Annotated in this window: 55 protein-coding genes, 1 other RNA gene, 1 pseudogene and 1 riboswitch; of the genes and pseudogenes, 24 read left to right on the top strand and 33 right to left on the bottom strand. The window is 63.2% G+C overall.

The window, feature by feature from the left end; genetic code table 11:
• Positions 1-86 precede the first annotated feature (86 nt).
• Complete coding sequence (locus tag AB0323_RS06420; RefSeq protein ID WP_366176583.1) at positions 87-806, bottom strand: rhodanese-like domain-containing protein; 720 nt, start codon at positions 804-806, stop codon at positions 87-89.
• Between the two features lie 115 nt (positions 807-921).
• Here AB0323_RS06420 and AB0323_RS06425 point away from each other — a divergent pair, with 115 nt between their 5' ends.
• Complete coding sequence (locus AB0323_RS06425; protein WP_366176584.1) at positions 922-2,010, top strand: PLP-dependent cysteine synthase family protein; 1,089 nt, start codon at positions 922-924, stop codon at positions 2,008-2,010.
• Positions 2,011-2,044: 34 nt separating this feature from the next.
• Here AB0323_RS06425 and AB0323_RS06430 read toward each other — a convergent pair whose 3' ends face one another.
• Positions 2,045-2,701 (bottom strand): MBL fold metallo-hydrolase, encoded by a 657-nt coding sequence (locus AB0323_RS06430; protein WP_366176585.1) that lies wholly within the window; start codon positions 2,699-2,701, stop codon positions 2,045-2,047.
• A 109-nt stretch (positions 2,702-2,810) separates the two neighbouring features.
• Between AB0323_RS06430 and AB0323_RS06435 the strand changes: the two genes are divergently transcribed.
• On the top strand, positions 2,811-3,293 hold the full coding sequence (locus AB0323_RS06435; protein ID WP_366176586.1) for a Fur family transcriptional regulator: 483 nt from the start codon (positions 2,811-2,813) through the stop codon (positions 3,291-3,293).
• On the opposite strand, the gene AB0323_RS06440 is transcribed toward AB0323_RS06435, so the two are convergent.
• The 5 genes from AB0323_RS06440 to AB0323_RS06460 all read right to left on the bottom strand — a co-directional run bounded on the left by AB0323_RS06440 (position 3,290) and on the right by AB0323_RS06460 (position 8,772).
• Complete coding sequence (locus tag AB0323_RS06440) at positions 3,290-4,207, bottom strand: metal ABC transporter permease (RefSeq protein ID WP_366176587.1); 918 nt, start codon at positions 4,205-4,207, stop codon at positions 3,290-3,292. The two genes, AB0323_RS06435 and AB0323_RS06440, sit on opposite strands and share 4 nt — an antisense overlap.
• Positions 4,208-5,023 carry a metal ABC transporter ATP-binding protein gene (locus AB0323_RS06445; RefSeq protein WP_366176588.1) on the bottom strand — a complete coding sequence of 272 codons (816 nt, stop codon included), beginning with the start codon at positions 5,021-5,023 and terminating at the stop codon, positions 4,208-4,210.
• Between the two features lie 138 nt (positions 5,024-5,161).
• Positions 5,162-6,115, bottom strand: a complete 954-nt coding sequence (locus AB0323_RS06450; RefSeq protein WP_366176589.1) for a zinc ABC transporter substrate-binding protein — start codon at positions 6,113-6,115, stop codon at positions 5,162-5,164.
• A 123-nt stretch (positions 6,116-6,238) separates the two neighbouring features.
• On the bottom strand, positions 6,239-7,309 hold the full coding sequence (locus AB0323_RS06455; RefSeq protein WP_366176590.1) for a hemolysin family protein: 1,071 nt from the start codon (positions 7,307-7,309) through the stop codon (positions 6,239-6,241).
• Entirely contained in the window at positions 7,306-8,772 is a 1,467-nt protein-coding gene (locus tag AB0323_RS06460) for a hemolysin family protein (protein ID WP_366176591.1), read from the bottom strand. Before AB0323_RS06460 ends, AB0323_RS06455 begins: the two co-directional genes overlap by 4 nt.
• A gap of 542 nt (positions 8,773-9,314) precedes the next feature.
• Here AB0323_RS06460 and AB0323_RS06465 point away from each other — a divergent pair.
• From AB0323_RS06465 to AB0323_RS06480, 4 genes are all read left to right on the top strand, one after another.
• Positions 9,315-13,127: a multifunctional oxoglutarate decarboxylase/oxoglutarate dehydrogenase thiamine pyrophosphate-binding subunit/dihydrolipoyllysine-residue succinyltransferase subunit gene (locus AB0323_RS06465; protein WP_366176592.1), complete on the top strand. Its 3,813-nt coding sequence runs from the start codon at positions 9,315-9,317 to the stop codon at positions 13,125-13,127.
• A 135-nt stretch (positions 13,128-13,262) separates the two neighbouring features.
• The gene (locus AB0323_RS06470; protein ID WP_364533440.1) at positions 13,263-13,862 is read left to right on the top strand and encodes a GDSL-type esterase/lipase family protein; all 600 of its coding nucleotides are present in this window, start codon (positions 13,263-13,265) and stop codon (positions 13,860-13,862) included.
• A gap of 119 nt (positions 13,863-13,981) precedes the next feature.
• The gene (locus tag AB0323_RS06475) at positions 13,982-14,830 is read left to right on the top strand and encodes a DUF4097 family beta strand repeat-containing protein (RefSeq protein WP_366176593.1); all 849 of its coding nucleotides are present in this window, start codon (positions 13,982-13,984) and stop codon (positions 14,828-14,830) included.
• Positions 14,830-15,444, top strand: a complete 615-nt coding sequence (locus AB0323_RS06480; protein WP_366176594.1) for a PadR family transcriptional regulator — start codon at positions 14,830-14,832, stop codon at positions 15,442-15,444. Before AB0323_RS06475 ends, AB0323_RS06480 begins: the two co-directional genes overlap by 1 nt.
• Before the next feature lie 260 nt (positions 15,445-15,704).
• Here the strand turns inward: AB0323_RS06480 and rsrA are convergent, their stop codons facing one another.
• Both rsrA and AB0323_RS06490 read right to left on the bottom strand, forming a co-directional pair.
• Complete coding sequence (rsrA, locus tag AB0323_RS06485; RefSeq protein ID WP_366176595.1) at positions 15,705-15,962, bottom strand: mycothiol system anti-sigma-R factor; 258 nt, start codon at positions 15,960-15,962, stop codon at positions 15,705-15,707.
• Positions 15,959-16,708 (bottom strand): sigma-70 family RNA polymerase sigma factor, encoded by a 750-nt coding sequence (locus tag AB0323_RS06490; protein WP_364533428.1) that lies wholly within the window; start codon positions 16,706-16,708, stop codon positions 15,959-15,961. Before AB0323_RS06490 ends, rsrA begins: the two co-directional genes overlap by 4 nt.
• Before the next feature lie 307 nt (positions 16,709-17,015).
• Here AB0323_RS06490 and AB0323_RS06495 point away from each other — a divergent pair, with 307 nt between their 5' ends.
• From AB0323_RS06495 to AB0323_RS06525, 7 genes are all read left to right on the top strand, one after another.
• Positions 17,016-17,531, top strand: a complete 516-nt coding sequence (locus AB0323_RS06495; protein WP_364533425.1) for a DoxX family protein — start codon at positions 17,016-17,018, stop codon at positions 17,529-17,531.
• A gap of 6 nt (positions 17,532-17,537) precedes the next feature.
• The gene (gene aroA, locus AB0323_RS06500) at positions 17,538-18,947 is read left to right on the top strand and encodes a 3-phosphoshikimate 1-carboxyvinyltransferase (protein WP_366176596.1); all 1,410 of its coding nucleotides are present in this window, start codon (positions 17,538-17,540) and stop codon (positions 18,945-18,947) included.
• 2 nt (positions 18,948-18,949) lie between these two features.
• Positions 18,950-20,065, top strand: a complete 1,116-nt coding sequence (locus AB0323_RS06505) for a ribosome small subunit-dependent GTPase A (RefSeq protein WP_364533419.1) — start codon at positions 18,950-18,952, stop codon at positions 20,063-20,065.
• A 75-nt stretch (positions 20,066-20,140) separates the two neighbouring features.
• Entirely contained in the window at positions 20,141-20,953 is an 813-nt protein-coding gene (hisN, locus tag AB0323_RS06510) for a histidinol-phosphatase (protein WP_364533416.1), read from the top strand.
• Between the two features lie 183 nt (positions 20,954-21,136).
• Positions 21,137-21,249, top strand: a riboswitch (SAM riboswitch).
• A gap of 35 nt (positions 21,250-21,284) precedes the next feature.
• Positions 21,285-22,709: an aminotransferase class V-fold PLP-dependent enzyme gene (locus AB0323_RS06515; RefSeq protein WP_366176597.1), complete on the top strand. Its 1,425-nt coding sequence runs from the start codon at positions 21,285-21,287 to the stop codon at positions 22,707-22,709.
• Between the two features lie 50 nt (positions 22,710-22,759).
• Entirely contained in the window at positions 22,760-23,539 is a 780-nt protein-coding gene (locus AB0323_RS06520) for a methyltransferase domain-containing protein (protein ID WP_366176598.1), read from the top strand.
• Positions 23,540-23,568: 29 nt separating this feature from the next.
• Entirely contained in the window at positions 23,569-24,282 is a 714-nt protein-coding gene (locus tag AB0323_RS06525) for a metal-dependent transcriptional regulator (RefSeq protein WP_366176599.1), read from the top strand.
• 9 nt (positions 24,283-24,291) lie between these two features.
• On the opposite strand, the gene AB0323_RS06530 is transcribed toward AB0323_RS06525, so the two are convergent.
• Positions 24,292-25,737, bottom strand: coding sequence for an MFS transporter (locus AB0323_RS06530; RefSeq protein ID WP_366176600.1), 1,446 nt, complete (start codon positions 25,735-25,737; stop codon positions 24,292-24,294).
• Between the two features lie 83 nt (positions 25,738-25,820).
• Here AB0323_RS06530 and AB0323_RS06535 point away from each other — a divergent pair, with 83 nt between their 5' ends.
• Both AB0323_RS06535 and AB0323_RS06540 read left to right on the top strand, forming a co-directional pair.
• Positions 25,821-26,192, top strand: coding sequence for a hypothetical protein (locus AB0323_RS06535; protein WP_364533401.1), 372 nt, complete (start codon positions 25,821-25,823; stop codon positions 26,190-26,192).
• Positions 26,193-26,312: 120 nt separating this feature from the next.
• Positions 26,313-26,453 (top strand): hypothetical protein, encoded by a 141-nt coding sequence (locus tag AB0323_RS06540; protein WP_364533398.1) that lies wholly within the window; start codon positions 26,313-26,315, stop codon positions 26,451-26,453.
• 65 nt (positions 26,454-26,518) lie between these two features.
• Here the strand turns inward: AB0323_RS06540 and AB0323_RS06545 are convergent, their stop codons facing one another.
• Together AB0323_RS06545 and AB0323_RS06550 are read right to left on the bottom strand one after the other, a co-directional pair.
• A complete protein-coding gene (locus AB0323_RS06545) occupies positions 26,519-27,520 on the bottom strand; it encodes a trypsin-like peptidase domain-containing protein (RefSeq protein WP_366176601.1) in 1,002 nt (333 codons plus the stop codon).
• A 108-nt stretch (positions 27,521-27,628) separates the two neighbouring features.
• On the bottom strand, positions 27,629-28,099 hold the full coding sequence (locus AB0323_RS06550) for a MarR family transcriptional regulator (protein ID WP_366176602.1): 471 nt from the start codon (positions 28,097-28,099) through the stop codon (positions 27,629-27,631).
• A 123-nt stretch (positions 28,100-28,222) separates the two neighbouring features.
• Here AB0323_RS06550 and AB0323_RS06555 point away from each other — a divergent pair, with 123 nt between their 5' ends.
• From AB0323_RS06555 to AB0323_RS06585, 7 genes are all read left to right on the top strand, one after another.
• Entirely contained in the window at positions 28,223-29,167 is a 945-nt protein-coding gene (locus AB0323_RS06555; protein WP_366176603.1) for an SDR family oxidoreductase, read from the top strand.
• A 1-nt stretch (position 29,168) separates the two neighbouring features.
• The gene (locus AB0323_RS06560) at positions 29,169-30,065 is read left to right on the top strand and encodes an amidohydrolase family protein (RefSeq protein ID WP_366176604.1); all 897 of its coding nucleotides are present in this window, start codon (positions 29,169-29,171) and stop codon (positions 30,063-30,065) included.
• A gap of 1 nt (position 30,066) precedes the next feature.
• Positions 30,067-31,290 (top strand): acyl-CoA dehydrogenase family protein, encoded by a 1,224-nt coding sequence (locus AB0323_RS06565; RefSeq protein WP_366176605.1) that lies wholly within the window; start codon positions 30,067-30,069, stop codon positions 31,288-31,290.
• Between the two features lie 40 nt (positions 31,291-31,330).
• Positions 31,331-31,786 (top strand): MaoC family dehydratase, encoded by a 456-nt coding sequence (locus AB0323_RS06570; RefSeq protein WP_366176606.1) that lies wholly within the window; start codon positions 31,331-31,333, stop codon positions 31,784-31,786.
• A 43-nt stretch (positions 31,787-31,829) separates the two neighbouring features.
• Positions 31,830-33,197 (top strand): MFS transporter, encoded by a 1,368-nt coding sequence (locus AB0323_RS06575; RefSeq protein WP_366176607.1) that lies wholly within the window; start codon positions 31,830-31,832, stop codon positions 33,195-33,197.
• Positions 33,198-33,237: 40 nt separating this feature from the next.
• Positions 33,238-34,797, top strand: coding sequence for an o-succinylbenzoate--CoA ligase (gene menE / locus AB0323_RS06580; protein ID WP_366176608.1), 1,560 nt, complete (start codon positions 33,238-33,240; stop codon positions 34,795-34,797).
• Between the two features lie 422 nt (positions 34,798-35,219).
• The gene (locus AB0323_RS06585; protein WP_366176609.1) at positions 35,220-35,393 is read left to right on the top strand and encodes a hypothetical protein; all 174 of its coding nucleotides are present in this window, start codon (positions 35,220-35,222) and stop codon (positions 35,391-35,393) included.
• A 243-nt stretch (positions 35,394-35,636) separates the two neighbouring features.
• On the opposite strand, the gene ssrA is transcribed toward AB0323_RS06585, so the two are convergent.
• The 14 genes and pseudogenes from ssrA to AB0323_RS06655 all read right to left on the bottom strand — a co-directional run.
• Positions 35,637-36,005: a transfer-messenger RNA gene (ssrA, locus tag AB0323_RS06590) on the bottom strand.
• 146 nt (positions 36,006-36,151) lie between these two features.
• The gene (smpB, locus tag AB0323_RS06595; RefSeq protein WP_028264808.1) at positions 36,152-36,622 is read right to left on the bottom strand and encodes an SsrA-binding protein SmpB; all 471 of its coding nucleotides are present in this window, start codon (positions 36,620-36,622) and stop codon (positions 36,152-36,154) included.
• A 64-nt stretch (positions 36,623-36,686) separates the two neighbouring features.
• Positions 36,687-38,114 (bottom strand): peptidoglycan DD-metalloendopeptidase family protein, encoded by a 1,428-nt coding sequence (locus AB0323_RS06600; RefSeq protein ID WP_366176610.1) that lies wholly within the window; start codon positions 38,112-38,114, stop codon positions 36,687-36,689.
• A 2-nt stretch (positions 38,115-38,116) separates the two neighbouring features.
• The gene (gene ftsX, locus AB0323_RS06605) at positions 38,117-39,031 is read right to left on the bottom strand and encodes a permease-like cell division protein FtsX (protein WP_364533336.1); all 915 of its coding nucleotides are present in this window, start codon (positions 39,029-39,031) and stop codon (positions 38,117-38,119) included.
• Positions 39,028-39,792 carry a cell division ATP-binding protein FtsE gene (ftsE, locus tag AB0323_RS06610; RefSeq protein ID WP_364533333.1) on the bottom strand — a complete coding sequence of 255 codons (765 nt, stop codon included), beginning with the start codon at positions 39,790-39,792 and terminating at the stop codon, positions 39,028-39,030. The genes ftsX and ftsE overlap by 4 nt, the downstream gene beginning before the upstream one ends.
• Before the next feature lie 171 nt (positions 39,793-39,963).
• Positions 39,964-41,079, bottom strand: coding sequence for a peptide chain release factor 2 (gene prfB / locus AB0323_RS06615; protein WP_364533330.1), 1,116 nt, complete (start codon positions 41,077-41,079; stop codon positions 39,964-39,966).
• Between the two features lie 67 nt (positions 41,080-41,146).
• Complete coding sequence (locus AB0323_RS06620) at positions 41,147-41,623, bottom strand: hypothetical protein (protein WP_366176611.1); 477 nt, start codon at positions 41,621-41,623, stop codon at positions 41,147-41,149.
• Positions 41,620-42,012 carry a hypothetical protein gene (locus AB0323_RS06625; RefSeq protein WP_366176612.1) on the bottom strand — a complete coding sequence of 131 codons (393 nt, stop codon included), beginning with the start codon at positions 42,010-42,012 and terminating at the stop codon, positions 41,620-41,622. The genes AB0323_RS06620 and AB0323_RS06625 overlap by 4 nt, the downstream gene beginning before the upstream one ends.
• A gap of 106 nt (positions 42,013-42,118) precedes the next feature.
• Positions 42,119-42,532, bottom strand: coding sequence for a TadE family protein (locus tag AB0323_RS06630; protein WP_366176613.1), 414 nt, complete (start codon positions 42,530-42,532; stop codon positions 42,119-42,121).
• 4 nt (positions 42,533-42,536) lie between these two features.
• Complete coding sequence (locus tag AB0323_RS06635; RefSeq protein ID WP_366176729.1) at positions 42,537-42,716, bottom strand: hypothetical protein; 180 nt, start codon at positions 42,714-42,716, stop codon at positions 42,537-42,539.
• Positions 42,697-42,927 (bottom strand): hypothetical protein, encoded by a 231-nt coding sequence (locus AB0323_RS06640; protein WP_366176741.1) that lies wholly within the window; start codon positions 42,925-42,927, stop codon positions 42,697-42,699. Before AB0323_RS06640 ends, AB0323_RS06635 begins: the two co-directional genes overlap by 20 nt.
• Positions 42,927-43,865 (bottom strand): type II secretion system F family protein, encoded by a 939-nt coding sequence (locus tag AB0323_RS06645; RefSeq protein ID WP_366176614.1) that lies wholly within the window; start codon positions 43,863-43,865, stop codon positions 42,927-42,929. The genes AB0323_RS06640 and AB0323_RS06645 overlap by 1 nt, the downstream gene beginning before the upstream one ends.
• A complete protein-coding gene (locus tag AB0323_RS06650; protein ID WP_366176615.1) occupies positions 43,862-44,716 on the bottom strand; it encodes a type II secretion system F family protein in 855 nt (284 codons plus the stop codon). The genes AB0323_RS06645 and AB0323_RS06650 overlap by 4 nt, the downstream gene beginning before the upstream one ends.
• Positions 44,716-44,970: pseudogene (locus AB0323_RS06655) on the bottom strand (CpaF family protein); the annotation flags it as partial. The gene AB0323_RS06650 and the pseudogene AB0323_RS06655, both read right to left, overlap by 1 nt.
• A gap of 98 nt (positions 44,971-45,068) precedes the next feature.
• Here AB0323_RS06655 and AB0323_RS06660 point away from each other — a divergent pair.
• Positions 45,069-45,476: a hypothetical protein gene (locus AB0323_RS06660; protein WP_366176616.1), complete on the top strand. Its 408-nt coding sequence runs from the start codon at positions 45,069-45,071 to the stop codon at positions 45,474-45,476.
• Between the two features lie 974 nt (positions 45,477-46,450).
• Here AB0323_RS06660 and AB0323_RS06665 read toward each other — a convergent pair.
• From AB0323_RS06665 to AB0323_RS06695, 7 genes are all read right to left on the bottom strand, one after another.
• The gene (locus AB0323_RS06665; RefSeq protein WP_366176617.1) at positions 46,451-47,977 is read right to left on the bottom strand and encodes a phage major capsid protein; all 1,527 of its coding nucleotides are present in this window, start codon (positions 47,975-47,977) and stop codon (positions 46,451-46,453) included.
• Positions 47,978-48,250: 273 nt separating this feature from the next.
• The gene (locus AB0323_RS06670; RefSeq protein ID WP_366176618.1) at positions 48,251-48,604 is read right to left on the bottom strand and encodes a hypothetical protein; all 354 of its coding nucleotides are present in this window, start codon (positions 48,602-48,604) and stop codon (positions 48,251-48,253) included.
• A 142-nt stretch (positions 48,605-48,746) separates the two neighbouring features.
• The gene (locus AB0323_RS06675) at positions 48,747-48,959 is read right to left on the bottom strand and encodes a hypothetical protein (protein WP_366176619.1); all 213 of its coding nucleotides are present in this window, start codon (positions 48,957-48,959) and stop codon (positions 48,747-48,749) included.
• A gap of 453 nt (positions 48,960-49,412) precedes the next feature.
• On the bottom strand, positions 49,413-51,710 hold the full coding sequence (locus AB0323_RS06680; protein ID WP_366176620.1) for a phage/plasmid primase, P4 family: 2,298 nt from the start codon (positions 51,708-51,710) through the stop codon (positions 49,413-49,415).
• Complete coding sequence (locus AB0323_RS06685; RefSeq protein WP_366176621.1) at positions 51,707-51,955, bottom strand: hypothetical protein; 249 nt, start codon at positions 51,953-51,955, stop codon at positions 51,707-51,709. The genes AB0323_RS06680 and AB0323_RS06685 overlap by 4 nt, the downstream gene beginning before the upstream one ends.
• 183 nt (positions 51,956-52,138) lie before the next feature.
• A complete protein-coding gene (locus tag AB0323_RS06690) occupies positions 52,139-53,473 on the bottom strand; it encodes a recombinase family protein (protein ID WP_366176730.1) in 1,335 nt (444 codons plus the stop codon).
• Positions 53,388-54,551: an ATPase, T2SS/T4P/T4SS family gene (locus AB0323_RS06695; protein WP_366176623.1), complete on the bottom strand. Its 1,164-nt coding sequence runs from the start codon at positions 54,549-54,551 to the stop codon at positions 53,388-53,390. Before AB0323_RS06695 ends, AB0323_RS06690 begins: the two co-directional genes overlap by 86 nt.
• Positions 54,552-54,741: 190 nt before the next feature.
• Between AB0323_RS06695 and AB0323_RS06700 the strand changes: the two genes are divergently transcribed.
• The gene (locus AB0323_RS06700; RefSeq protein WP_366176624.1) at positions 54,742-56,646 is read left to right on the top strand and encodes an S-layer homology domain-containing protein; all 1,905 of its coding nucleotides are present in this window, start codon (positions 54,742-54,744) and stop codon (positions 56,644-56,646) included.
• Positions 56,647-56,687 lie beyond the last annotated feature (41 nt).

Consider the following 56,687-nt stretch of genomic DNA (forward strand, 5'->3'; position numbering starts at 1 on the left):
GTCGCCGCGAAACTCAACCGCCGGCCACGGCCCACCCTCAACCTACAAACCCCAGCCAACCGGCTCAACCAGCTGCTGCAGGCAGCCTAAACCCCTGCGTTGCTACGACCAGTTGACTTTGCCCTGCCCTCGTCGATTCCCAACGCAGCAAATCTGTCGCGGAGCTGGGCCGCGCGGAGGAACGTGCCGTCCGGTCCGAGGTTTCCGGCTGTGGGGGCGCTCAGCGCGCCCGGAATGTGCCCGGCGCGGGGATCAATGGGTTCGATTTCGCCGCGGTAGCGCTCCCCGGCCCGGGCATCGAGAAGGATTCCGTGGTGGTGCCAGTCGGCTGCCTCGTCCATGGCGATGGCATCCATGTGGCCATGTCCAAGCACGACGTCGCCCGGAACCGGTGGCTGCTCGTCCTGCGCCAGCGAGTGGCCGGCCGCGCGCCAAGCACCCAATCCGCCGTCGAGCAGGAAGACGGAAGGGAAACCGGCGTCCCGGAGCAGCCACCACAAGCGCGCCGCCGCCGTGCTGCCGCTGTCGTCGTATGCAACCACGGTGTCGCCGTCGTTGATGCCCCAGGCCCGGGCGCTCCGCTGCAGCGCTGCGGTGGGCGGCAACGGGTGCCTGCCCTGGCCCTCGGCCGCGGGATCAGCGAGTTCGTGATGCAAGTCCACATAGACGGCTCCCGGAATGTGGGCCTGGCGGAAGTGCGAATGGCCGTGCGGATCGCCCAACACCCACCGAACGTCGAGCAAGACGGTCCGCTTGCCCGCATCCATGCGGTCCTTGAGTGCGGTGACGTTCATGATCGTGGCCATCAAATCTCCTTCGTTTTGCCGTCTCTACCAAACGACGCCGACACTGCCGCCGTGCAGTTGCCAACCGGCTACCAGCCTAGCCTTGGGCGGCAGCCGGCGCCGGTAGGCTGGATCGGTGAGCACTCTACGCAACCAGGACCGGGCATGGGCCAGCGAGGCAATCCGCCGCATCGAAGCCGAGAACAACCGCTCGGCGGACACGCACCTCTACGCCGTGCCGCTCCCCGAACACTGGGGTGTCCAGCTCTATCTCAAGGACGAGTCCACACACCGTTCTGGCAGCCTCAAGCACCGCCTCGCCCGCTCGCTCTTCCTTTACGGCCTGGTCAACGGATGGATCACGGAAGGGACCACCATCGTGGAGGCTTCCAGCGGGAGCACCGCGGTGTCCGAGGCCTACTTCGCCAGGCTGATCGGGCTTCCGTTCATTGCGGTGATGGCCCGGACCACCAGTCCGGAAAAGATCGCCCTCATCGAAGAGTTCGGTGGCGCCTGCCTCCTCGTGGACCACGCCTCGGAGGTCTATGCGATGGCGGAGGAGGTTGCCCGGACATCCGGCGGTTACTATATGGACCAATTCACTTTTGCCGAGCGCGCCACCGACTGGCGGGGCAACAACAACATCGCGGAATCGATCTTCGAGCAGCTCGCCCTCGAAGAGCATCCCGTGCCCGAGTGGATCGTGGTGGGCGCCGGCACAGGCGGAACCAGCGCCACGATCGGCCGCTACCTGCGGTACCACTGCCACTCAACCCGGCTGGCTGTGGTCGATCCGGAAAACTCCGCGTTCTATCCCGGCTGGCGCGACGGCGTCCCGGACTACTCCACGGGCATGCCGTCCAGGATCGAAGGCATCGGACGGCCACGCATGGAGCCCAGCTTTGTACCGGCCGTCATCGACACCATGATCCAGGTTCCCGATGCCGCCTCGGTGGCCGCCATGCGGCACCTCCGCCGGCTGGCCGGACTGCACGCCGGGCCCTCTACGGGAACCAACCTGTGGGGTGTTTGCCAATTGATTGCCGGGATGGTGGCCGAGGGAAAGCGCGGCAGCATCGTCTCCCTCATGTGCGACGCCGGCGATCGCTACCCCGGAAGCTACTACAACCCGGACTGGATCGCCGAGCGCGGCCTCGATCCTGCCCCGTACGAGGCCGTACTAGCCGACTTCTTCGAGACAGGCACGTGGCCGCACAGCGTGTAGGCACCGCGGCATGTTGACATCGCTGCGGACTGAGTTAGACCTCCACCGATTCCCGCGGCGACAACCTCGCATAGCTCGTACCGTACTTCGCGCCGATCCGGGTCACGTGGCCTTCCACCAATCCGCGTCCGAGTTCGTTGAGCAGCCCATCGTGGACCGGGTAGGCCTTGGGTGCGCGGACCGCGATCACGAAGTCAACCACCTCGCCCACCTTTGACCACGGCGCGTGAATGGGTACCAGCAGGGTTTGCACGGCAATGCCATCCGGGACAACGAACGAGTCCCCCGGGTGGAAGACGTTTTCGTCCACGAGGTAGCCGATGTTGGCCACTACCGGAATCTGCGGATGGATGAGGGCATGCTGCCCTCCGAAAGAACGTATCGCGAAGCCCCCGGCCTCAAAGGACGTGCCGGGTTCGACGGCGTGTACCCGATCGCCGTCGTCGCCGGCCTTGGCCGACAGCTGGGAAGCGACCGCCGAGGGTGCGTGCACCTGGAGTCCGGGGTTTCCGCTGAGGGCTCCGACGACGGCGTCCGCGTCCACATGGTCCGGGTGCTCGTGGGTGATCAGCACCGCGTGGGCGCCTGCGAGGGCTTCCTCGGACTCGGAATAGGTCCCGGGGTCGATCACGAGGACCTGGCTCTCCTTTTGCAGGCGGACACATGCATGGGTGTATTTGGTGAGCTTCATGCAGCCAGCCTAGGGGCGGGGCTTGGACGGTGTCCACGAACCGGCGTCCGGGCGTTGCCGGCTGGTAACCTTGGTATTTGCGAACATCCATATCGAAATGAGTCCACGAATGTCACAGGGCGCCAATGCCGCTACGTCCGGGCCCGTAGCCGGGTCGCTTCCGGATGCGAAGGATCCTGCCGTCAAGGAGCAGCGGGTCACGAAGCAACGCCTGGCCGTCAGCGCCGCCCTGGACGAACTTGACGATTTCGTGAGCACCCAGGAACTGTACCGGCTGCTCCAGAATCAGGGCGTCTCCGTGTCGCTGGCCACGGCGTACCGCATTTTGCAGTCGCTTGCCGACGACGGCCTCGTCGATGTGCTGAGGAATGCCGATGGCGAAGCCGTCTACCGACGCTGTGCGGTCACGGGCCACCACCACCATTTGCTGTGCCGCAATTGCGGCAAGGCCGTCGAAGTGGAAGCTCCGGCGGTCGAGACGTGGGCAGCCCGGGTGGCTCGCGAAAACGGCTACACCGAAGTGGCGCACACCGTGGAGATTTTCGGGCTCTGCCCTGAGTGCACTGCCAAGAAGGCAGCCGGCCGGCTTTAGCCGGCTACCGGCTGGTCTTCCACGGCCTGGCCCACGGCAACGTGGGGACGGACAATCCTGCCGTTGATTCCGCGTTTGGCGCGCACGTTGCCGATGATCCGGCACACCACATAGATCAGGAACGACAACGTGGTGACATAAGGGCTGATGGGAATCCTGCTGCCGAGCGCCAGGAGGATGCCACCCACGGTGGCGGTAATCGCAAAGAGCACGCTCAACAAGACCACGAGCCGCGGCGAAGTGGTCACACGCAGGGCGGCGGCCGCGGGCGTGATCAGCAAGGCCAGCACCAGAAGCGCGCCGACTATCTGGATGGACAAGGCAACGCTGACGCCGAGCAGCACCATGAATGCGATCGCCAAGCCACGGACAGGCACTCCCCTGGCTTCCGCCATGTCGGGGTCCACGCTGGCGAAGCTGAGCGGGCGCCAGATTCCGGCCAGTGCGAGCATGACCACCACGGCCGTGCCAGCCAGGACCTGGAGCTGGACAGTGTCCACCGAAACGATCTGGCCGGTCAGTAGCCCGAACTTGTTGGCCGCCCGGCCTTGGTAGAGGGCCAGGAACAAGATGCCAAGGCCCAGCCCGAACGGCATGATGACGCCAATGATCGAATTCTTGTCCCGAGCCCGGACGCCCATGAATCCCAGAAGCAGCGCAGCCGCGACGGATCCCGCGAGTGAACCGAAAATGATGTCCGCCCCGATGAGCAGGGCGAAGGAGGCACCGGCGAAGGACAACTCCGAAATGCCGTGCACCGCGAAGGCGAGGTCCCGCTTCATGACAAAGGTGCCTATGAGACCACCGAGCAGGCCGAGGACTGCACCGGCCCAGATGGAATTCTGGACCAGCGCCAGCAGTTCGCCGTAGTTTTCAAAGTTGAAGATGGTGTGCAGGATGCTGCCGAGATCCATTTAGTGACCTTCCTCCACACCGGCGTGGGCGTCATCGTGGTAGTGGGTCGTTGCGTCCGGAAGGCCGACGACCACGATCCTGCCGTTCGCGCGGATGACCTCAACGCGGCTGTTGTACAGCTCGGACAAGACCTCGGTGGTCATGACCTCCTCGGGTGTTCCCACCCGGAACCTGCCGCCGGCAAGGTAGAGGACGCGGTCTACGTAGTCCAGGACCGGATTGATCTCGTGGGTCACGAACACCACGGCGCTGTTCCGCTCGTGGCACTGCTGGTTGATGAGGGAACTCACGGCCTGCTGGTGGTGCAGGTCCAGGGACAGCAGCGGTTCGTCACAAAGCAGGAGCTCAGGGTCCGCGGCAAGGGCTTGCGCAACACGGAGACGCTGTTGCTCACCGCCGGACAATTGACCAAGCGGCACGCGGGCGTAGTCACCCGCCCCCACTAAATCAAGAAGGGCGTCGACGCGCTCATTGACGGCCCTGGCCTTGATCCGCAGGCCCCAGCGGTGGCCGTCGACGCCGAGGCCGACCAAGTCGCGGGCACGCAATGGCGTATCCGGAGCAAAGGACTTCTGCTGCGGTATGTAGCCGATCTTCCGGCTGCCACGTTCCACCGCGCGTCCGGCCACAGTCACGGTCCCCGAGTGAAGCTGCTGCAAACCTAGGAGGACTTTGAGGAAGCTGGTCTTGCCGCTGCCGTTGGGGCCGAGCACAGCGAAGAACTCACCCGCCCGGATGTCCACGTCGAGGTCCTTCCAGAGGGCCCGTTGGCCAAACTGGAGGCCCGCGCCGCGAAGGCTCACTACCGGTGTCAAAAAGATTCCTCGATCCATGGGGTTCGCGAAGCTGTGTCGCTGGTGGCCTGCTCTTGGATGAACAGAGAGGGCCCCGCAGCCGCCCTGTACATCTTAGGACGATTGCGGGGCCCATCTGTTCCTTGCTGCCGGCGCCGCTTACTTGTTCAGGGCAGCAGCGACGTTGCCTACATTGTCCGTCATCCACGCGACGTAGTCCTTGCCCTCGGGAAGGGTCTCGGTGAAGCCGACCACCGGAACGCCGGCAGCGGTCGCCTCGGCCTTCAGCTTTTCCGTCTCGGCGCTGGCAGTCTGCTCGTTGTACGCCAGGAAGCGTACGGACTTCGAGGTAATCAGATCGCCCGTTTCCTTGACAGCTGCCGGCGGGACGTCGGAGCCGACCTCAATGGCGTGGCTGAACTCCTCGGGCGTCTTGTTCTCCAAGCCTGCAGCTTCAAGCAGGTAGCCCGGGACGGGCTCCGTGATGGCGACCGGAGCTGACCCCTTGGAGGATTTGATGTCAGCGACTTTTGTGCTGAGTCCGGCCAGCGAGGACTTGAACTTGTCCGCGTTGGCAGTAAAGGTCTTGGCATCGGCCGGGTTCAGGCTTCCGAGCTTCGCGGCGACGGCATCGGCCACTTTCGCCATGGCGTTGAAGTTGTACCAGATGTGCTCGTTGAACCCTTCCGGCACCGCCGCGGGAGATGCGCTGGTTGTCGCCGCGGGAAGGAGCCCCGAAACGTTGACGGCGGTGATGGTCTTGTCCGCAGGCACCTTGCTGTCCTCGGCCAGCTTGCTGAAGAAGTCGTCGTAGCCGGCGCCATTGTCGATCACCAGTTGGGCCTTGGAGACGGCCAGTTTGTCCTGGGTGTTTGCCTCGTAGGAGTGCGGATCCTGGCTGGTCTTGCTGATGATGGACGTGACGGACACCTTGTCGCCGCCGACCGTCTTGGCGATGTCGCCGTACACGCTGGTGGAGGCGACAACGTCGACCACTCCGGAGGACGACGACGGCGCCGTCGCCGCGGGTGCCCCGCAGGCGGCAAGCAGGAAGGCAACTGCCGCGAGGGCAGGAGCTGCGGCAAGGGAAGGACGGGCGGCGGTACGACGCACGGGAAACCTCGGATCTACCGAATCAAGCACAACAGGGGACTCAAATGAGTGTACCCACAAATGGTAATGATTCCTATTTAGGATTCCGGATAGCTCCTGCCGGCCCCCTGGGCCGGCAGGAGCTTACGCTGGCTGCGGTCCGCCCAGCCGCCGGATTCCCCTGGCCTGGGTGGCGTCACGGATCTCGCCCACGAGCTGCTCGATGACGTCCTCCAGGAACAACACGCCCAGGGTCGCACCGCCTGTCCCCACAACCCGGCCGAGGTGCGAGCCGGTCCGCTGCATGACGGCCATCGCGTCTTCAATCTCGTCCTCGGGTGCGAGGTTCACGAGGGACCGGATACGGCTCTCCGCGATCGGATAGCGGCGTCCTTCTTCGGGGATGGAAAGCACATCCTTGATGTGCAGATAACCCGTCAGCTCGCCGTCGTCGTCCAACACGGGGAAACGGGAGAAACCGGTACGGCTCACCGCTTTCTCCAGTTCGCGAGGCGTGGACCCGGGCTTGAGCATCACAAGCTTGTCGAGCGGCACCATGATGTGCGCCGCAGTATGCTCGGAAAACTCCAATGCGCCGCTCAAGAGGCCGGCGTCGTCGTCCACGAGGCCGTGTCGGGTCGATTCCTGCACGATGGACTGCACTTCTTCGAGCGTAAAGGAAGAGGTCACCTCATCCTTGGGCTCGATCTTCATCAGGCGAAGGATGCGGTTGGCCAGCCAGTTCAGGGTCCAGATAACCGGCTTCACGAAGCGCGCAACGTGGACCAGCGGCGGCGCCAGCAGCAAGGCCGCCTTGTCTGCGACCGAAACGGAGATGTTCTTGGGAACCATCTCGCCAAATGTCACATGCAGGAAAGTGACCGCCAGCAAGGCAACCGCAAAAGCGATGATATCTGCCAGTTCAACCGGGACGCCGACGGACTCCAGCGGCGCCCCCAGCAAATGGTGGATGGCAGGCTCGGCCACGAGGAGAATCAGCAAGGAACACACGGTGATGCCAAGCTGGGCACACGCCAGCATCAGCGAGACGTGCTCCATCGCGTACAAGGTGGTCTGCGCGCGCTTGGAACCGCGTTGAGCCAAAGGCTCAATCTGGCTGCGGCGCGCAGACATCACGGCAAACTCGGCGCCCACAAAGAAGGCGTTGCCGATCAACAGCACCACGAGCCACAGGATTCCTACCCAGTCGCTCATGCGGCACGTCCTTTGCGGTTGGGTTTGGCTACAGGGTTGCCGACGGCGTTGCTTGCCGGACCGCCGGAGCCCTTACTCAACCGCTTTCCGGCCTGCTTCGTGCTTTGCCATCCACTCGCATCGTTTTCCGAAATGCCTTTGTCCTGGTCGCCGTCATCGGGGGTGTCGGGCGCCGCAGGGCGGAAGCAAATGCGGTCGATCCGGCGGCCGTCCATTCGGGTGACGGCCAGGGTGCCGCCGTCGGTCTCGACGACGTCGCCGACCGTCGCGATCCGTCCAAGCTGGCTCATGACGTAACCACCCACGGTTTCGTAGGCGGGGTCGTCGGGAACCTTCAGTCCCGGGATTTGTTCGCTGACCTCGTCCGGACGCAACAGTCCGGGGAAATACCAGTCTCCCGAGGCGCTCTGCAGCAACCCGGGCCGGACCTTGTCGTGCTCATCCGCCACTTCGCCGACGATTTCCTCCACCAGGTCCTCAAGGGTGGCGATGCCTGCGGTTCCGCCGTATTCGTCAAGCACGACGGCGAGTTGCAGGTTGCCCTCGCGCAGTTCCAACAGCAGGGCGTCAAGGTGGATGGTCTCGGGAACCCTCAGGACCTCGGACATGATTGCTCCGGCCTCGAGCCGTCTCCTGCGTTCTGAAGGGACGGATACGGCTTTCTTGATATGCACCACGCCGCGGATGTCGTCGGCCGATTCGCCGATGACCGGAAAGCGCGAATATCCGGTCCGCCGGGCCGCCTCGACGATGTCCGACACCGGCTGATCGGCGTCGATCGTTTCCATGCGGATGCGCGGGGTCATGACGTCGGCCGCCGTGCGCGCTGAAAAGTTCAGGGTCCGGGCAACAAAGTTGGCCGTCCCGGCGTCGAGGGTTCCGAGCTCTGCCGAACGGCGCACGAGGGAGGCCAGTTCAGAAGGCGAGCGGGCCCCCGAGATCTCTTCCTTGGCCTCGAGGCCCACAAGGTTCAGCATCTTGTTCGAGAAGCCGTTGAGTACAACGATTGCGGGCTTGAACACGGCCGTGAACATCAGTTGAGGCCGGGCCAACGCCCGGCCCAGCGGAAATGCCAACGCCAGCGCCATGTTCTTCGGGACGAGTTCGCCGATCAGCATCGACAAGCCGGTGGCGAACGTCATGGCAAGGATGAGCGACAAGGACTGCGCGGCAGCTTCCGGCAAACCGGCCCAGAGCAGCGGTCCGTGCAGGAGAGTGCCAACGGACGGCTCCATGACGAAGCCGGTCAGCAAGGTGGTGAGGGTGATCCCCAATTGGCAGCTTGAGAGCTGGGTGGAAAGGGATTTCAGGCATTTGAGCAACGCCGCGGCAGCGTGGTCGCCACCGTCGACCGCCCTTTGGACTGTTGACTGGTCGAGTGCGACGAGCGAGAACTCGACCGCGACAAAGAACCCAGTACCCAGAACCAGGAGTACGCCGGCGAGAAGGAAAAACCACTCCATTAAAGGCCGCCGGACGGTGCGAACGGCTGGAAACGGGCGCCAGGGCGGCTAATGGCTGATTGACCCGGCGGGGGTTGGTCGGACGCAGCGGATGAAGGATCCGCCGACCGTCCGGCCTGGAGCTGCGGGGTGCGATGGGCATGTGTACGGGCATTGCCGGCTCGGCGGGCGCGTTGCGCGGAGACAGCCGAACGGCTTCCCCTGCAGCTCCCAGGCCGGCACCTAGAATTACTGTCCATAAGGATTCAAGTGTACAGTCCGGCTGCGGGGAGGCATCACGGGACTTCACGGGCCGGCGTCAAGGCCTGCGGCGAATCAAACGGCAGGAAAATCCCGGGAAAGACCAGCCCCTCGGGCCGCGGAAGCCGAGGCATATCGCGATTGGCATGATTTAGGTCACCACTATTGGCAGATAGCCGCCGCTCGTCACTAGACTGGCTAGGGTCTGAGTTCGCGGGACCCGGACCCTGGCTCGCCTTTGCACCCCCTGCAGTTCCCCGGGCCAGCTGGAAATCAACACTCATGGAAGAGGCGTATTTCAAGTGCCAGAGCAGCCAAGCCACCGTCTACCCGAGGAATTTGGCGGAAACGAGTGGCTCGTTGACGAACTGTACGAGCGGTACCAGCAGGACAAGAATTCGGTCGACGCCAAGTGGTGGCCGCTTTTCGAGTCCTTCGACACTGCTGACGGCACTTCTTCCAACGGAACATCCGCAGCCCCTGCAAACCCGCCCACTCGCGAAATTCCTGTCGTGGCACAGGCTGCAGCAACGGCAATGACGCCGGTTGCGCCCGTGGTTGCCCCGGCAGCCGCACCTGCACCCCCCGCCCCTGCTCCGGCTGCTCCTGCAGTACCGGTCAAGAAAGCTCCGGCCACTGTCGCAAAGGACGGCGCGCAGAAGCCATCCGATGGCAGCCAGTCCCGGCCCATCCCGGCACAGCTTCCCAAGAGCACCAAGGCTCCCACTCCCCCGGAAGAGGACGTCGTCTCCGTCCTTCGTGGTCCGGCCAAGGCCATTGCGTCCAACATGGTCACGAGCCTTGAGGTTCCTACCGCCACAAGCGTCAGGGCCGTTCCGGCCAAGCTCCTGATCGACAACCGCGTTGTCATCAATTCCAACCTTGCCCGTGCCCGTGGCGGCAAGGTCTCCTTCACCCACCTCATCGGCTATGCAGTGGTCCGCGCCCTGTCCCAGTTCCCCTCGATGAACGTGTACTACGACGAAGTAGACGGCAAGCCCGTCGCCGTGCAGCCCGCGCACGTGAACTTCGGCATCGCCATTGACATGCCCAAGCCCGACGGCACGCGCCTCCTGATGGTTCCAAACATCAAGAAGGCCGAGACCATGAACTTCGCGGAGTTCTGGCACACCTACGAAGACCTCATCAAGCGCGCGCGCAACGGCAAGCTCACAGCTGACGACCACGCGGGTACCACCGTGTCCCTGACAAACCCGGGTGGCATCGGCACCGTGCACTCCGTGCCCCGGCTCTCCAAGGGCCAGGCCGCCATCATCGGCGTCGGAGCTCTCGACTACCCGGCCGAGTGGCAAGGCGCCAGCGAGAAGATCATCGCCCAGAACGCCATCAGCAAGATCCTCACGCTGACGTCCACCTATGACCACCGCGTTATCCAAGGCGCCGGAAGCGGCGAGTTCCTCAAGCTCGTCCACCAGCTCCTCCTCGGTGCCCAGAACTTCTACGACGAGATCTTCGAAGCGCTGCGCATTCCCTACGAGCCCGTCCGTTGGAGCCCCGACCTCCAGGTCGACCCCGCTGACGAGATCAACAAGGTTGCCCGCATCCAGCAGTTGATCCACTCCTACCGGGTCCGCGGCCACCTCATGGCAGACACGAACCCCCTCGAATACGTCCAGCGCAAGCACCCGGACCTCGACGTGCTGACGTACGGCCTCACCTTGTGGGACTTGGACCGCGAGTGGCCCACCGGCGGCTTCGGCGGCAAGCCGATGCTCAAGTTCCGCGACATCCTGGGCGTCCTCCGCGACGCCTACTGCCGCACCACGGGCATTGAATACATGCACATCCAGGAGCCTGAAGAACGCAAGTGGTTCCAGGACCAGGTGGAGCACCCGTACTCCAAGCCGAGCCGCGAAGAGCAGTTGCGCATCGTTTCCAAGCTCAACGCAGCAGAGGCCTTCGAAACCTTCCTGCAGACCAAGTTCGTGGGCCAGAAGCGCTTCTCCCTCGAAGGCGGGGAATCCCTGATTCCGCTGCTGGACACCATTATTTCCGACGCCGCCGACGACGGACTCGACGAAGTCGCGATCGGCATGGCCCACCGCGGCCGCCTCAACGTGCTCACCAACATCGCGGGCAAGACGTACGCCCAGGTGTTCCGCGAGTTCGAAGGCACCCAGGACCCCCGCTCCGTGCAGGGCTCGGGCGACGTCAAATACCACCTCGGCACTGAAGGCACGTTCACTTCGGACAACGGCAATGAGACCAAGGTCTACCTCGCCGCCAACCCGTCCCACCTTGAAGCGGTTGACTCCGTGCTTGAAGGCATTGTCCGGGCCAAGCAGGACCGGCTGGACCAGGGCGAGGCATTCCCCGTGTTGCCCATCATGATCCACGGCGACGCCGCCTTTGCCGGCCAGGGCGTCGTGGCGGAAACGCTCAACCTGTCCCAGCTGCGTGGTTACCGTACCGGTGGAACCATTCACATCATCGTGAACAACCAGGTCGGCTTCACCACCGCACCGTCGTCGTCGCGCTCCTCGACGTACTCCACCGACGTGGCCAAGATGATCCAGGCCCCGATCTTCCATGTGAACGGTGACGATCCCGAGGCCGTGGTGCGCATTGCGCAGCTGGCCTACGAGTTCCGCCAGCGCTTCCACAAGGACGTCATTGTGGACATGGTGTGCTACCGCCGCCGCGGACACAACGAGGGCGACGACCCCTCGATGACGCAGCCGCTCATGTACAACCTCATCGAGGCCAAGCGCTCCGTCCGCAAGCTCTACACGGAATCCCTCATCGGCCGTGGCGACATCACCGAGGACGAAGCCGAGCAGTTGCTGCGCGACTACCAGGAACGCCTCGAGCGCGTCTTCGCGGAGACCCACGCCGCACAGACTTCGCCCATCCCGATCATCACGGCGGATTCCGCTGCGGTGTCGGACATCGAGCGTCCCATCGCCCAGCAGGCGGACTTCGGCACCAACGCACCTGCAACCACCGCCATTTCAGCCGAAATGCTGCAGAGGATCGGCCAGGCGCACCTCGATATTCCGGAAGGCTTCACGGTCCACTCCAAGCTCAAGCAGCTCCTCGAGAAGCGCGAGCAGATGTCCCGTGAAGGCGGCATCGACTGGGGCTTCGGCGAGATCGCGGCCTTTGGTTCGCTTGTGATGGAGGGCGTACCGGTCCGCCTCGCCGGCCAGGACTCCCGTCGTGGCACGTTCGTGCAGCGTCACGCGGTCTTCCACGACCGCGCGAACGGCAGCGAATGGATGCCGCTGGGCAACCTGAGCGACGGGCAGGCCAAGCTGTGGATCTACGACTCCTTGTTGTCCGAATACGCGGCCATGGGCTTCGAGTACGGCTACTCCGTGGAACGCCCGGACGCCTTGGTGTTGTGGGAAGCCCAGTTCGGTGACTTCGTCAACGGTGCGCAGACCATCATCGACGAATTCATCTCCTCGGCCGAGCAAAAGTGGGGCCAGCGTTCCTCCCTCGTGCTCATGCTGCCTCACGGCTACGAAGGCCAGGGACCGGACCACTCGTCCGCACGCATCGAGCGCTTCCTGCAGCTTTGTGCCGAGGACAACATGATCGTGGCGAATCCCACCACGGCTGCCTCGCACTTCCACTTGCTCCGCCGGCAGGCCTACAGCCGTCCGCGCAAGCCGCTCATCATCTTCACGCCGAAGCAGCTTTTGCGCCTCAAGGGTGCGGCTTCTGCGGTGGAGGACTTCACCACGGGCGGCTTCAAGCCGGTCATCGGCGAACACGAGCCACTCGAGGCCCAGAGCGTTGACCGCGTGATCCTGGTTTCCGGCCGCCTCTACTACGATCTCGTGTCCAACCGCCAGAAGACGGGGGACACCTCGACGGCAATCATCCGCCTGGAGCAGTTGTACCCGCTGCCCCAGGCCCAGCTCGAGGCGGAACTGGCCAAGTACCCGAACGCCGACATCGTCTGGGCCCAGGACGAGCCCGCGAACCAGGGTCCGTGGCCGTTCATCGGCTTGAACCTGCCGCAGGCACTGGACCGCAAGGTCCGGCTCGTTTCGCGTCCGGCATCGGCCTCCACGGCAGCCGGTTCCATGAAGCGCCACAGCGCCGAGCAGGCCACGTTGCTGAAGCAGGCATTCGAACGCAAGTAAGACGGCGGCTGCCCGGCTGGAGGTTCAATACCCGCTTCCAGCCGGGCAGTTCTGTTTAATGGGACAAGTGTCCGGTGATCCAGCCGCCCGGCCGGGCACAGTGCAAGGACCGCAACGTTTGGTGAAGAGGTAACTGTGGAAGACAGGAAGCTGCGCATCGCAGCTGTTGGTGATGAACTACTCGCCGGGCTCGGTGACCCCAGGGCCTTGGGCTGGCTCGGAAGGGTTCTTGCGCGGACTCCCCAGGACTCCGTTCTTGTGGAGAGCTACTCTCTTCCCTGCCCTATGGAGGGCACAGAAGGCCTTGCGGCGCGCTGGCTCGACGAAGCCGGGAGACGTTTCAGCAACGTCCACGAAAACCGCCTGGTGATCGGCTTGTCGGGCCGCGACATCGAATTCGGTGTCTCCACAGCACGTAGCCGTCTCAATCTTGCCAATATCCTTGACGGGGCGTCGCAAAGCAACATCGAAGTGTTTGTCGTCGGACCGCCACCCACCCTGGACCCGGCCAAGAACCGCCGGATCGCCGAACTGAACGCCGCATTTGCGGATGTCACCACCCGCCGCAACCACCAGTACGTCGACACGTTCTCCCCGTTGCTCAACCACGAACAATGGCGGACGGACCTCTCCGCAAATGGCGGCACCCCGGGCCAGGCGGGTTACGGGCTCATGGCCTGGCTCGTGTTGCACCGCGGCTGGTTCCAGTGGCTGAGGATCGCCCAGCCGGAATAGCCGGGGCAGGAGACGCCCGTCCGGCGTGCTGAACCCATTGCCAACGTCATTGTCGAGATATATCGTGAGTACATCAACGCGATATATCGCAATAGATGTAACGCAGCAATGGAGGGGTCATGTCAGAAGAAACCTGGACCGTTACCGGCCCGCAGACCATTGAAATCGACGGCGTCCGCTCACTCAAGCTGGGGATCGTCAAGGGCCGCTTCGACGTCGTCACGCACGACGAAGCAATCACCAGGATCGAAGTCTCGGAAATCGCCGGCGATCCACTGAGCGTCAGCCTCGTCGATGGCCGGCTCGAAGTCCGCCATCAGTTGCACGGCCCGCAGGGCTGGTTCCGCAACCTCATGGGGACCGTCAACAACACCAGCACCAACACGATCGTCATCAGCATTGCGCTGCCCGTCGGCGTCGACGTCGAAGCAGGAACCGTGGGCGGTGACGGCATGGTGTCGGGCATCACCGGCCATATCCGCCTCAACACGGTGTCCGGGTCGGTTCTCGCCGATGGCACACGGGGCGAGCTTCACGTCAACACCGTCAGCGGCGAAGTCATCGCCCGCAACCACGACGGCGTCATGACCGCCAAGAGCGTCTCGGGCGAAGTCACGGCTTCGGGCCGCTTCAAGAACATCCGGGCAAATACCGTCAGCGGCGACCTCAGCTTCGACCTTCACGGCTACACCCAGGATTTCGGAGCCAATTCCGTTTCAGGCGACCTGACCATCCGCCTGCCGCACGACGTTGGCGTGGACATCGTCGCGAAGACAGCCAGTGGCACCGTCATGATCGATGACCAGCTCTACGCCCAGTCGGGCGGCAGGGTCCAGACCATTGTCGGCCCCGACGAGCGGCTCATGGTGGCCCGTACCAATTCCGTGTCCGGAAAGACCTCCATCATCCATGGCAGTGCGCCAACACCCGGGGCAACCCACTCAGTCCCCGGAGAAGAGGAAGTCTGATGCCGCCCGTCTTTGCCCATGGAGCCCTCAGGCTCTATCTGCTGGCACTCCTGGAATCGGGCCCCAAGCACGGCTACGAGCTCATCAAGGCCCTCGGCGAACGCTTCGGCGGAACCTACTCCCCCAGTGCCGGAACCATCTACCCGCGCCTTGGCAAACTCGAGGAAGAAGGACTGGTTGCGACCAGCAGCGACGGGCGCCGCACCAACTACTCCATCACCGCGGCGGGGCTGGCGGAACTGAACAGCCGGCGGCAGGAACTGGCCGACGTCGAGGACAACATCTCCGCCTCCGTGCGGCGCTTGGCCGACAGCCTCCGCGACGACATCCGCAGCAACATGCGCGGCCTGCGCGCAGACCTGGCCGCAACCGCCGAAGCCGCCCGGGCCAGTGCGAAGTCCGCGGAATTCCAGTCGTGGGCTGGCAGCTACTCGCCGGAGGGACACCGCATCCTGAAGGAAGCCGAGATGATGGTCCAGTCCTTCCGCGATGACATCCGCGTGGAACTGCGACAGCACGCCGGCTCCAAGGCCCTGACCCCGATCGCCCTTGAAACCGTGCGCACCGTCCTGGACCAGGCCAGGATCTCCATCCGGAATTCACTGCGGGGCTGAGTCCGGGTCCCAGCGGGGCTGGCCGGCACGGTTCGCGGGGCAGCCCCGTGATGTGGGAGACTGGAGGGCAGCTTTATTGAGTATCAAGAATCTAAGGAGGCCAGCTATGAGCAAGCGTGCACGTAAGCGTCGTGACCGTAAGCGCGGCGGCGCAAACCACGGCAAGCGTCCCAACACCTAAGCCAGCGGCTTAGCGTAAGACTTAATGCGGAGGGCCCCGGAAACCATCAGGTTTCCGGGGCCCTTGCCATTCCAGGCTCTTAGACGTCCACGGGCTTCATAGCGTGGATCCTGTCCAGGATCGAGTTCTTGAGATTCTCAGGAGCCGCTTCCGTACAGGAGCGTTTGACCACGGTGCGGATGACGCACTCAAGGTCGTATTGCTCCGTGCACTCCGGGCAGTTCTCCAGATGCACTTTGATCTCTGCGATGTCATCGCGGGTCAACGCACCATCGAGGTACTCGTAGATACGCTGCATCCGAGCATCGTCGCAGTCGCCCAATCCTTGGCAGCTCATTTCCTTTTCTCCTGTTTTTTGCTTGTGGCCGCGCCCACGGCCAAGGCCTTTTCTTCCGCGCCGGCGCTGATTCCCCGTTCTGCGGCATAGTCCGCCAGCAGATCGCGCAACATTTTCCTGCCGCGATGAAGCCGGGACATGACGGTCCCGATCGGGGTATTCATGATGTCTGATATTTCCTTGTATGCGAAGCCTTCGACGTCAGCGAAGTACACCGCGAGCCGGAATTCCTCCGGAATGGACTGCAGGGCGCTCTTCACGTCCGAGTCCGGCAAATGATCCAGTGCCTCCGCCTCCGCAGAGCGCAGCCCGGCCGACGTATGGGATTCCGCCCGCGCCAACTGCCAGTCTTCGATGCTGTCCGAATTCGACTGCAACGGTTCGCGCTGCCGCTTCCGGTAGAGGTTGATGTAGGTGTTGGTCAGGATGCGGTACAGCCACGCCTTGAGGTTGGTTCCTGGCTTGTACTGGTGGAAGGCGGAGAAGGCCTTGGTGTACGCCTCCTGGACCAGGTCCTCGGCATCGGACGGATTCCTGGCCATGCGCATGGCAGCCGAATAGAGCTGGTCGACATACTGCATGGCGTCGCGTTCGAAGCGCGCCCTCCGTTGCTCGGGCGTCTCGCTTGCGAAGTCCACTGCAATCTCGACGTCGGCCTCAACAGCTTCGTCGCCGCCGGACGTTGCGTCCGTGACTTCCGTCGCTGCTTTGTACATGGCCGCTGCGGCCGGATCCATGGTGCTCATTGCATCCAAGTCTACTGTCACGCTCCGGGAGTCCCTTGGCAGCTCCCGCCCAAGCGCCAAGTGTCCCTCTCGGTCCTTAACCAAGGCCAAAAAACCATCTCCACTCAACGACGACATGACATAGCGCGGCACAACGCACGCGCCACAACCGAAGGTCCGCCCCCACCGCACCTTCTTTTGACAACGGCAAGCTCCGGGCAAATATTCCGCAAAGATGCAAGACTAGATCCGACTGCACCCGTGAACACCGCACCACTTGAACGCAGCACCACCTGAACACCGTGGCACGCCATCCAGGAGGCAAAACATGTCCCTCGTCCGTTTTCTCGCCAGGCCAATGTTGGCTTCCAGTTTTGTCGTCGCAGGGCTGGACAAGCTCAAGAACGCGGATGACACTGCCAAACAGCTCTCTCCGCTGCTCCGCCGCGCTTCCGAGTCACTGCCCTTCCCGGCTGACGAGAAGATGCTGGCGCGGGTTATCGGCGGCGCGCAAGTGGGCGCCGGCGCCTTGCTGGCCCTCGGCAAATGCTCCCGGTTCTCGGCCAGCCTGCTTGCCGGCATCTCGGTCCTGAATACCTTTGTTGAGTGGCGTTCAGCCGACATCAGCACCAAGGAAGGCCGGCTCGCCCGCCGCGCCCAGTTGCTCAAGAACATTTCGCTGACGGGTGGCGTTTTCCTTGCCGCCGTCGACACCGCAGGCAAACCGAGCCTGGCATGGCGTGCCGAACACCTCGCCATGGACGCAAAGAAAGCCACGGGCAAGCAGCTCAAGAAAACAGACCGGGCCGTCCGCAAGGCCGTAGACAACGCAGTTGGAGCATAAGGAAGCATGCCAGGAACCCCCGCCACGCAGACCGACGATTCAGGGAGCACCACAGCCTCCGCACTCCCCCTGTGGCCGGCACCCTTCGCCAGCCACCCTGTGGATGCCACGGTTACGGTTCCTGGTTCGAAGTCCCTGACCAACCGTTATCTGGTCCTGGCGGCATTGGCCAACGGCCCAAGCAGGCTGCGGGCACCCTTGCATTCGCGGGATTCCGCCCTGATGGTCGAGGCCCTGCGCCAGCTTGGCGCCACCATTACCGAGGTTCCCGGCGATGGACAGTACGGCCCGGATCTTGAAGTCACCCCCATCGACCCTGCGGCTGCCGCCTCGGAGACCGCCATCGACTGCGGCCTGGCCGGCACGGTCATGCGCTTCGTGCCGCCGCTCGCGGCCCTCCGCAACGGCGCGTCCGTGTTCGACGGGGATCCGCACGCACGCAAACGTCCCATGGGCACCATCATCGAAGCCCTCCGCACGCTCGGAGTGGAAGTCAGCGCCGTGGACGGGCACACTGCGAATTCCCTGCCGTTCAAGGTTTCCGGCACGGGCTCTGTCCGCGGTGGCCATTTGGTGATCGATGCGAGCGCTTCGTCGCAGTTTGTCTCGGCCTTGCTGCTGGTCGGTGCACGCTTCGAAGAGGGCCTTCACCTGGAGCATGTCGGCAAGCCTGTGCCCAGCCTGGACCACATCAACATGACCGTCTCGGTCCTGCGCGGCGTGGGGGTGCAGGTGGATGACTCCGTGCCGAACCATTGGCGCGTCACCCCGGGCACTATCCAGGCGTTCGACGAGAGGATCGAGCAGGATCTCTCCAACGCCGGCCCGTTCCTCGCCGCGGCGCTTGCCACGAAAGGAACTATCCGGATCCCCAACTGGCCTGCCAACACGACGCAAGTCGGGGACCTCTGGCGGGGCATCCTTGCCACCATGGGTGCCACTGTCACACTGGACAAGGGCACGCTGACAGTCACGGGCGGCCCGGAGATCCTGGGCGCGGACTTCGACGAAACCAGCGAACTCGCCCCTACGGTGGCGGCATTGTGCGCCCTGGCTTCCGGCCCTTCCCGGCTCACCGGCATCGCGCATTTGCGGGGACACGAAACGGACAGGCTGGCCGCGCTCGTCGCCGAAATCAACCGGCTTGGCGGCGACGCCGAAGAAACCAGCGACGGTCTGGTGATCCGGCCCGCAGCGCTGCACGCCGGCGTCGTGCACAGCTACGCCGACCACCGCATGGCCACCGCGGGCGCCATCCTGGGGCTCGCCGTCGAGGGTGTCCAGGTTGAAGACATCGCGACGACGTCCAAGACCATGCCCGAATTTCCGCAAATCTGGGCATCGATGCTCAGCGCGGGCCAAACGGCCACGGACACCGGCACTCCAGCAACCGGTTCTATGGAGACAAGCAACTGACGATGGCTCGCGACGCAAGCTCCTGGGATGAATCCGACGTCCGGATCCGACCCAACAAGAAGGGCACACGCCCCCGCACGAAGGACCGCCCCAGCCACGACGACGCAGTGATCGGGCGCATCATCACAGTCGACCGCGGCCGCTACACCGCGATTGTGGGCGAAAGCTCAGACAACGAGCGCATCGTCATCGCGGCCCGCGCCCGTGAACTCCGGCGCTCCCCCGTGGTTCCCGGAGACTTCGTGGCCCTCGTCGGCGATGTGTCCGGAGCCCCGGACACCCTCGCCCGCCTCGTGCGCGTCCAGGAGCGCAAGACCCTCCTGCGGCGAAGTGCCGATGACACGGATCCGATCGAACGGGCCGTCGTCGCCAACGCCGACCAGCTCGTGGTGGTGGTCGCCGCCGCCAATCCGGAGCCACGCACCGGATTCATCGACCGCGCGTTGGTGGCAGCGTACGACGCCGGAATCGAGCCGCTGCTGCTCGTCACCAAGGCCGATGTCAAGGATCCGACGGAATTGCTCGCCAACTATGTGAGCCTCGGTTTCCCCATCATCATCAGCCGCACGGCCGACGCAGGCGCCTCAGGCATCGACGCCCGTTCGGACGACGGCCTGTCCGCCCGCCTCGACGGCGACGCCGTCGGCCAATTGCGGGACTATCTCGACGGCAAGGTAACCGTACTCCTGGGCCATTCCGGCGTCGGGAAGTCCACCATGGTGAATGCCCTCACGGGCGCCGAACGCGCGACGGGCGGGGTCAACGCCGTGACAGGGCGCGGACGCCACACCTCCTCCTCTGCCCTCGCCCTGAAACTCAGCGACGCCCCCGCCGGCAGCTGGATCATCGATACGCCCGGCATCCGCTCCTTCGGCCTCGCCCACGTGGACCCCGACCGCATCCTGCACGCCTTCCCGGATCTGGAACCCGGAACGGAAATGTGCGAGCGAGGCTGCAAGCACGATGCCTCCGCGGTTCGATGCGGACTGGATTCCTGGGTCGCCGACGGCCACGCGGGCGAGGCAGGCCCGGCCCGCTTGGCGTCGTTGCGCCGGCTTCTGGGCGCGGATCCGCGCATGGAGGCCCAAGAGGCGAAGGAACTGGGCACGGTCAACTAAGAGCACGCTCGACTAACAGCACGCTTGGCGTCCTACCTCCCCGGCTCACCCGCGAATAGACGGTAGTTTGGAACCATGACCCAACCCGATTCGAGCTACAACGACGACCTGCGGCTGGCACATGTCCTGGCCGACTCCGTCGATTCCCTGACAATGGAGCGGTTCAAGGCACTGGACCTCAAGGTCGAGACCAAACCCGACCTGAGCCCCGTCACCGATGCCGACAAAGCCGCCGAGGAAGCAATCCGCGGTCAGCTCTCCCGTTCCCGCCCCCGCGACGCCGTCCTCGGGGAAGAATTCGGCAGCACGGGCCACGGCTCAAGGCGTTGGATCATCGATCCCATTGACGGGACCAAGAACTTCGTTCGCGGCGTACCCGTCTGGGCCACGCTCATCGCCCTCGTGGACGAGGGCGAGGTAGTAGTCGGGCTCGTGAGCGCTCCGGCGCTCGGCAAGCGCTGGTGGGCGGCAAAGGGCTCGGGCGCCTACATGGGCCGATCGCTGGCCGCGGCCACACGGCTGAAGGTTTCCAACGTGTCGCGGCTTGAAGATGCGTCGCTTTCCTACTCCGAGCTGTCCGAGTGGAAGCAGCATGGTTCGCTGGACAACTTCCTGGGCCTCGAGAACGATGTCTGGCGCAGCCGCGCGTACGGGGATTTCTGGTCCTACTGCCTGGTGGCCGAGGGCGCCGTGGACATCGCCGCAGAGCCGGAACTCCAGGTCTACGACATGGCCGCCTTGGTGCCGATCGTGACCGAGGCCGGGGGACGCTTCACGTCCTTGGACGGCGCGGATGGTCCCTTCGGCGGAAACGCCGTCGCCACGAACTCGATCCTGCACTCCGAGGTCCTCAAGAGGCTCAACCCCGAACTCGACGACCTCCTGTAATCCGTCCCTTCACCGAGTAGACGACTGAATAGACGACTGAATAAACGACGGCGGACGCCCCTCTTTTGGGGCGTCCGCCGCTTTTTCTTCGGCGAAAGGCACATTTTCCGGCCGTGTAACAATCCGCTTAACAATCGCCGGTCACATTGGAACCAGCCTTGCCGGTGTCCTACGCTCTTTACAGGTCACGAGTGCCAGCGCGAAACCCCGGTTTGCTGGCCGGCAACCCTCCATCGCGGCGGGGTGCCCCGGGTGACGACCCGGCCGGTCCGGAACGGATGCGGCAAGCGCGGACCCCCTGCACGCAGGGGTCCCTCTTGAGTGAGGTCCCATGAGCACAGCCACATTTACTTCCCCGGCTCTTTCGCTGAACAACGAATCTGCACCGCAACGCACTGAATCCCAGCCCCGGGCAGCCCGCCCGCTGGCCGCGGTCACCGGCGCCGAGTTGCAGGCACCCTTGATCCAGGGCGGCCACATCCGCTACGCCAACCTCGACTACGGGGCGTCGGCACCTGCCCTGACCGTCGTTTCCGCGTACCTCAACGAGATCCTGCCGTACTACGCGAGCGTCCACCGCGGCGCTGGCTATGCGTCCCAGATCAGCACCTCGGTCTACGAGAACGCCCGCAACATCGTCCGTGACTTCGTTGGCGGGCGGCCGGACGATTCGGTCATTTTCACCCGCAACACCACCGATTCCCTCAATCTGCTGGCCGGGTGCTTGCCAGTTGAGGACGGTCGGCACACTGGCGAAGTCCTCTACCTGGACATCGAGCACCATGCCAATCTCCTGCCGTGGCAGGGCGTCCCCCACCGCAGCATCGTGGCCGCCGGAACCTTGTCCGAGACGGTGGCCAACGTCCGCTCGGCACTCTCCCACGGTGGCGTCAGCCTCCTGGCAGTCACCGGAGCGTCGAACGTGACCGGCGAGATCCTGCCCATCAAGGAACTCGCTGCCCTGGCCCACGAATTCGGGGCGCGGATTGTGGTGGACGCGGCGCAACTCGCCCCGCATCGCCGGATCGATATCGCCGCCGCGGATGTTGACTACTTGGTCTTCTCGGGGCACAAGCTCTATGCACCGTTCGGCGCCGGTGTCCTGGTGGGCCGTCCGGACTGGCTCGACGCCGGAACGCCGCACCTTGCAGGAGGCGGTGCCGTCCGCGAGGCACGCCTCGATTCCGTCAGCTGGGCCACGGGACCGGCGAGGCACGAAGGAGGCTCACCGAACGTGCTCGGCGCGGCAACCCTCGCCCGCGCCACGCAGGTCATTGCGAGCCTCGACCACGATGAATGGCACTCCCACGAGGCCGCCATCCGATCGCATCTGGTCGAGGGCCTCAAGGAAATCGACGGCGTGACCGTGCACCAGATCTTCAGCGACACCGATCCCCTGGACACCATCGGCGTCGTGAACTTCTCGCTCCAGGGTTACGACGCCGGGCTCGTCGCTGCCTACCTTGCGGCCGAGCACGGCATTGGCCTGCGCGACGGACGCTTTTGCGCCCACCCGCTGCTCAAGCGCCTCGGCCTTCCCTCCGGATCCCTGCGCGCCAGTTTCGGCGTGGGGTCGCGCCTGGAAGACGCCACCCGGCTCATCGCGGGCATCCAGGCTCTCAAGAGCAATGGCCTCGGCTGGGACTACGTTGTGGATGCCGGCCGGTGGGTGCCGGCGAACGACCACCGAAGCTACCCGGAATGGGCTCCCAACACTCCCGGGACTGCCGGCGCCGCTCCATGCAGCACCGACTGATTGCGGTAGATTCGTAGGGTATTTTTCCTGTCCTGCGAAGGAGTTCCTGCGTGGCCCCGCGACCCCCCAAAGGCACGTCAGCCGGCCCGAAACTCTATGAGGAACGGCGCCTTGAACTCGGCCGGAGTTTCCAGGACGGCGGAGAACACTATGACCGCGTCCGGCCCGGCTACCCCGCGGATTCGGCTGACTGGCTGCTGCCTGAAGGCACACGGGACGCGGCAGACATCGGCGCCGGCACTGGAAAGTTCACCTCGCTCCTCGTCGAGCGTGGGCTCACGGTGTCCGCAGTGGACCCTTCCACGGACATGCTCACTCAGCTGCGCAAAACCTACCCCCAAGTAATCGCCTTGGAGGGCACGGCCGAGGCAACTGGACTGGCGGACTCAGCATTCGACGTCGTCAGCGTTGCCCAAGCATGGCACTGGTGCGATCCCCTCGCCGCCAGCACCGAAATCGCCCGGATCCTTCGGCCCCACGGCGTTATCGGCTTGATCTGGAACCAATTGGACACTTCAGTGCCCTGGGTCCATCGCTTGTCCCGCATCATGCATGCCGGCGACGTCCACAAACCGGACTTCCGGCCTGTGGTGGGCCCGGAGTTCGCCGGCCTCGAAAGTCACCTGACGCGTTGGGAGGATCCTGTGACTCCGGCCGACATCCTCGAACTCGTGAAGTCGCGCAGCTACTATCTGAGGGCGAATGACGCCACCCGGGCCAAGGTCATGGGCAATCTTCAGTGGTACCTCTTCGAACACCTGGGGCATGCCCAGGGCGAGGTCATCCCGTTGCCCTATCTCACGCAGAGCTGGCGGGCGCGAAAAGTCTGATCGGACCGGTTCACGATAGGCTTGGAACCGTGAAGACCAGTGCGCCCTCCTCCTCGATCGAGGACTACGTCAAGGTCATCTACTCCTTCACGGAGTGGCAGGACAAACCCATCACGTCCTCGCAGCTCGCGCAGCGGCTCGGTGTCGCCAATTCCTCCGTCTCGGAGATGGTCCGCAAGCTCAAGGACCAAGGCCTGGTGGACCACCAGCCCTACAGCGCGATTACCTTGACCTCCCGGGGAATGCAGCTTGCCCTGGGCATGGTCCGGCGGCACCGCCTGATCGAGACCTACCTCGTGAGGGAGTTGGGCTACAGCTGGGACGAAGTCCATGACGAGGCGGAGATGCTCGAGCACGCGGTTTCGGACACTTTCATCGATCGCATGGCCGCCAAGCTGGGCAACCCCGGACGCGATCCGCATGGTGACCCTATCCCGGCCGCGGACGGTTCGGTGAGCCTGCCGCATGCGCACCGCATGATCGAGCTCGACGACGGCCACTCAGGGAAGATCACCCGGATCAGCGACGAAAACCCGGAGCTGCTGCGCTACCTGTCCGCCGAGGAAATCGACCTTGATGCCAGCGTCCAGGTGATTGGCCGCAAACCGTTCGGCGGTGCGCTGGTGGTCCGGATCGGAAAAGGTCCGCGCAGCCGCGACTACGATCTCGCCGATGAGGTCACCTCGGCGCTCTGGGTAGCCACGGACACCATCCACGAAGGCTGCGTCCTCGCGGAGCGCTGACGAAAACCGTCAGACGCGCCGGGCGGCCGTCCCGCCGTCCTCGGGTGCTGGACCTTCCGGAGAATCCACCACTGCAGCGCCCAGCACCGGGTTCCGGATCCCGACGGCGGATGCCGCCGCCCCGAGGAAGAACAGCACGGCGGTGACCACCACGGCATTCATGAGGCCTTGGCGGCTGAAGACCGGGCCGATGATGAGCCCGGCAAATGCTATGCAGATCAAGCCGGCGATGCGGGCCACTGCGTTGTTCACTGCGGAACCGATCCCGGCCTCCTCGGTGGGTACTGCGCCGAGGATAGCCGCGGTGAGGGGCGCCACCAAGGTGCTGAGGCCGATCCCGAAAACGATCTGCCCGGGCAGCACTTGGGTCCAGTAGTTCAGGGGCTCCTGCACGGCCATGGTCATGAGAAAACCGATTCCACAGATGAACGGCCCGGCCGTCATGAACCATCGGGGCCCGTACTTGCCCGCCAGTCCACCGAAGAATGAGGCCGTGAGCATGAGCAGGACCGTCGCGGGGAGCAACGCGATGCCGGCGGTCGTGGCTTTCATCCCTCCCACTTGCTGCAAGTAGATGCCTACGGCGAAGAAGCCGAGGGACAGGGCGCCGTAAATGGCCAGTGTGGCGATGTTTCCCCAACCGAAATTGCGGATGCCGAAGAGCCGCAGGGGCAGCATTGGTTCCGGGGTCCTGGCTTCGTGGATCAGGAAGAGGACCAGGCCAACGGCTCCGACGGCGAGCGGCATCCAGACCACCATGTTGCTCCAGCCCATGCGCCCTTGTTCGATGAAGGCGTAGACCGGGCCGCCAAGTCCTACCATGGCCAGGAACGCGCCGAGGTAGTCGATCTTCTTGCTCGTGTCCGTCGCGGCATCTGACTTCCGCAGCCCGGCGAGAATCGGCCAGACGGCGACGGCCGGAACCACATTGATAAAGAAGATGACGCGCCAGGACAGCAGGTCGACCGATGCGCCGCCGATCAGCGGGGCGACGATGGCGGCCGCGCTCGTCCAGCCGGACCATTGGCCGATTGCCTTGGACTGTGCGGGCCCGGAGAAGAACGTGACGATCATGGCCAGCGAGCTCGGGACAAGCAGGGCGCCTGCGATCCCCTGGAGGGCCCGCGATACCACCAGCACTTCCCCGTTCCAGGCGAGGCCGCATGTGACGGAAGTGAGGGTGAAGCCGGCGAGTCCCCATTCCAGGATGCGCGCGCGGCCGAAATGGTCGGAGAGGGATCCGGCGACCAGGATCAGTGCGCCGAGGGTCAAAAGGTAGGCATCCACCACCCATTGCTGGATGACAAGGCCACCACCCAGCTCGCGGCCGATCGCCGGGAGTGCGAGGTTCACCACGAAGCCATCCAAAATGGCGATGAAGGAAGCCACAATAGCCACAACAAGGACCCGCTTTTGGAGCGGGGTGCTTGGCAGCAGGGCCGCTGCGTCGGTCATGAGCACAGCCTACGCCTGCTTGTCCGCTCCCGTCGGGATTCCTGCCCGCTCCGGCCAGGACGGAAGTCCCGTATCGTTGGATGGTGATTAGCAGACGTGACGCCGCACTGGCCCTTGATATTTCGATGGAAATGGCCCAACGCCACGGCATTCCCCCCAGGCTTTCAAAAGCCGAGCTGAGCGCGCTGCAAGAGAATCCACCGCAGTGGCTCGTCCAATCCCGCGCCAACCGCACCGGCAAACGTCCTGTGTGGGTACACCTGAGCTGCGTCGTCTGCGGATACACCGAGGCTGCCCGTCCCAAGAAATGGTGGCCGGAGTTCACCTACGTTTTCTGTGGCCACCACCGGAACAGCGAGGTTCCCGGAATCCTGCCCGGAGAGGTCCGCAGCGAGTACGAAGGAATCGGTTCGCGGTTCGTGGGCATAGTGGACGTCCCGGCCTCCGAGGCCTGATTACTTGCGCGTTCCGCCCCGGTTGATTTCGCCGGAAACAGGCGTAGCTTACAGAGAGAGGGCCTTTCAGGACCCTCTTTGCAGGATCTTCACGGAAGATCCGGAGTTAGGGAGCAAGACATGCCTGACAAAGCGCCGCACCAGCACGAGACGAAGAAGAGTATGAAGTCCATCAAGGAGAAACGGGCAGTGAAGCGTGCCAAGCACGAGTCCGACGCCGCGGCGGATCCGGTGGCCCATTTGAGGATGCGGAAGAAGTAGCAAAAAGCCGGAGCCGTCTTGGCCCCGGCTTTTTAGCGGGCTGGCTCGATCGCAGGCCCGGCTCCTCATGAATCCTCGTCGGTCATTTCGCTGGGCACGGCCACGATTGCGTGGATCTTGCCGTCCCGGAGGACCGTCAGGAGGAACGGCTCCCCTATGGCCTGCGAGAACAAGAGCTTTTGAAGGCTCTCGGCACTGGAAACGGCCCGCGATTGCGCACTGAGGACCAGGTCGCCCGCGAGCAGTCCGGCACGCTCCGCCGGAGATCCGGCGATGACCTCCACCACCCGGAGCGCTTCCTTCTGGCCTGTCCGGATCACCGCACTCGCGTCCAGCGGAATAGGGGTGCTCACCAGGCCAAGGTATGCCCGGCGGACCCGGCCGTCCCTCAACAGGGCGGCGATGATCCGTTGGGTGGTGGTGTTGATGGGCACGGCGAGTCCGAGGCCCAAGCCAGCCACGGCGGTGTTGATTCCCACAATCCGTCCCTTGGTGTCGGCCAAGGCTCCGCCGGAATTGCCCGGGTTCAACGCGGCGTCGGTCTGGATGACGTCCTCGATGACCCTGCTGTGCCTGCCGGACCTGACCGGGATGGAACGTCCGAGCCCGCTGACGACGCCCGCGGTCACCGATCCTGCCAGTCCCAGCGGGTTACCCACGGCGATCACCAATTGGCCGACGTGCAGTGACTCCGCGTTGCCCAAGGTGGCCGGCGTCGGCGTGTGGCGCCCGCGGACAATGGCGAGGTCGGACAGGGGATCCGCACCGACGAGTTCGACGTCGGTATGGGTTCCGTCAGCGAAGATCGCCCGACCGGAACGGAGGCCCGCGACGACGTGGGCGTTGGTCAGCATATAGCCATCCCCCGTGAACACGACGGCGGAGCCGCTTCCGATCCTGACCTGGCCGTTTCTGCGGGCGCTGCTCATTTCCAATGCTGCAACATGCGGCGTGACCGTCTCCGCGACGTGCATCACTGTCCGCGAGTAGGCGTCCAATGCCTCGTCCTCCGACGGGGCGTCAGGGATGTCCTCGGGAAAGGCTTGTTCCGGCAACGTACTCATCATGCACCTCCTGTAACCGGTGGTGTCTATATCAACGAATACGCTGCTTCGGTTAGTCCGTTCCGTCCTACGCCGTGGGTGAACTCCGTCACGCCGCTGATGACCGGAAAACTAACCCCACAATGCTTTGCGCAGGAGTGCCTTGAGCTGGGCGGCTTCGGCGTCGTCCAGCGCTGCCAGCACTTCGGATTCCGCATGGCGGGCCGCAATGGCTGCTTGGGCGAGCAGTTCCCTTCCCTCCGGCGTTGCAGTCACTGTTTTGGCCCGGCGGTCCTGATTGCCCGGCGCCCTGACGACGAGTTTCCGCTTTTCCAGTTCATCCACCAAGGCGACGATCTGACTGGGGTCCAGGCTGAGGAAGTCCGCCAACTCCCGCTGGGTGGGCTCCAGGCCGCTGTTGGCCAGGATCAGCACTGAGTACGACCTCACCTTGAGGTCGAACTCAGCAAGGGCCCGGTTGTTCACGGCCGAGCCGCCGGCGTGGAGCTTGGCCAGAAGGAAACCCACGTCGTGGCTGATCGGGGCGGCGGCCAGGCGGTCCTTCGTGGCGGCCCGTTGCTCGTCCTGCGTCTCGATCGTCATAACAAACTCCAATAATCTTCAAAATCAATCGTTGACATTTTCAACTATACGTATTTTCATGGATACAGAACAGCATCCCACGCCGAAGGCTTGGATGCACGGTGATCGAGCAAAGGAGCAGCGATGAGCCTGTCAGGAAAAGTAGCGATTGTCACCGGAAGCGGTCGGGGTCTGGGTCTGGCATACGCCCGGGAACTGGCCCGCCACGGCGCAGCGGTGGTCGTCAACGACGTCGACGCCGAGGTGGCCGGCGAAGCGGTCCGGACCATCGAGGCCGGCGGCGGCCGGGCAGTCGCCGTCGTCGCTCCCGTAGGCAGCACAGAAGCAGCGAAACAGCTGGTGGAAGCGGCCGTTACGGAATTTGGCCGCCTGGACATCCTTGTCACCAATGCCGGCATCCTGCGGGACAAGAGCCTGCTGAAGATGACGGACGAGGACTTCGACGCCGTCATCAACGTCCACCTCCGCGGCACCTTCACATGCGCCCGCGAGGCCTTCGGCTACTTCAAGGAAAACGGGATCGGCGGCCGCATCATCGCCATCGGCTCCCCGACCGGGCAGCGCGGCAACTTCGGGCAAACAAACTACGCCGGCGCGAAGGCGGGAATCGTGGGCATGGTCCGGACGTGGGCCTTGGAAATGAAGAAGGCGGGCGTCACTGCCAACGCCGTCATCCCCGTGGCCGCGACGGCGATGACCAAGACCATCCCGTACTTCCGCAAGGCGGTGGAGGCGGACGAGCGCGGCGAGGCCATGCCGCGCTTCTTCCGCCACGAGCTCGGCTTTGGAACGGCCGACGACGTCTCCGGGCTCATTGCCTTCCTCGCCTCCGACGAAGCGGCCGGAATCACCGGCCAGGCCATCGGCGCCGGCGGGGACCGCCTGCAGCTCTGGACCCACCCCGAAGCCGCCGCCACCGAATACCGCGAGGGCGGTTGGCGTTACCAGGACCTCGTGGAGAACTTCGACCTGTTGTTCGCCGACAAGCTCCAAAGCGTCGGCGAGGAATTCCTGCCGCTCCCGGCCGAACTGCAGCCCGAAGCCGCCCCCGTCGCACAGGTACGCTGACATGGCCGCACCCCAGCGCTACGAACTCGGCATCGACGCCGCAAAACTTGACGCGATCGACATGCACGTCCACCTCGAAGTGGACGGCCACGGCCACGAATCCCTGCCACCGGCCCTGACGGAAGCGTCAGCGAAGTACTTCAAGGCCGAGGACCGCACACCCTCGCTGGACCGGATCGCCGAGGTCTACCGCGGACTGAACATGGCCGCAGTCGTCTTCACCGTGGACGCCCGCACGCAACTCAAGCACGAGCCCAACAGCATCCCCGAGCTGATCGCGGGAGCCGCCAGGAACAACGATGTCCTGATTCCGTTCGGCAGCGTGGATCCCCGCACCGGCGCCGAGGCCATCCAGGGCGCCAAACATCAGGCGATTGACCTGGGCGCCCGCGGCTTCAAGTTCCACCCGAGCCTGCAAGGCTTCGACCCCTCCAACGAACAGTTCTATCCGCTCTGGGAGACGCTGCAGGAACTGGGCCTTCCGGCCATCTTCCACACCGGGCAGAACGGCATGGGCGCCGGCCTGCCCGGCGGCTACGGCATCAAGCTGGCGTACTCCAACCCGCTCCTGCTCGACGCCGTGGCCGCTGACTTCCCCGGGCTGCAGATCATCATGGCCCACCCTTCGGTGCCTTGGCAGGACGAAGCGAATTCGATCGCCACGCACAAATCCAACGTGTTCATCGACCTCTCCGGCTGGTCCCCCAAGTACTTCCCGGAGTCGCTCGTGAAGGCCTCGAACTCGTATCTGCAGGAGAAGGTGCTCTTCGGCACGGACTTCCCGCTCATCACCCCGCAGAAATGGCTGGGCGCCTTCGCCGAGCTCCCGCTCAAAGACGAGGTCCGCCCCAAGATCCTCAAGGACAACGCGGTGCGCCTGCTCGGGCTGGACGGCTGAGATGAGCCTGGACATCCGCGTGGAGACAGCGGCGGCGGAGCGCCTCTACGGCGTCTGCGACTATTACGACGCCGAGTCCCTCCTCACCGAGGACGAGCGCCGCGTCCTGGGCCGCTTGCGCGACTTCCTGGACCGCGAAGCGAAACCATTGTTGGCCGACTACTGGGAGCGGGGCGAGTTCCCTGCCGAGCTGGCCCGGCCACTTATTGATCTGGACCTGATGGAACCGGCGGAGCTGACTGTTCACGGTTCCGCCCGGGGTATCTACCAAGGCTTCAGGATCTTCGAACTCGCCCGCACGGATGCTTCGCTGGCCACGTGGTATACGGCGCAAGCCGGCCTCTTCCGGACCGCCATCCGGGTGGGCGCCTCGCAGGAACAGCAGCGCGAGTGGATGCCGCGCATCATCGATTTCTCGCTCAAGGGCGTCTTTTCCCTGACGGAACCGGAGTCCGGATCGGACATCGCCGGCGGACTCTCCACCACCGCCCTGCGGGATCCCGAGGGTAACGGCGACACCTGGATCCTCAATGGTGCCAAGCGCTGGATCGGAGGCGCCTCGACGGCGGATGTCCTGGCCGTGTTCGCCCGGGATGTCGCGGACGGACAGGTCAAGGCGTTCCTCGTGGACCGCAAGGCAGCCGGGGTGACTTTGGAGAAGATCCACCGGAAAACCTCCTTGCGGATGATGCAGAACGCCCACATCACGCTCGAAGGCGTGCGGGTCCCTGAATCCATGCGCCTGCACAACGTGAACTCCTTCAAGGACGTGGCGGCGATGCTGAAGGCCATGCGCTCCGACGTCGCCTGGATCGCCACCGGCATCCAGGCCGGCGCCTTCGAAGCAGCCCTCCGCTACGTCCGCGAGCGCCAACAGTTCGGCCGCCCCCTGGGTTCCTTCCAACTGGTGCAGGAGAAGCTGGCCCGCATGCTAGGCAACCTCACGGCAAGCTTGTCCCTCGTGGTCAGGCTGACCGAACAGCAGGCCCGCGGGATCTACCGCGACCAGGACTCCGCGCTCGCCAAGATGCAGAGCTGCCTGGCCATGCGGGAAACAGTCGCCCTGGCGCGCGAGCTGGCAGGCGGCAATGGAATCACGCTCGAGAGTGACGTTGCCCGGTTCCACGCGGACGCCGAAGCCGTCTATTCCTACGAAGGAACGCACGAAATCAACGCCCTGATCGTCGGGCGCGCACTTACGGGCGAAAGCGCCTTCGCGCGCTAGCCCACGCTCCCTTTACCCACCATCATCACAGGAGGCAATCATGCCCAATCTCGTCGTCGACTTCGACAAACTGCTCACCCTCGCCGGAACCGATCTCGGCGTCACCGAATACCGCGAAATCACCCAGGAACAGATCAACAAGTTCGCGGACGCCACCGGGGATGACCAGTGGATCCATGTCGATCCGGAACGCGCCAAGGACGGCCCTTTCGGCGCCCCGATCGCCCACGGCTTCCTCACGCTCTCGCTCATCATCCCGTTCTGGGGCGAGCTGTTCGACGTCGAAGGCGTCACCACCAAAGTGAACTACGGCCTCGACAACGTCCGTTTCACGTCCCCGGTCAAAGTGGGCGCGCGGATCCGCATGCAGGCCACCATCGCTGAAGTCACCGAGGTCAAGGGGGGCGCCCAGATCAAAGTGTCCAGCACCATCGAAATCGAAGGCCAGGAACGCCCCGCCGTCGTGGCCGAATTCCTCGCCCGTTTCTACAAATAGCCGCTACAAGGCACTCCCCCGACCCCTGCTTTAAGGAACAACGATGTCCCAAATATCGCAGCTTCAATCCATGGATGTGGCCACCAAACGCAAGGAAGCACGCACCGTCATTGCTTCCAGCTACCTGGGCAGCACCATCGAGTACTACGACTTCCTGCTCTATGCCACAGCCGCAGCCGTGGTCTTCCCCAAGGTCTTCTTCTCGGGAATGGACGATTGGGTGGGCGTCGTGGCCGCCTACGGAACCTTCGCCGCAGGATATGTGGCGCGCCCGCTGGGTGGAGTCATCTTCGGGCACTTCGGCGACAAGCTGGGTCGCAAGGGAATGCTCATTGTCTCCATGTTGGTCATGGGCTTGGCTTCCGCGCTGATCGGCCTGGTCCCGGGCGCCTCCGTGGCCGGTCCGTGGGGCGCCGTGATGCTTGTGGTGCTCCGGGTTTTCCAGGGCATCGCGGTGGGCGGCGAGTGGGGCGGAGCCGCCTTGATGGCGTTGGAGCATTCGGAATCCGGGAAGCGCGGCTTCGCGGCCTCGTTCGTCAATGCCGGCGCGCCCTCGGGTGCCGTGCTGGGCACCCTCATCATGGGCGCCTTCTCGGCGCTGCCAAACTCCCAGTTCCTTGCCTGGGGCTGGCGCGTTCCCTTCCTGCTCTCGTTTGTCTTGCTTGCAGTGGGCATGTTCGTCCGGCTCAAGGTTTCGGAGAGCCCCATCTTCAAAGCCGCCATTGAACAGGAAAGAGAAGCACGGAACGCTGACGCCCGCGCAGCCGCTGACAACCGTGCAGCCGCGAAGCCCGTCATCCCGCTCCTCCAGGTGCTGCGCCGGCCCAAGACCTTGATCTTCACGATGCTCGCGGGGGCCGCCGGTTTCGCCCTCCAAGTGGTGCTGGCAACGTTCGCGGTCACCTATGCCGTCTCCAAGGGCGCCGACCGCCAGGGCGTGCTGTATGCCTTCGCGGCTGCTTCTTTCATTTCCATCGCTTTCGTGGTCCTGGGCGGCAGGCTCTCCGACAAGCTGGGCCGCAGGCCCGTGATGATCGGCGGGCTCGTACTCTTCATCGCCTACCTGATCCCGATGTTCCAGCTGTTTTCCTCGAACAACATCTTCCTGGTCTTCGTCGCCTTCACCGTCGGCCTGATGATCCACTCAACGCTCTTCGGGCCACTGGCCGCCTTCGTCTCCGAGCAGTTCGGCACCACTTCCCGCTATACGGGAGCCTCGCTTGGTTACCAGCTCGCGACGCTTCTGGGCGCGGGCTTCACTCCGGGGATCGTGGCCCAGATCTTCAAGGATTCGGGCCAGAACACCGGCTCGGTGGTCTTCTACCTGGCTGCGATGTCCGTCGTCTCCATCATCTTCATCCTGTTGACCCGGGAACCGAAGAACAACGATTTGCAGACCGTCCGGCCTTGAGGCCGGAAAGGGTCTAGCTTGGGAATCAGAAAGGACCGTCATGGAGAATTTTGGCATCGGTTCGTGGCTGCAGCGCCGCCGCCCGAAGTCCGCAAGCAAGGTTGCGCTGATCTCCGGAGACCGCCGACTCAGCTACGAAGAATTTGCGGAACGATCGGACAGGCTCGCCAACGCCCTCAAATCAGGGGGCGTGGCCAAGGGCGACAGGGTGGCCTATCTCGGGGAAAACCATCCCGCTTTCCTGGAAACGCTTTTTGCTTGCGGGCAACTCGGCGCGATCTTCGTGCCCCTCAACACTCGGCTGGCGCCCCCTGAGATCAATTTCCAGCTTGAGGACTGCGGTGCCGTTGCGCTGATCCACTCAGCGAGCTTCAACGGGCTTGCGGCCAGCGGCGCGGAAGGCACCCGCGTGGGCCGGCGCGTCGTCGTCGGCGATTCCTCCATGGGCGACAGTGGCGCGGCTTCCGGTAGTGAAACCCCGACGGCGGCGGAAGACTATGAGGACGTCGTAGCCTCCGGAGCGGCCCGGCATCTGGACGAGGAAGTCGGACTCGATGACGGCGCCATGATCCTTTACACGTCCGGAACCACGGGACGCCCCAAAGGCGCATTGCTGACCCACGGGAACATCACCTGGAACTGCATCAACGTGATCGTCGACTTCGATTTCTCGTCCAACGATGTAGCGCTCATGATCTCGCCGATGTTCCACGTCGCCTCGCTCGACATGGGAGTGTTGCCTACGCTGCTCAAGGGCGGGACGGTGGTCCTGGAGTCGAGGTTCGATCCCCAACGCACCCTCGAGCTCATCGAGCAGCACCGGGCCACCACCATCAGCGGGGTGCCCACCACCTACCAGATGCTGTGCGAGCACCCGGCCTGGCCGACGTCGGACCTTGGCTCCCTCAACAAGCTGACTTGCGGCGGATCGGCAGTTCCCCTGCGCGTCCTCGAAGCGTACGAGGCGCGCGGACTGCACTTCTCCAATGGCTACGGAATGACCGAGACCGCGCCGGGCGCCACCACGCTGCCCGCCGCCATGTCCCGGGAGAAAGCGGGCTCTTCGGGGCTCCCGCACTTCTTCAGCGACGTCCGGATCGCCGACGTCGCAGGTGGCCTTGCCGGGCAGGGCACGGTGGGCGAAATCCAGATCAAGGGTCCCAACGTCATCCACGAATACTGGAACCGGCCCGATGCCACTGCCGAATCGTATGAAGACGGTGGCTGGTTCAAGTCCGGAGACATGGGTTACAAGGACGCTGACGGATTCCTCTTCGTCTCGGACAGGCTCAAGGACATGATCATTTCGGGAGGCGAGAACATCTATCCTGCCGAGGTGGAACAAGCGATCAGTGAACTCGACGCCGTAGGCAGCGTGGCAGTCATCGGCGTGCCGGATGAGAAGTGGGGAGAGGTGCCACGCGCCGTGGTGGTGCTCCGCGAGGGCGCCACTTTGACCGAGGACGAACTCAAGGCGCACCTGGCCGGCAGGCTCGCCCGCTATAAAATCCCGAAGACCGTGGTGTTCGTGGACGACATGCCGAGGACGGCCAGCGGAAAGATCCGCAAGAGCGAGCTTCGCCGGAGCACCGTTTCCTGAGGGATCCGTTGGTGGGTTCTTTGAACTGGTTAACAACCACACGCAACGGTCCTGCAGGGCGGTCGCGTAGGAGGCACCGGAAACAAGTAGAGGCTACTCAAGACAGCAATCGCCCGCAGTTCTAGCGTGTCGGACAGCGTCCATGCGAGAACAGCTGGGCGGATTGCAACGATTTGGGCCCGGACCTGCAAGGGGCCGCAGCCAAAAAGCAAGGGGGCTTGCTGAATGGACTACCCACAGTTCAACAACCGGGGTCGGTGCATCGCCTGCGCAAGACATCAGGAGAAAGACTGACACCTTACCGGGCCCGCCTTCCCAGCCTCGGCAGACGGGGCGAGGGCCTTTCGCAACACAGTGCCGGACCCAGCCGACGGGCTGAGATTGGGGAGAACGTGGACGGGCAACAATGGATATGGGTCGTAATGGTCCTGGTCGGGGCCGCATTGGTAGCCGTGGTGATGGTCTTTGGACACCAACGGCGGAGGCTGGCTGATCCCAAACGCGCCGCCAAACATCGGGACGGTGAAGCCGGAAGTCCCGCGGACAACGTCGACAACCCGGATGACGAGCCTGCAGCCCGGAGTCCGTACCACTAGGACCGCCCCGAGGTGCGCCACCCACACCTGCAGGTGGTCGCGGTCGTCACTCTCAACGAGGACAACACGAGCTCCTTGGCCCATGGAGTCCCGCAAGCCGCGGACGTCCACTTCGGCATGCGGCAACTCACCATCGACCCCACCAGGGACCACCAGGCCAGACAAAGAAAAACACCCCGGTCCGAAGACCGGGGTGTTACCGATGACCAGACTCATCCATGAAGGATGTCTCGACTCATCACAAGGTGGAGATGGGGGGAATTGAACCCCCGTCCGATGTCGTGTTGTCAGGGCTTCTCCGGGCGCAGTTCGCGTCGGATTTTCTCGGCCCCAGCTATCCTGCGAACAAGTAGCTGATCCGGGCCCAGTCATCTAAGAGTCCCGCTTGCCTCGATGACGAAGGCAAGCAGCAGTGGCTATCTAAATGACGCCAGGATCCGGGGCAATAGCAACCTCGGGCTGACGGACTGTCTTACTGCTTAGGCAGCAAGAGCGAAGTCAGTGCGCTTAGAATTGGCACTTATTGGTTTGCAGACAGCGTTTACGAGATAATTCTGCATCCTCGGCCCGCTTCACCTGTCGCGACTAACATCGTCGAAACCGATCATCCCCGTATTTTGTTATCAATCCCGGCACGACGGCCCGAAAGCGACCATCCAAAAAACCTGCCGGGTTAATCATCATAACGCATCGCGGCACCCGAACATTCCGGGACACGCTTTGGCTGCCGCCCCACTTGGCGGCGCCTTCCGCGCAAGTCAGCGACGGTTGCGCTCGCGCAGTTCACGCAGCGATTCGCGCTTGTCTTGCTGCTCGCGCAAGGTCTGCCTCTTGTCGTAGTCCTTCTTGCCTCGGGCCAGAGCAATCTCGACCTTGGCCCGTCCGTCCAGGAAGTACAGCTGGAGCGGGACGACGGTCAGTCCGGTCTCGCGGATCTTGCCGGAGATTTTGTTCAGTTCCTCGCGGTGAAGCAACAGCTTCCGACGCCGGCGCGCGGCATGGTTGGTCCAGCTCCCCTGGTTGTACTCAGGGATATGGATGCCCTCCATCCACAACTCGTCATTGTAGAAAGTACAGAAGCCATCCACCATGGAGGCGTGGCCTTCCCGCAGGGACTTTACTTCGGTTCCCATGAGGGCAATGCCGGCCTCATAGGTATCCAATATGTGGTAGTCATGCCGGGCCTTGCGATTGGTGGCCACTACCTTACGGCCACTTTCCTTGGGCACGGTAGAACTCCTTGGTTGTCGAAGAATCACACTAGTCTACGCCAGCAGAACCCTGCCGTGTGGGCTACAAAAGGTTCATCGGGTCGACAGCCTGCCCATTCACCCAGGTTTCAAAATGCACGTGGCAACCAGTTGAGTTACCCGTGGTACCCGAATATGCAATGAGCTGGCCTTGGCTCACCTGCTGTCCGGAAGAAACCACCACGCTGGTGTTGTGGTAGTAAATCGTGGTCAGGGAATCGCCGTTGATGACTCCGTGCGATATCTTGACACGGTTGCCACCGCCATCGTTGCCCCAGCCCGCTGAAAACACGATGCCGGCAGCAGCTGCGTATACGGGTGTTCCACAGGGGGCACCGAAATCGATGCCCGTGTGCATGTAGCCGCCCTGGCCGTAGAAATCGATGGTTCCAGGCGGCGTCGCACGCCAACCGAAGCCCGAGGTGATCGGGATGTTCGCAGGTACGGGGTGGATCAGGCCGAAGTTGGAGCGCGGATTGCTCGCCGGCGGGACAAAAGGCTGCGGGGCTGCCTGGTTTTGCACCTGGGCGGCTGCCGCAGCTGCTGCGGCGAGCCGCTGCTGTTCGGCCAACCATGCTTCGCGCAGTTTGCGGTCGCGCTCTGAGATTTCCGCAGCGACGGCGTCCTGATTCGCCTTCACTTGTTGGAGCTGGGCTTGGATCCCGGGCTTGGCTGCTTGAAGCTGGCTGTTGAGACGGGTGGTGTCGGAGATGAGCTTGTCCACCTCCGCCTTCTTGGCAGCGGCATCATCGCGGGCCGCCTTCTCACGCTCAAGTGCCGCGTCCGCTTTCGCCTTGAGATCGCGGATTTCCTGTTCGACGGCGGTGAGCCGGGCTTGGGAGTTCACGTTCGTGGCGCTCTGCTGCGTCAATTTGGTCATCGTGGCGTTCTGACTGCGCATCGCCTGGTTGGCGAGGTCCATGGTTTCCGTGAGGTTACCGCCGTCGTTCGCTCCGAACAGCAAGGCAACATTCGTGGGAACGCCACCGGATTTATATGCCTGAGCAGCGATCTGGCCGATGAGCTTCTTGGTGTCGGTGATCTTTTGCTTGTCGTTTTCCAGCTGCTGGGTGATCTGGGCTTTGCTTTGCTGGGCCAGATCTACCCGGGCTGCCAGGGCATCCGCCTCCTTCACCGCTGTGGCAACCTTGCCCTGGGCTTCGAGAAGTGCCTGTTGCGCTCCCGGAAGCTGTCCTTGGTAGACCACCAGGTCGCCGGCCGCCTTGGCGATGTTGGCGTCAACGAATTCCAACGACTGCTGCACCCTCGCCGATTCCGCGTTGAGGGCGGCCTGCTGGTCATCGAGGTTGTCAGCGTGTGCCACAGGCGCGGTGCCAAGGCTCGCGGCGAGTGCAATGGCCAGCACGGAGCCGGCAACCTTCACCCGGCCACTAACCATGCGAAGCTGCAGGATGGCCTGATGCTTCCGGGGCATCGGCTGTCCTGTTCGCTGGGGTTCAGTGCTTTTCATGGCTACACCTTGAGATATCGACGGAGGGTCAGGAGCGAAGAGATCCCTGCCAGGCCGCCGCCCAACGCTATCAGGACCGGAGCGATCACCAGTACCTGGGCCGAGGAAATAAACGGAGTGTTCAGGAACTGCTTCGACAAGTCTCCATTAAGCCAGAACTGTGCCACCAGCCATAGTGTGCCGGAGGCCAGGACTGCACCCACGACGGCGGCGATGACGCCTTCGAGGATGAACGGCAATTGAATGACGGTCTTCGACGCTCCAACGAGCCGCATGATGCCTGTCTCGCGCCGCCTGCTGAAGGCGGACAACCTGATGGTCGTGGTGATGAGCAGGACCGCGCAGAAGATCATGACACCCGCGACCACCATTGCCGCCACAGAGGCGCCGTTCATCCACTCAAAGATCCGTTCAAGGACCTGGCGTTGGTCGCTCACGGTCTCCACCCCGGCCTGGGACGAGAATGTCTCGCTGATGATCTGGTACTTCTGGGGGTCCTTCATGTTGATCCGGAACGACGAAGGAAGCTGGTCCTGGGTTACCGAATCAACAATCGGAGAGTTGGAGAACTGTTCCTTGAAGTGCTTGAACGCATCCGCCTGCGATTCGAATTGGTAATCGGTGATGTATTGCTTGACTGCGGGCGAATCGAGCATTTTGGCCAGGTTGTCCTGCTGCTCTTTGGTCACCGCGCCCGAAGCACATCCGGTCGACGTCGAGGAATCGTTGCAGAGGAAGATGGCGACCTGGACTTTGTCGTACCAGTAACCCTTCATCTGGTTGATCTGCATCTGCAGCATGCCGGCTGCGCCAACAAAGGTGAGGGAGACAAAGGTCACCAGGACGACGGAAATCACCATGGACAGGTTCCGGCGCAGGCCGCTGCCGATCTCGCCCAGGATAAAAGCGAGCCTCACTGCTGGCCCCCCTGCGCGCGGTCGATTTCCGCATCGCTCGCGTCTTTCATTCGCCGGGACTCTCCCACCACAGGAATCATCGAGGTGTAGAGGGCCCTTGCCTCATCACGGACCACCACGCCGTTCCGAAGCTCCACCACGCGTTTGCGCATCTCGTTCACAATGTCGTCGTCGTGCGTTGCCATGACCACAGTGGTGCCGTTCTGGTTGATCTTGTCGAGCACGCCCATGATTCCCATCGAGGTAATGGGGTCCAGGTTTCCGGTCGGTTCGTCCGCCAGCAGGATGCCGGGGCGGTTGACGACGGCGCGGGCGATGGCCACGCGCTGCTGCTCACCACCGGAGAGCTCGTGCGGCATGCGGCGTTCCTTGCCTTCAAGCCCCACCGTCTTCAGAACTTCCGGAACTGTCTCGCGGATGATGCTGCGGCTCTTGCCGATGACCTGCATGGCGAAGGCCACGTTGGCGAAGACACTCTTCTGCGGCAGCAAGCGGAAGTCCTGGAAAACGACGCCGATTCCGCGGCGAAGCTTGGGGACCCGCCAGCTTGAAATGTTGGCTACGTTCTGGCCTGCGACGTAGACAGAACCGGACGTTGCCCGGTCTTCCTTCAGAATGAGTCGTAGAAACGTCGACTTGCCGGAGCCCGAGGCCCCGACGAGGAAGGTGAATTCTCCACGGTCAATCTCAAGGTTGACAGCATCCAGCGCCGGACGGGCATTGGGGTCGTAGACCTTGGTGACATTCTCAAATCGGATCATGACTCTTCAGAACCCCGCCGGACATGCCACGTTCGGCCAGTCCAACCGCCAGCGCACGGGCTTTCGTTGGGGGAAGTTGAGCGCCGGCTCTTCGACTATACGCACGCTCCGCGATGGAGTCGCGGGCTTGGAGCGGTGTGTCGCCCAATCAGGCAATCACCGCGGCGGCCGTTATCCCTCGGCGTTACGGTTGCCCGTGCGCCAGCGAATGCCGGCGTCGATGAAGTCGTCGATGTCGCCGTCGAACACCGCTGACGTATTGCCCACTTCGTGGTCGGTCCGCAAGTCCTTGACCATCTGGTACGGATTGAGCACGTATGAGCGCATCTGGTCACCCCATGATGCCTTCACATCGCCTGCGAAGGCCTTCTTCTCAGCATCTTCCTGCTCCTTTTTCAGGAGCAGGAGCCGCGATTGGAGGACGCGCATTGCGGCTGCGCGGTTCTGCAGCTGGGACTTCTCGTTCTGCATGGAGACGACAATCCCAGAAGGGATATGGGTCAAACGTACTGCCGAGTCCGTCGTGTTGACGGACTGGCCGCCAGGGCCCGAAGAGCGGAAGACATCGACACGGATCTCATTGTCCGGAATGTCGATAGAGTCGGTCTGCTCAATCAGCGGGATGACTTCGACGGCGGCAAAGGACGTTTGCCGCCGGCCCTGATTGTCGAACGGGCTGATGCGGACAAGTCGGTGCGTCCCGGCTTCGACACTGAGGGTGCCGAACGCGTACGGCGCTTTGACCTCGAAAGTGGCTGATTTGAGGCCGGCCTCTTCGGCGTACGAAGTGTCCATGACGGTAGTCGGGTAGCCATGCCGTTCCGCCCAGCGCAGGTACATGCGCATGAGCATCTCGGCGAAGTCCGCCGCATCAACACCGCCGGCGCCCGCACGAATCGTGACGACGGCTTCGCGTTCGTCATACTCGCCCGAAAGCAGGGTTACCACTTCAAGTTCCTTGAGGGCCTTGCGGATGGACTCGAGTTCCGTGGCGGCTTCGACCATCGAGGCGTCGTCGTCCTCGTCCTGGCCGAGCTCGACAAGAACCTCAAGATCGTCGATGCGTCCCGTCAGCCTGTTCAACCGTTCAAGTTCCGATTGCCGGTGGGACAGCTTGGACGTAATTACCTGAGCGGAAGCTGGATCGTCCCAGAGGTTCGGTTCGCCAGCTCGCTCGCTCAGTTCTGCGATCTCTTCCTTGAGCTTCTCGACATCGGAAACCTGTTCGATGGAGCGGAAGGTGGAGCGAAGCGCGCGGATTTCTGCGGGAAAGTCAATCTGAGCCATGGTTGTTCCAGAGTACGCCATCCGTTGGCGGCCTCTGCACGGGGTCCGGACGTGTGACGCCCGGAACTCAGCGGGTCAGCCGGGAACGCGCAGTGGAACGGGCCTCGATCGGAACGCCGTCGGGCAGCAGAAAGCTGACCACAGGCGGATGGGCAACCGCGCTGAGCACCACTTCGGCCGTTGCGCTGTCCGGACTTCCAGTACCCCGTGCGACGGCTAGTTGATCGAACCGTGAATGGGCGCCGTATTGGCTGAGGTATGACTCGGCAACGCTCCGTACCCGATCACTGTTGAGGACGGCCGACGGCGTTTCGGCGCCACTGTCGACTTGGCCGAGGGTATAGCTGTCCGCGGCTGCTACCGAAGCTCCGTCCGCTACGGAGAGGAGCTTCTTGTGGTCAATGTAGACGGCGGACGCCGCAGCAACGACCGTTGCCAGCAACAACGCGATCACGACGTAACCAATGGTCAGGACCATCAAATGGCCGTCTTCCCCCTCCGATTTGCGGGACCTCTGCATGTCCACCGAGGCAAGGTCCCTCACCTGAACCGCCCGACGATTTGCGTGGCCGACGCACTCAGGTTCGCGGCGTCCAGATTCAGGGTGTCTCCAAAGGGCAGCATGGGCAACGGCACCGTGAGCTTGACCGTTACGGTGACCGCAGCACCCGTCGACAGGCAATCACCGCGGTTGCACGCGACGTCGACAAATGCCCGCTCCGCGGAATGGCCATAGTCGGCGAGTGTCAGAAGGGCAGCCTGTTCAGCGGCGACGCGCCCCTGGGCACTGTCCTTCTGCATGACGTAGACCTTGGCGGCTTGATCCGCTGCCCCCACGACGGCGAAGGAACCTCCCTGGATCTGTCCAATAGTGACGATGAAATAGACCACTGGAACCATGAGCAGGAGGGATAGAAGGATGAATTCGACCACCGCGCTTCCCCGCTCAGAGGCACGCCGAGGGCCGGTGGATTCCCGGCCCTCCGCGGGTGGCAGGCAGACCGCCTCCCGGAAGCACGAAAGCGCTTCACGGCCAAGATCAGCCGGGAGTCGCAGCATGGCCCCTCACCTCCAGCACCGCTCCGGGTCCTATCAGCCCGATGACGGGCAACGGTGCCCGGACTGTCACCTCCAAGGTGCGGATTCCCTGGAAGCTAGCCTCCGACGTCGAGATATCCCGCGCAAAGTCCGCGTTCAGCGCCGTTCCGATCAGGTCCGCCGTGCGCTCACGTGCATCCGTCGGTGTCCGGTCGGCGAGGGCGCCGTAACGGGCTCCGGACGAGGCCGCATCAATGAGGGTGTTGCGTACATGCAACACCAGGGTCAGTTGAATGACGGCGAGGAAGAACACCGTCAACAGACCGCCGACCAGCACAAAATCCACCACGGCGGAGCCTTGTTCATCGCTGGCACTGCCGCCCCCGTCTTCCGCTCCCCTGCTGCGGAACGGCATGGAATTACTTTCCGACCTTGCTCATAGCCTGGTTGAAGAGTCCCTCAAGAGCCGGGCCGGCCAGCGCCAGCAGGCCCGCGACGAGGGCGGCGGACATCAGTGTGATCATGACCCAGCCGGGTACGTCGCCTCGTTCGGGCTGATCGTTGTCGGGGACCACACTTTTATTCGGTGTTGTTCCCAGCGACGGTCTGGACGGCGGGAGTGTCCACAACTGCCACAGCAAAAGTCCTGAAGCGGGCAGGCTTCGGCGTCCGAGCTTCTTCATTTTTCCCCATTTCACTTTTCAACCATTTCGGTGTGCAGGAATCCCTTGTGATCCGTGCAGTTTTTTCTTCGGCATTCAGGCGGATGCACATCTGATGGATGTGAAAAGGCTCGACGGAGATCGCCATCAGAAGCCAAGCTCCAGCGCGGCCAAGGCCGGGTAGACGGCGAAGATCACGGTGAGGGGCAGGACGCCGAAGACCAGTGGCGCCATCATCGCGATTTCCTTGCGGCCCGCCGCTTCCATCAGCTCCCGCTTGGCTGAATCGCGCACATCCGCCGCTTGGGCGCGCAAAACGTCGGCCAAAGGAGTACCCCGTTCGACGGCAACGACAATTCCATCCACGAACCGAACAAGCGGGCCGAGCTCGGTCCGTCCCGAAAACTCGTGCAGTGCCTCGACCAAGGGCGTGCCGGCCCGGGTGGCGGCCAATACCAGGGCAAACTCCTTCGCCAACTCGCCGCGGGCTGTGCGACAGACCCGATCGAGGGCACCGCTCGCGCTCTCCCCCGCACCCACCGCGAGGGCCATCAATTCGGCAAGGCTGGGGAATTCCGCCAGCATCCGCCTTTCCCTTCGTTTGATCCGCACCCCCAGCATGTAGTCGCGGAAAAGAAACCCTCCCAGTGCACAAACCAGGACCGCGGCAACCGCGAGCCCCGGACTGAACCGTCCCCCGGCTGCGCTCACGATCACCACGACAACCGCTGTGGCAAAGCCCGCCGCCGCCCAGAGCAACTGCTCCGCGCGGAAGTCCAGCGCGGACTTTCCGGAACCGGCCTTGGCCAGCCTCTTGTTGAGGGACGTCGTACCGAGGTTGAACTTCGCCAGAAACCGGAGGGCGTCCCGGAACACCGGCCGCAGAATGCGTTCCAAGGGGCCGAACGGTGCGATGTCCGGGGTTGTGGACAGTAGGCGCGATTCGAGGTTCTGGGACCTGAGTTGCGGCTCGATGCGCTCCACGAAGGGAGTGGCCCGCATGAACGGCAAGCGAACAAAGATGAGCCACAATCCAGCTCCCAAAAGGAGTCCGCAAAACACAGTCATCGCAGTCATCGCAGTCATCGCAGCACCCTTTCATCTTCGGGAAGGGCGGCAATGCGCAGCATGACCCAGTAACAGAAGCCCGAGACCAATAATCCGCCTCCAAGAACGGTGACCCCGGCTGCCGAGTTGTACGCGGAAACGGCTTCCGGCCTGCTGGCCAGCAGCATCAGGACGATCCAGGGGGCGGCAACGGCCAGGCGCGCCCCGTTGATGGTCCATGATTGTCGTGCCTCGAGTTCACTTCGGGTCCTCGCGCTCTCTCGAAGGAACTCGGCAAGAGTTCCCAAAAGGCGGCCGAGGTCGGTTCCGCCCACGTCGCGGGTCAGCCTGAGCGCCTCGATGATCCGGTCGGCAACGGGATCGGCCAAACGCTCCTTCAGCTTGTTCAACGCCGAATCGAATTGGGCGCCCGAACGGTAATCCGCACCAAACTCCCGGAAGAGGGACCGCAGCTCCTCGGGGCCTTTGTCCCCGAGCTGGACAAGCGCCTCGGGCAACGAAAGTCCCGCGCGGATTGCCGAACGCAAGTGGTCGACCACGTCAGGCCAGAGCTCCCGGAGCATGGCGGTCCTCTTGCGCGCCCGCCAACTGACAACGGCCAGGGGAAGCCACGCACCGAACAGGCCGAAGCACGCCGCGATCGAAAAGGACGCTGTCAGGATGTAGATCACCAGTGTCGCGAAAAAGCCCAACCCCAGGCACGATGCGATGAATCCCGCGCCGCTGACGTTTTCGATCCCGGCCGTGAGCAACAAAGACTCAAGGCGTTTCGGTTTGGGCTCCTCGGCGGCAAGCGGGCGATGTTCCCATGCCGACCACCAGATGAGAAAAACCCCTAGCCCGCAAAGAACGCCCAGAAGCGGTGCCATCAGGAGTACTCCAGGAGCGCGGCGACATCAAAACCTGCCCGGGCGAATTTCTCGGCGGCCGGCATGGAACTCGAAGTGGCCTGGAGTTTGCCGTCCTGCATGGTGTAGACCTTGGACGACTCAATGATGCCGTTCTCCACGCGTCGCCCGAGCGAAAGGATCTCGGTGACTTGCCGGCGTCCGTCCGCGTGGCGGCTGCAATGGACCACGAGGTCGATGCAGGATGCCACGGTGGGGACGACGAATGCGCTAGCTCTCTATACCAAACCCCTACCCTTAGCCGCTGGGGAGGAGTAGCGTTCTTCTTGGTTGAAGCTTCAACCAAAACCGCTCGACCGAAGGAAGCACCGAAATGTTCACCACCCAGCACATCACGACTTGGAACCCCGAGACGGAACAGGCTACCCAGCACCCCGAAGTTCGTCGTGGCGACACCGTTTCGCTGATCGCCCGGCTGTCCGGGGAGCAGGAGGCCAAGGAATTCTTCGCGGCTATTACGGAAAACCCGGACCGGATCGCGCCGTGGGTGTCCAGCACCGGCTACACCGTCGTGGTCTTTTCCAAGAGGGAAGACCGCCGCAACGAGTGGCCCGCCGTTTTCTCCATCGAGGAGCCAGCGCCAGAGCAGCCGGAGCGCAAAGCCGGCAAGCCGCAGCTTCGCCGTCGCTGCTTGGAGTGTGGAAAGGAAAGCACCGCTGCGGCCATGGGATATCACCAGAAATCGACGGGTCACGTCGGCCTGGAGGACGTTACAGCCTAGTTTTACCCCCCGAAAGAGGCCCTTAGCGTGAGCGCTGGGGCCTCTTTTTGCGTGATGCGGGGTACTTAGTACCGGGGACGGCTGCTACGGTTCCCTGCGAGACGCGCTACCACGCCCGGTAGCGCTCTGCGCCGGACAGCGTCTGCCCGTAGCGGTAGAACCCCTTCCACCCACCGGGCGTGGGCGCTAGCGGTCTGGATGGCGCGGCCACGGATGGCCCGCTACCGTGCGAGGAGTTAGGCGACGTGGCGATCACGTGACAATCCGGGCACTCGTAGACGAGCCACGCGCTGCCTTTCGGCTGGGGGTCCATCGGTACTGGCGCCACAGTGCAGCTATGGTGCATAGACGTAGGAATCATGGAGGGCATGACTCGTTCCGGCGCGACGGGTTCTTCTTCTTCCCCGACGACCTGAGAGATCATGCTGCATTCCGGACACTGCTGGTAGGCCGGTCCCATTACTCCGGGTGGCTGCGGGTCCATCACGACGGGTTCCTGTGCTCGCGTGCACTCGGGGGCGTGGTGGTCGACGGGGGCGAGCTTTTGGATATCGTCCCAGCTTGGCTCTCGCGGTGGATACGTTGGCATTTTTACCTCTCCTCAATACTTTATTCGGGGTTCACGGAAGATTCGGGGTTTGTCGGATCGATTTTTGCGAAATCCGAAAATTTCCGGGAGGTAGGTATATAGCTACCCGGGGGAGCTTTTCCGACCGGCATGGGCCCAGCGATTTTGCCCTACCCTACCCACCAGCCACGTCGTCCCAGTCGTCCGCACAGTCGGCACAGAAGCTCCCCTGGGTCGGGGTCGGGCCTAGGGTAGCCGGGACGCCCGCAAGGGGTGTTTAGGGGCGATGGTCTGGGGAAAGAATTCGCCTGGAGCCCAGACCATCGCCCCTTCGACGGGTTGAGACCGCCCCGCCGTCTAAGGCGAGCGGTCGGCTGCTTCAGGGGACCGACCGCTCGCCGGTCTATCAGGCGATGCCCGTGATGATCAGCCCGGCACTCGGTCGGGCGACGGCCAGCGCGAGACGCTCGTCGGCGCGGACTGCAACCTTGCCCGACGTGAAGTCGGCGTTGTTGCTATTGCTCATGCTGATCGTCACGCCCTCGCGAACGTAGGCCACACCGATCAGTTCGGTGTTCATGAGCAGCCCGGTGCCTTGCGGAATCTGGGTCGTGGTCACCACCTGAATACCCCAGATGTCACTCACCGGCGAGTCCCCGGGATTGCCGAGGAGGTAGTTGCCGGTGCCCGTCGCTTTCGTGCGCCGGATCAAGCTCCAGTCGTTCGGGTGGAGGACGATGACATCCGGCTCGCAGTACGACGGTCCATTCCTGAGGTCGGCCACAGCGAGTTCGATGGTATCGATACTCGCCTCGCTGCCCTTCGCCCGAGTCAACAGACCCGGCGTCTGGAGCAGACCTTTGAGGTTCGGAGCCGTACCGTTGCCGTTCAGCAACTGGTAGTTCTCGGTGTCGATGATGAGGCGGACGAGTTCGCTCTGGAGGTAGGAGATGAAATCCCCGAAATCCTTTGTCAGTTCGTCGGTGACGGAGCTGAAAATTCCAACCTTCTGAGCGGTCGCGATGAGTGTCGTCGTGTTCATCACAGCTTCCGTGTACGACCCGCCCGGACTCAGCATCCCTGCCATACCTGTACCGTTGACGGTCGGCGGGACAGCAGTGCCAGCAGCGAAGCCGGTGTCGGTAAAGGACGTCGGCGTGGTGGCGAGCGTCTGGATGAGCGTTTCTGTCCCCGTCGCGCCGTTGACCGCAGTACGGTAGATCTTCGTGCCCGTCGCGCCCGAAGGAGCCGCGCCGATCGTGAAGCTGACCGTCGAGGTCGAGCCAGTGGTGACCTGTGAAATCTCATTCGAGGCCACAGTTTCACCAGTGGCCGAGGTATACGTGGCCACGAAACGCCACGTTCCGGCTGCGAGCGTGCCCCCTGTGGTGGCAGTGGTCGGCGAAGACAGCACCGGAGCCGCGAAGGCATTAGAAGCGATGCTGGTCGAGTCATGGCGGATGTATTCAATCGACGGACTCGACATGCTGGTCGTCTTTAGGACTTCCAGCAGACGCGTCGGCTCGTGCACCTTCTGGACGAGACCGACGTAGGCCGGAGGAAGCTGGCTATCGGTGACGGTGCTCGACGCGGTGTCTTTCAGGCCGAGTTCAGCACGGAAGTTCGCGCCACCCTTGATCGAGCGGAAGGCCTCACGAGCGACTTCGGTGTTCAGGTTCAGCTTCGGCACAGCCTTGCCGCGCCGTGGAGCCTCGGGGTCGAAGCTAGCTCCGCCGTCGCCCACGGCGTCGTCGCTCATAGCGCCGTAGATGCTCTTGGCCTTGGCCCGGACGGCGAGCAGATCGCCCGCGTTTTTCATCTCGATCGAAATTCGGTCGAGCGCGGATTTCTTCTGCGCGTTGGTCAGTGAAGGGTCGTTGACGACGAGGTGCGCCTTGTCGGACAGCGCCTTCATTTGCTGATTGGTAGACATTTGGTTTATCCCGGATTTCTGCGGACCCAGAATTTTGATGTGGACGTTGGGCTGAAAACGCGTGTTACGCGTCGCCCTTGGTGAGCCGTCCTACTTTCAGGTCCAGCGGCTATCCGGAATGGTCAGACCGAGCGGCAGCGGCGGCAGGAATACTGCGGCGGCTGCGGCTCCCTGGCGAAACGGGAATCGCGGTTGTGCCGAAAGAGCGTGATGCTCAATTTCGATCTATTCAGTTATGAGCTCAGTATGTTCCTGCCTCAGTAGTTGTAAAAACTAACTGAAGTCGTCTTCGTCGTCGCGGAACGGACAGGTCGGCTCGTGAGTGAAGCCCAGCGCGCGCGCTCCAATGTCGTTCACTGCGATCACCTCCCGCGTCGGCGTACATGCGACGCAGTCGGGGAACTCCAAAAGCTCCTTCTCCGCGTTCTTCCGGCGGATCAGCGCTTCGGCCGCGCGCATCTCCCGCCTGATCCGTTCGATGGGGTTCTTCAATTCGGCGGCACGATCCCGTAACTCGCGGGCGATGAGGTTTTCTCTGTCCGCCTCCCTCTCGTGCGCGACGGCCTGTGCCCGCAACCTCCTTGCCTCCTCGCGCCAAGCAGCCGCTCTTTCTTCGTTCTCGTTCATGATGTATTCCTTCCGTTATGAATCGTCCGTGTGCGGTCCGTAGAGCGCTCGATCATCGTCCAAGGGATGACCGTACCGACTGACCGCTGTTCGCAATCGGACTCTAAAAGTGGATTTGGGCCATAACCAGCGGTAAACCACGTCACTCGTCCTCGGGCGGGAGTGCAGCAATCAGCGCGGCGACCAGACGCCGCGCGTTGGTGATGGTCAGCGAGGCGCGAGTCACGCCGTTGATCGTGACTGCGATTCCTGGTGCGTAGTTCAGGCCTGATGGCGACGTGATGTCGATCTTTTCCGCTCCGACGCGCGCTGTAATGATTTTCGAGAATTCGTGGGGCGCGGTAGCGAACTTCACTTCTGGCCCTTCCGTGCCTTCATCGCAGCAGCTTTCGCTTTGGTTATCGCTGCGCGCTGTGCGTTTGCAGTGGACAGCCTCTTACGCTGCACGCCTATGTCCTTCGACCATCTAGCCAATTTGGGTCCGTCCTTCCGATTTCGTTGATTTTGGGCAGGTGGCTCCGTGGTGTATGGCGACCCAGAAGCCGCCGTATGTGCCTCGACGGATTGACATGGACGGGACGCAGTCCGGGCACGGCGCGTCCAGTACGCGGTGCATGCGGTGGGCGAGCCGTGGCCCGTCGGGGAAGAAGTAGAGGTCGATGCCTAGGTAGGTCATTTTCCTGTTCCTTTCATGATGAAAAACTCCTAGATTGCGGGGGGCAAGCGGGTTCAAGCGGGTTCCCCGTTACTTGCCTAAAGCCAGTCCCCATGAGAACTAGCGGGAAACCCGCTTGAACCCGCTTGGAATTCATCGCAGACCGATCCCCAGATAGGCCCGGACGCTCGTGTCTGGACTCTTCGAGACACCTGGAATCTGCTGTAGTAGCAGCCCAAACCTCGTCTGGGTCACCTCTTTTGCCTGCGTCTCGCCGTTCTCGTAGGCCCATGCCTTGTACGCTTCCCACAGGTCCGCAGAGGTCGTTCGCTTCCCCGGTGACAAGTCACATTTCGCGTCCACGAATTCCTGTACCGGATTGTTTTCCTTCCGGTAGTCCGCGTTCGCACGGAGGACCGCTTTCGGCTCTGCGAGTCCGCCGAGAATCTGGTACGCGCGGAGTCCTTCGATCGCCCAGTCGAGCACCGCCTCCAGTTCGAGGGCAATCCTGTCGTCCAACGTTTCGTCCTCCTTGCCGAAGAAACTCACGTCGAACCGGACTACGCGGATACGTGCCCACGCTGCGTCGCTGGTGGCGTCGATCGTTGGAGGGAAGTTCGTCGTCAGGAAGAAGCTGTGACTAGGCTCGAACTCCACAAAATTCCGGGCCATGAATTTCGCTGTGATCGTGTCGCCGCCTGTAAGGGTTTTCATCAACGACTCGTTCATGCGAGCGCCGTTCTCCAACTCCGACATTTCGACCCATCGGGCACCTCGCAGAGCCATCATCGAGGCCAGATCACCGGCTGACTTCCTCTCACCCCATCGCGACGACACGAGCAGGTCGTTGTTCGCGGTAACCGCGTAATCGCCGAGCATCTTGCCCATCGCTCGGGTAAAGACACCCTTCCCAGCCCTCGTCGGGCCGACAGCCAGAACCATGACATGCCGCTCTACACGGCCAATCAAGGCCATGCCCGCGTAGCGCTGCAGGAACGCACGAACCTCCTTATCTGGGAGAGACGACTCCAAGAACTTCTGGAACTCCGATCCCTCGTAGGCTCCAGGGGTGTAAGAAGCTCCGGTACGCTTCGTGATCCTGTCTGCCGGATTGTGTGGCCTGATTTCCAGACTGTGGAGGTCTAGCGTGCCGCTCGGCGTATTCAGGAGCCACGCATCGGTGTCGACGCTCGCGGCGAAGAGATTCTTCGACGCTAAGGTAAGTACACCCGCGCTGCCCGCTGCGGTCATGCTGGCGTCCACGTCCCGCCGAAGCTGCTTGTCCCTCTGGGCCTCCACCCACGACAGTTGTCGAACTTGTTCCAGAAGGTGGTACGCATGCACTGACTCCGCATCGAAGGCCCAGCGCATCCCATCCCACCTGTGCCACCCAATACCGTTTACGAACAGCGCGTCCCTCTTCGCATACTGGGCAAACCGTGCAGCTATCCGCGCATGAGAGGTCTGGTTGCTGTCGTTCCACCCATCTGCCGGCACCGCGAAGTCCAGAGCAGCGGATGGCTCATCGCTGAACAGGTCGCTCATCTCAAGCCCCAGTGCCTTCACGATCTTCTCTGCGGTGCATTGCGCCGAGCCGAAGTCCTTGAAGAGCACCTTCCCGTCCTTGAACGTCACATGGCAAGACGGCGTCTTGTCCGGGTGACCGGGGCATTGCGCCATCAGTTCCGTGGCGCTTTTCTGCACGTAGGTGTATCCATGGGCCTCCAGCGCTAGAATCACGCGATCAAAGGGGTCCTTCGGCAGCAGGTCTTTCAGAGTGGCTACAGGGCCATCCACCGTGAAGTGATCGTAGGAGCCGTTCTGCGCGCTGGGTTTGTAAAAGAATCGTTCGGGCTGGGAGCACGTGTGATCGAACTGATCCCATCCGAGCTTCTTCATCACCGCGTAAGCCAGGGTCGTGTACTGCTCTGGAGTGCACGACTGGAAGAGTGGGATGATCAGCCGCCAGCGCGGGTTCTCAGGGGTGTGGCTGAAGGTGGTGTGGGCTACAGCATGGAACCCCAGCGCCTTGACCTCCTGCTCGAAGTCGCCGGAGGCGTAGGCGTAGTCGGCGTCCAAAGTGATCGCCCAACGGGACACCACCCCGTTTTTGTTGCGGTGAATAGCGCTGTGCGGTGCGATCTTACCGTTGTGGTCATCGATCGTCTCGACGAAGGTGCCGAGTACGTAGCCTCCTGCCTCTTTTCGCCCAGCCGGGGAATCGAGCCACTCACAGAACTCTTCCCACGTGATGGTGCTGCTGTTCCAGTCGTATCGCTTCCCATTTCCCGGAGCCGTGATGATGTCCAGTTCCGCAGTACCGAGCGCTAGGTCGTTGCCCGAGGTAACATTGGTTCCAGCGATTGGGTCACTGGAAACGTCCCTTCCGCCTCCTGTGTTGGCCCCGGTGGACCTCATCTCCTCGCCGGGGCCATCCCCTTGCCCCGTCACTTGGAATCACCGTCAGTCGGACGCAGGAGCGCGACAATCCCGTCGACAACCGATTGAGTCAGCAAGGGTCCCGTTGCGAGGGCCTCTTTGATCTGCGCCTTGTAGACGCGCTGTGTCTCGAGAAGCCGCCGTAGCTCCTCAATCTTCGCCGGATCACTCTTGCTATCAGCCCTTCCAGCGCGCGCAATCGTATTGCGATACGCGAGGACCTGCGGGTTGCGGGGAACTCCTCCACCACGAGCCATGACAAAACCGACCTTTCCGAAACAAGCCCCTTTCGGTTCTGTCGGTTTGTCGGTTTTTGGGGGAGGGCCTCGTTGTTGAGGACCTGAATGCGTTCAGCCTACTCCTCAGAAAGCGCTTGTAGTGGCCTAGAATCGAACTATCTACTCCCTAGGTACACAGTGCCTAAGATGGGGTCAAGGCGCTTAGGCTCGCTTCCACTCCAAACGGACCCGTGACTCGTCGAAAACGCGCGGTGCGCTTTTCCCTACGGGGTTTATATGGATCGTCATCAGCGCGGATATGACGGCTCGGCGCTTTTCTACGGTTGCCGCCACCCACCACTCCGGAATGGCTGTTGCCGGCACTCCGGCCAGGATGCCCGTACCTCGGGCGTGAGACATCTGTTCCTCGACGGCCTCCAGCCTGGACGTGACGCGCGTCGTTATTGTCGTCAGCTGACCCATCGTGATGTCACCGACGGCTGCGGCTTCGGCTGCTTCATCAAGTCGGGCGCGTAGCGTCAGCGCTTCCTGCTGAAGCTCCTGCATATCGTCCTGCGCGTTCGCTGACACACCCATCATCGCGAGAACATTGGGGTCCTGCAGACGCGTCACAACCACCGCCGAGATGAAGTCCTCCAACGCGAGCGCAGACTGGGAGGCGTGCCCACCACCCTTGTTGGGGCATTTGTAGTAGTGACGGTTTGGGCCTCCGCCCGGACGGCTTGAAGTCTGCATCGCTGCACCACACGCACCACAGAGGACGATCCCGGCGAGCATGTGCTTCACGCGTGAATCGTGCTGCGAGCGCCTCGATGGGTCCTTTACGATCCGCGCTGCCGTCCTGTGCTCGTCCTCAGTCACGATGGCGGGGAGCTTCGACTGGTAGGACTGCCCCTTGTGGACGGTGATACCTGCATAGGTAGGCCTCACGACCATGTTGCGTACAGCGGTAGAAGTCCACAGGCCACCTCGGCTCGTGGTGACGCCGCGCTCGTTGAGGTCACGTACGATCGACCCGATAGACGCCCCGTTGATTATTGCCCGGATGGCCTTCTTGACCTCTGCGGCCTGCTCCGGCTCCACGACGATGAAGTCGTTCTGGTCTCGGACGTAGCCGAACGGGATGGGTCCACCGCTGAACTTGCCGTTCTTGGCGAGTTCCAGCTTCTTGGACATGATGCGCTTGGGTTTGTGGGCGCTCTCGTATCGCGCCCACGCACCGAGCGTTCGGGCGACGGCCTGCCCCGAAGGTGTGGCCAGATCAAGCTCGCCCGCCTGCACCGTTTGCGTGGTGACGCCGTGCGCCTCGGAGGCGTCTATGTAGTCTTCGAGTTCACGCGGTGAACGGTGCAGCCTATCGGTGTGCCACGTGATGACACGGCCGATCTTTCCCGTCTTCATCTCGTTCAGCATGGCTAGGTACTGCGGGCGCGGCTTGCCGGAGTACGCGCTAAGGTCGTTGTCGACGTAGACCTGTGCCACCGGCCAGCCGCGCTCCCCGGCCAGCGCGCGGCAGTCTGCCTCCTGCCGCTGCACGCCTAGGCCCGCGCCCTCCCGGTCCTTGCTTATCCTTACGTAAATCACTGTTTTTCCCATGGACCAAGTTTACTCCCCACAGTAGGGTCTTGGCATTTAACGCGCTTGAGATGTTCCCGCCGGCCAGCAGCGGCAGGGTGCAGATCTTGGTCACGGCGTCCTGGGCAGAGTTCGCGTGGACGGTACACATGCCGGGAAGGCCCGAATTCAACGCAATGAGCATGTCCAGGCTTTCGGCTTCCCGGACTTCGCCGACCACCAGACGATCCGGCCGCATGCGAAGAGCCTCTTTGACGAGTCGGCGTAAGGGAATTTCGCCTTGACCCTCGAGGTTCGGCTGGCGGCACTGGAGGCCAACGACGTCACGCAGCGGGAAATGGAGTTCAAAGATCTCTTCGACGGTGATGACCCGCTCCCGGGAGCCGATGTTGGCCGCCAGGCAGTTGAGCATTGTGGTCTTTCCTGCCTGGGTGGCTCCTGAGACGAGAATGTTCAATCCGCTGGCCACCGCAGCTCCCAGGAATCTGGCTGAACCGGGCGTCAACGTCCCCAGCTCCACCAGATGCTCGAGCCGGGTCGCCTTGACCACGAATTTGCGGATATTCACGGCCCAATGGCGGCGGGTGACGTCGGGAATGACGACGTGGAGCCGAGAGCCATCGGGGAGGGCAGCGTCCACAAAGGGTGAGGAGAGGTCCAGCCTGCGCCCGGAACTCTTAAGCATCCGCTCAACGAGGTCGCGAACCTGCTGCTCGGTGAGGCTGATCGAGGTAAGTTCGGATTCGCCATTCCGGGCAACGTAAACCTCATTCGGCCCGTTGAGCCAGACTTCTTCGATGGTGGGGTCATCCAGGAGCGGCTGGAGCTGCCCGAAGCCAGCGACGGCGTCGAACACATACTTGCGCGCCGTGTCCACATGGCCCAACGGAGGCAAGGGGCCCAGAAGCGCCCGCTCGTCGTAGTCATTCACGGCGGCTTCGACGAGCCGGTGAACTTCGACTACCTGACTCAAAGGATCCAGTCCACGCCGACGAATCAGCTCCCGGACTTCGTCCTCGACGATGCGCAAAGCCTCCATGTTCCCCCCAATGCAGCATGCGCCCAGGCGCTGCGGAACCTTCAACAAGGTTAAGGCTAGGGGAGGTTGCAACACGAGACCAAGTCAAATCGACGTACCTGTGGATAATTGTCTTAAGCGCAAGTAACACCAGAAACACGTGAATCTCTGGCCACTCCAGACCCCAAATATCCGTGCAAAGAAGGATCTCATGCCGAAGACAACGCGTGGATACCCCGGCGGACGCTGGTTCAGCAGGCCTGGCTTGGTGGCCGGTGCCACGGTGCTGATGCTACTGCCCGGGATTGTCACGCATGCGCAAGCAAAAGAAGGTTCAACCGATCCCCTTCCCGGGACGTCGTCGGCATCAGACTCGCCCCCTCAGCCCACACCGGCTGCCCAGGCCATGGCCCGGTTGAAGGGTCACCGCCATTCCAAGGTATGCGGGGGCGCACCCCCAGGCTATGCGTCGTGCCATGCGGAAATCGACGATGAAGTCGAAGGTCCCTTGGCCGCCGGGCAGCTTCTCCCTGCCGGGTACGGGCCCGCGGACCTGCAATCCGCCTATAGGCTGCCCTCACTCACCGCCGGCATCGGCAGAACCGTAGCGGTGGTCGACCCTTACGATGCTCCGACTGTCGAGGCAGATTTGGCTGTCTACCGGACGAGGTACGGGCAGACGCCCTGTTCCTCGGCCTCAGGGTGCTTCCGAAAAGTGGACCAAGACGGCGGAAGTTCCCTGCCGCCCGCCAACGCGGCCTGGGCACAGGAAACGTCGCTCGATGTCCAAATGGTCTCGGCGGCCTGCCCCAACTGCAGCATCCTGCTCGTCGAGGCCAGGTCAAATTCCCTCACCGATCTGGGCAGCGCGGTCAATACCGCCGTCAATTTAGGTGCCAATGCTGTGTCGATGAGCTTCGGCGGCCCCGAGGTCGGCGGGATCACACGGTTCGACGGCGCTTACTTCAATCACCCAGGGATCCCTCTCGTGGCCAGCTCCGGCGACAACGGCTACACGAACGCCACCGCCCCGCCTACGGTGAACTATCCTGCGTCCTCCCCCAACGTCGTCGCGGTTGGGGGCACCTCCCTGACACTCGACACAAGCAAAGTCCGGGGCTGGACCGAACGTGCTTGGGGGGCCACCGGATCCGGCGCAGCGGGGCCGGGCAGCGGCTGCTCTGCCTACGAGCCCAAGCCCGCCTGGCAGCACGACACGGGCTGTCCCAACCGCGCGGTCGCCGACCTTGCCTCAGTTGCCGACCCGAGCACCGGCGTCGCCGTCTACGACAGCACGCCAAGCAACGGGATGAGCGGGTGGATGGTATTTGGCGGAACCAGCGCTGCCGCCCCCGTGATTGCGGCCACGTACGCACTCGCCGGCCCTACGCCTGCGGGAGTCTCTCCTGCTCAACTTGCCTACAGCTCTCCGTGGGCGCTGAATGACGTTGCCAACGGTGCGAACGGCACGTGCAGCCTTCCTTATCTGTGCGCCGCCGGCTACGGATACGACGGGCCAACCGGACTCGGCACAGCGCAGGCCCTGACAGCATTCACCCCTTCGAGCCCGCCTTCGTTCACCGACATCCCCGGCAGCTACCCCTTCTACGTAGAAGTGACGTGGATGGCTTACAACGGCATCACCACGGGCTATCCCGACGGTACGTTCCGCCCCGTCCAACCCGTCACACGCGAGGCAATGGCTGCTTTCCTCTATCGGCTCAAGGGAAGCCCCACCTACATTCCCCCGGTCATCTCTCCGTTCAGGGACGTTGGCCCCCTTTCACCGTTCTACAAAGAGATCACTTGGCTGGCCTCCACCGGCATCACCACCGGATACCCTGACGGCACCTACCGTCCCTCGGAACCTGTTAATCGCGACGCCATGGCTGCATTCCTCTACCGGCTTTCCGGGAAACCCGCATATACCCCGCCCGGCGCCTCACCGTTCACCGATCTCACGCCAACAAGCCCTTTCTACCTCGAAATCACCTGGCTGGCCTCCACCGGCATCACCACCGGATATCCCGACGGCACCTATCGGCCGCTGAACCCGGTCAACCGCGACGCCATGGCTGCGTTTATGTACCGCTACAACGCCAAAATCGGACGTTGAGGACTGTAGCCAGCTGCAGCTGAATGCGGCACCAAGGTTTG

The sequence above is a fragment of the Arthrobacter sp. NPDC080031 genome (assembly GCF_040702485.1).
Taxonomy (GTDB): Bacteria; Actinomycetota; Actinomycetes; order Actinomycetales; family Micrococcaceae; genus Arthrobacter.

What these genes read in the sequence shown, in the direction of transcription:
- rsrA (WP_366176595.1), bottom strand. Translation starts at nt 15,962, where the DNA reads ATGAGCTGCCAAGGATTGGGCGACTGCGACGATGCTCGGATGCAGCGT.
- AB0323_RS06420 (WP_366176583.1), bottom strand. Translation starts at nt 806, where the DNA reads ATGGCCACGATCATGAACGTCACCGCACTCAAGGACCGCATGGATGCG.
- prfB (WP_364533330.1), bottom strand. Translation starts at nt 41,079, where the DNA reads ATGGCTCAGATTGACTTTCCCGCAGAAATCCGCGCGCTTCGCTCCACC.
- AB0323_RS06515 (WP_366176597.1), top strand. Translation starts at nt 21,285, where the DNA reads ATGAGCACAGCCACATTTACTTCCCCGGCTCTTTCGCTGAACAACGAA.
- AB0323_RS06530 (WP_366176600.1), bottom strand. Translation starts at nt 25,737, where the DNA reads ATGACCGACGCAGCGGCCCTGCTGCCAAGCACCCCGCTCCAAAAGCGG.
- AB0323_RS06545 (WP_366176601.1), bottom strand. Translation starts at nt 27,520, where the DNA reads ATGATGAGTACGTTGCCGGAACAAGCCTTTCCCGAGGACATCCCTGAC.
- AB0323_RS06670 (WP_366176618.1), bottom strand. Translation starts at nt 48,604, where the DNA reads ATGAACGAGAACGAAGAAAGAGCGGCTGCTTGGCGCGAGGAGGCAAGG.
- AB0323_RS06455 (WP_366176590.1), bottom strand. Translation starts at nt 7,309, where the DNA reads ATGAGCGACTGGGTAGGAATCCTGTGGCTCGTGGTGCTGTTGATCGGC.
- AB0323_RS06665 (WP_366176617.1), bottom strand. Translation starts at nt 47,977, where the DNA reads ATGTCTACCAATCAGCAAATGAAGGCGCTGTCCGACAAGGCGCACCTC.
- AB0323_RS06480 (WP_366176594.1), top strand. Translation starts at nt 14,830, where the DNA reads ATGCCGCCCGTCTTTGCCCATGGAGCCCTCAGGCTCTATCTGCTGGCA.
- AB0323_RS06585 (WP_366176609.1), top strand. Translation starts at nt 35,220, where the DNA reads ATGGTCCTGGTCGGGGCCGCATTGGTAGCCGTGGTGATGGTCTTTGGA.
- AB0323_RS06505 (WP_364533419.1), top strand. Translation starts at nt 18,950, where the DNA reads ATGGCTCGCGACGCAAGCTCCTGGGATGAATCCGACGTCCGGATCCGA.
- AB0323_RS06575 (WP_366176607.1), top strand. Translation starts at nt 31,830, where the DNA reads ATGTCCCAAATATCGCAGCTTCAATCCATGGATGTGGCCACCAAACGC.
- AB0323_RS06555 (WP_366176603.1), top strand. Translation starts at nt 28,223, where the DNA reads ATGAGCCTGTCAGGAAAAGTAGCGATTGTCACCGGAAGCGGTCGGGGT.
- AB0323_RS06650 (WP_366176615.1), bottom strand. Translation starts at nt 44,716, where the DNA reads ATGGCACCGCTTCTGGGCGTTCTTTGCGGGCTAGGGGTTTTTCTCATC.
- menE (WP_366176608.1), top strand. Translation starts at nt 33,238, where the DNA reads ATGGAGAATTTTGGCATCGGTTCGTGGCTGCAGCGCCGCCGCCCGAAG.
- AB0323_RS06490 (WP_364533428.1), bottom strand. Translation starts at nt 16,708, where the DNA reads ATGAGCACCATGGATCCGGCCGCAGCGGCCATGTACAAAGCAGCGACG.
- AB0323_RS06550 (WP_366176602.1), bottom strand. Translation starts at nt 28,099, where the DNA reads ATGACGATCGAGACGCAGGACGAGCAACGGGCCGCCACGAAGGACCGC.
- AB0323_RS06660 (WP_366176616.1), top strand. Translation starts at nt 45,069, where the DNA reads ATGTTCACCACCCAGCACATCACGACTTGGAACCCCGAGACGGAACAG.
- AB0323_RS06495 (WP_364533425.1), top strand. Translation starts at nt 17,016, where the DNA reads ATGTCCCTCGTCCGTTTTCTCGCCAGGCCAATGTTGGCTTCCAGTTTT.
- AB0323_RS06695 (WP_366176623.1), bottom strand. Translation starts at nt 54,551, where the DNA reads ATGGAGGCTTTGCGCATCGTCGAGGACGAAGTCCGGGAGCTGATTCGT.
- AB0323_RS06645 (WP_366176614.1), bottom strand. Translation starts at nt 43,865, where the DNA reads ATGACTGCGATGACTGCGATGACTGTGTTTTGCGGACTCCTTTTGGGA.
- AB0323_RS06435 (WP_366176586.1), top strand. Translation starts at nt 2,811, where the DNA reads ATGTCACAGGGCGCCAATGCCGCTACGTCCGGGCCCGTAGCCGGGTCG.
- AB0323_RS06540 (WP_364533398.1), top strand. Translation starts at nt 26,313, where the DNA reads ATGCCTGACAAAGCGCCGCACCAGCACGAGACGAAGAAGAGTATGAAG.
- AB0323_RS06460 (WP_366176591.1), bottom strand. Translation starts at nt 8,772, where the DNA reads ATGGAGTGGTTTTTCCTTCTCGCCGGCGTACTCCTGGTTCTGGGTACT.
- AB0323_RS06600 (WP_366176610.1), bottom strand. Translation starts at nt 38,114, where the DNA reads ATGAAAAGCACTGAACCCCAGCGAACAGGACAGCCGATGCCCCGGAAG.
- AB0323_RS06685 (WP_366176621.1), bottom strand. Translation starts at nt 51,955, where the DNA reads ATGGCTCGTGGTGGAGGAGTTCCCCGCAACCCGCAGGTCCTCGCGTAT.
- AB0323_RS06640 (WP_366176741.1), bottom strand. Translation starts at nt 42,927, where the DNA reads ATGGCGATCTCCGTCGAGCCTTTTCACATCCATCAGATGTGCATCCGC.
- hisN (WP_364533416.1), top strand. Translation starts at nt 20,141, where the DNA reads ATGACCCAACCCGATTCGAGCTACAACGACGACCTGCGGCTGGCACAT.
- AB0323_RS06440 (WP_366176587.1), bottom strand. Translation starts at nt 4,207, where the DNA reads ATGGATCTCGGCAGCATCCTGCACACCATCTTCAACTTTGAAAACTAC.
- AB0323_RS06700 (WP_366176624.1), top strand. Translation starts at nt 54,742, where the DNA reads ATGCCGAAGACAACGCGTGGATACCCCGGCGGACGCTGGTTCAGCAGG.
- AB0323_RS06430 (WP_366176585.1), bottom strand. Translation starts at nt 2,701, where the DNA reads ATGAAGCTCACCAAATACACCCATGCATGTGTCCGCCTGCAAAAGGAG.
- AB0323_RS06475 (WP_366176593.1), top strand. Translation starts at nt 13,982, where the DNA reads ATGTCAGAAGAAACCTGGACCGTTACCGGCCCGCAGACCATTGAAATC.
- AB0323_RS06570 (WP_366176606.1), top strand. Translation starts at nt 31,331, where the DNA reads ATGCCCAATCTCGTCGTCGACTTCGACAAACTGCTCACCCTCGCCGGA.
- aroA (WP_366176596.1), top strand. Translation starts at nt 17,538, where the DNA reads ATGCCAGGAACCCCCGCCACGCAGACCGACGATTCAGGGAGCACCACA.
- AB0323_RS06565 (WP_366176605.1), top strand. Translation starts at nt 30,067, where the DNA reads ATGAGCCTGGACATCCGCGTGGAGACAGCGGCGGCGGAGCGCCTCTAC.
- AB0323_RS06560 (WP_366176604.1), top strand. Translation starts at nt 29,169, where the DNA reads ATGGCCGCACCCCAGCGCTACGAACTCGGCATCGACGCCGCAAAACTT.
- ftsE (WP_364533333.1), bottom strand. Translation starts at nt 39,792, where the DNA reads ATGATCCGATTTGAGAATGTCACCAAGGTCTACGACCCCAATGCCCGT.
- AB0323_RS06630 (WP_366176613.1), bottom strand. Translation starts at nt 42,532, where the DNA reads ATGCCGTTCCGCAGCAGGGGAGCGGAAGACGGGGGCGGCAGTGCCAGC.